Here is a 54,316-nt window from a genome sequence, read left to right as displayed (position 1 = left end):
GCGGCCCGCAGCACCAGCTCCAGATGCGACATCAGGCGGTGGACCCTGGAACGGTCGAACAGATCCGTCGCGAACTCCACCCGAAACTGCAAACCGTCGGCGGTCTCGTAGGCGCTAATCGACAGATCGAGGGGATGGCTGCCGGCGTCGATGCCGAGCCAGGTGGTTTCGACGCCGTGGAACTGCGGCTCGGGCGTACGTTCCAGCAACTGGATCCCGACCTGGAACAGCGGGTTGCGCGAGGCGTCACGTTCCGTCCGGGTCGCCGCGACAACCATCTCGAAGGGAACATGTCGGCGGCGCCACACTTGAAGAAGCAGGGCTTTCGTGCGGTCCAGCAATTCAGTGAACGTCGGGTCGCCGGAGACGTCGTTGCGGAGCACGAGCATGTTGATGAATGGCCCGATGACGTCCATGAACTCGGGCCCCGGCCGTCCGGCGGCGGCGGTGCCCAGGACGATCTCGGACTGGCGGGTGTGCCGGGCCAGGACGGCCGCGAACGCGGTCGTAAGGATCATCAACATCGATGCGCCGGAGCGTTCGGCGAGGAGGTGCAGGGCCGCGGTCAACTCTGGCGAAAGGGAGCCGGAAATGAGGCTGCTGCGGTAGGTCGGCGCGCTTGGCCGTCGACGGTCGGTTGTCAGCTCGAGCGTCTGTAGGTCGGCAAGGTAGTCACGCCAGAATTCGAGGTCGCGCTCATTGTCGCCGCGTTTTTCGCGCTGCCAGTCGGCGAAGTCGGCGAATTGGACCTCGGGTGGTTCGATCTGTGACTTGTGCCCGTTTAGGTGGGCGTTGTAGCGATCGGCGAGGTCTTTGACGATGAAGCGCATGGACCAGCCGTCTGTGCAGATGTGGTGAACGACGAACGCCAATATATGTGTCTCGGCGTCGAGACGTATAAGCACGAAACGGATCAGCGGACCCGCAGCCAGGTCGAAGGGCTGGCGGACATGGTCCGTCACGATGTTCAGCGCGTGTTGTTCGCGGTCGACGACCGATGGGGTGTCGACCTCGCAGGTGGTGAGCCGCTGGCCGCCGGGCGGTAGCACGAGCGGAACGGGCTCACCGCCGACCTCACGGAACACGGTCCGCAGGATCTCGTGGCGTTCGACGACATCCGCGACGGCGGCTTCCAGCGATTTCGTGTCCAAGGCTCCGACCAGCCGAAACGCCCGAGCGGTGTTGTACGCGGTCAGGCCTGGGGCGAGTTGGTCGACGAACCAGATCTGCCGCTGAGCGGCGGACATCGGTCGCGTCTTCGGATCGGATACCCGTCCAGAGTCTTGACCCGCGCCGACGTTGTGGCTGGTTGCCGTCCGGCTTTCGCCGGTCATCCGGTCACTTCCCCGCTAGTCGGACACATCGCGTCGAGGTAAGCGGAATTGCGGCAACTTCGGACAACTGTGTTGGCCGTGCGTACCGTGCATCTCATGACGCCACCTCCCCGTGTCAACGGGTGCGCGCCATCGCTGGAATGGTGTGACGGCGTGCGACCTCGTCGTCCGTCCTGCGTCTTTATCCCCCGAACAGATGATCTAGATACGCCAATGCGTGCGATCAAAGATGATCAATGAAAGCATAGGTGTCGGTCTTCGGCATCGTCAAGCGGCCCGAAATTCATCTGTGCGCGATGAATGGCGACATACAGGTCTTGACGGTGTACAGGGCATTGCTTAGGTTCGAGAGGTTGACGCGGGGGTGGCCAGCTGCTGCGTGAGACGTGGCCCTTTAGGACTCGCGTGACCTCGAATCGATCGTGTCGGAAACCCGATCTAGAGGAGTTGGCGTGGAACAGTCGACACCATCCCCCTTCTCCGAGCCGCCCGGTCGGCCCGAGAACTACCCGCTGTGGCACGGCTCGACTCCGATGGAGCTGTTCCTCGAACACACGGTGCGCACGGAGAAGTTCTTCGTCGAGGGCCAGGGGATCCGCGTGCGCGACGCGGGCGGTCGGTGGTTCATCGACGGCCGATCGGGCTGCTGGAACATGGGCCTCGGCTACAGCGCCCAAGGGGTCAAGGATGCCATCGCGCGACAGCTTGACGAGTTGCCCACCGCCACGCTGCTCTCGTACGACCGCCCGGCGCAGGTGACCGTGCGCTACGCACGCGCGCTCGTCGACGCGGTCGGCGGGGGCCTCGACTACCTTCGGCTCGGCAACACCGGCTCGCAGATGACCGAGACGGCCGTGATGATGAGCCGATTCATGCGGGTGTTGGAAGGCAACCCGTCCCGCACCGCGGTGCTGTCCTTCGCGGGCAGCTACCACGGCCTCGGGCCCGGCGGCAACGCGATCAGCGGTATGGCGGCCGGTTTCGACTTCTGCGGTCCGCTGCTGCCCGATGTTCACCTCGTGCCCGCCGCTGGATCCTGGACCGACAACGTCCGCGCGAAGATCGAGGAACTGTCCGCGGAGCGGGTCACGTGTGTCATCCTCGAGCCACAAATGGGTGTCATGGGTGTGATTCCCGACGCCGACGACCTCCGCGAGCTGGCTCGGCTGTGCCGGCAGCACGGCATCCACTTCATAGCCGACGAGGTCACCACCGGCTTCGGGCGCATCGGCGCGATGTCTCGGTGCGTCGACCTGGGCATCCGGCCCGACATGTTGGTGCTCGGCAAGAACCTGACCTCGGGCTACGTGCCTATCGCCGCGCTCTTGGTCACCGGTGAGATCTATGAGAAGGCCGCCCGGCCGAACCCGCCTCGGTTCCTGCCCGCCGGCTCGGCCACCGACGGCCATCCGGTTGCCGCTGCCGCGGGCCTGGCCGTGCTGGACATCTTCGAGCGTGACGGAATCCTCGCCCACGTCCGCACCATCGGGGCGCACCTCAGCGAACAGCTGGGGGCCATCCAGGAGAAGCGGCTCGGTGAGTCCCGGGTGGCGGGCGCCGGCCTGATGCTCTCGTTTCCCCTCAGCGAGTCCGGCGGTCAGTCGTGGCCGGTCCCGCGACGTGAGGCTTTCCGCCGTGCCTGCGAGGACCGCGGCCTGCTTGTCAGCTCGGGTGCGGTCGGTGCCTGGATCGTCCCGCCGCTGGTCACCACCGCGGAGGACGGCGACGAGATCGCCGCCATCGTCGATGACGCGCTGGCCGCCGTGCTCGCCGAGACGAAGGAGGGCGCCGCATGACCACGGGAAACGGTTCGAACGCACCAGCACCGGCAGACGACGGCCGCCCTCCACTTGACGAGGCCAGCGCGCCCGCGCTGGTTCTCGACCGGATTCAGGCGACTCTCGACAATCCGCGCGTCGGGCTCAACGACGACTTCTTCGACGCCGGCGGCGACTCCATCCTTGCCGTCCAGGTCATCCAAGACCTACAGAAGCGAACCGGCATCCATATCCCGCTCGCCTACTTCTTCAGCGGACCCACCGCTGGGGAACTCGGCGAGGCACTGCTCGAGCTTGCGGAGGAGGGCTCCGGCGGCGCAGTGACCGGGGACGGTGCCGCTTGAGTCAGGAGACCGAGACTCACGTGCCGTTCGGCAGTGGTCGGTGGATGCTCTGGGAGCACGTGGTTCTCCGTTCCGCGGGCTTTCCAGCCAATGCGGGCCTGCGTCTCGCGGCCTCCGACCTGGCGGCCGAGGCCGACACCCTGCGGTCCAGCGGAGATGCGTCCGCAGAGAGCTTCGCGGCGTTCGAGTCGCGATACGCGGCGGCGCTGGAAGCGTTGCAACCACAGCTACGCCGCATCGCGAAGGACAGCAGGTTCCAGCACGCCCTGGCGTGGCAGAATCACCAGGCGTTGCAGTACGGCGCCATGCCGATGGCCGGCACGCCGGCCGGACCCGTTCGTCGTAACAGCCGGCACCGCCAGCGGGAAGACCTTATAGCCGGCTATTGGCAGCGCTACTGCCTGAAGAACGACTCGATCGGCTTCTTCGGGCCAGTTGGCTGGGTCCGGATCGACCGATCGGCCGGCACCCGCTTCCAGCCGCGCCGCGAGTTCCTCGAGAGCCACGAGATCTTCTTCGAGAGCTGGGCCATCGACCAGCTCGCCGAAGTGATCGGAAAGACCCCGGGAATGGCGCCATGGCTGGCGCCACGGCGTCTGTCCTACCTCGGTGTAGATGACGCCGCAGTCCTTCCGGCTGGACGCCCGCGAAAGGCAGTCAGCCCGACCGTGGCCCAGATCCTGCGACGCTGCAACGGAATCCTGCCAGCTGTCACGCTCGCCGCCGACCTGGTCACGGCCGGTGCCGCAGCGTCGCTCGACGAGGTCTACTCCCTGCTCGAAGACCTGCGGCGGCGGCGATGGATCGTCTGGGAGCTTGAGCTGCCCGCAGATCCCCGCCCTGAGGTGGCTTTACGCCGCCGGCTCGAGCAGATCGGCTCGACAGCGCTGCGTGATCAGTCGCTGTCCATGCTGGACCGGCTGGAGAAGGCGCGCGAATCGGTCAAGGAGGCGTACGAGGATCCCGAGCGTCTGCTGGCCGCGCTGGAGCACCTCGACGAGACCTTCACCGATGTCGTTCGGGGAACTCCAACCCGCAACGCGGGCAAGACCTATGGTGGACGCACCCTGGTGTATCACGACGCGCGCCGCGCGCTCGACGTGTCACTCGGCCGGGACCTCGTCGACGCACTCGCTCCCCTCGAAATGATCTTCAAGAGTGCCGCGTGGTTGACCCACACCGTCGGAGGTCAACTCGACCAGCGGATCAAGACCTTGCGCCTGGAGGCGGGCGCGCGCATTCGTCGACCAGTCGACCTCGGCACGCTGTGGTTCGAATGCATGTCCCTGATCCACGGCCCAGGTCGAGATCTCGTCGACACCGTCGTCGAGGACCTGCAGCGCCGCTGGGCCCAGGTGCTCCACCTGCCGGCCGACGTCGCACACGTCGCGTACACCCAGGCGGATATCGAGCAGGCGGTCGACGCGCAGTTCGGCGCACCCCACTCGGGATGGCACGGCGCGCGTGCGATCAGCCCGGACCTCATGATCGCCGCGGACGACGTCGAGGCCATCAGGCGCGGCCAGTTCCAGGTGGTCCTGGCAGAGCTCCACCTGGCCATCGTCTCCTACCGACACCACTGCTTCGTCAGCCAACATCCTGACCCAGAGCAACTGTTCGCATGTCTTGACCGTGACCACCCACGGCCACGACTGCTGCCCGTACTGCCGAAAGACAACTCCGCCCGACTGACGGTACGCACCCATCCCGCGCTGATCCGACCCAAGGACTTCCTGGTTGCTCTGTACCACCACACGGTCGACCCGATCCGCCCTCGTGTCCTGCTCAGCTCCGACTTGCCCGTACATGACGACGGCGAACGGCTGACCGTACGAGCGCCCGACGGCGAGACGTTCGACGTTCTCGAGTGTTTCTCGGAGCTCCTGCTCGACCTGGTCATCGACGCGTTCGAGATGTTCCCCTCGGGCGACCACCTGCCGCGCGTCACGATCGACCGCCTCGTGGTCAACCGGGAAACCTGGTGGTTCAGCGCGCCAGACCTGGACTTCGTCGATCATCGCTCCGAAGCACGCCGCTTCCTAGAGGTGCGCGCATGGCGCGACGCCCACCGGCTGTCGCGCTGCGTGTTCGTCACCTCGCCGCTGGAGATCAAACCGTTCTTCGTAGACTTCGACAGCCCTGTCTATCTGAACCTGTTCATCAAATCGATGCGGGCCGTGCGAAAGGCGGAATCCGTCGGTCGGGTAAAGCTCACCGAGATGCTACCGACGGCAGAGCAGCTCTGGCTCACGGACGCTGATGGCAAACGATACACATCGGAGCTTCGACTCGTGGCAGTCGACCAACGCCCGACCGACACACTGCTACACGAATCCCAGTCCACCACGGAGATGTGAGCGACACATGGACAAGTACCTCGGCGCGTTGCGCGAACGCGACTTCCGCAACCTCTACGCGGCGCGCGCGTTCTCCTTGTTCGGCGATGGGATGGTGCCGGTCGCACTCGCATTCGCGGTCCTCGAGACTGACAACTCCGCGACCGCGCTCGGTCTGGTGTTGGCGAGCCGCTACCTGGCCTTGGTAGGCATGCTGCTGGTCGGCGGTGTCGTGGCCGACCGGCTGCCCCGCCGGCTCGTCCTGATCAGCTCCGACCTGGTGCGACTGGTCACCCAGGCGCTGATCGCCGTGCTGCTGATCACCGGCACAGCCCAGATCTGGCATCTCGCCGCGCTGGCCTTCGCCTACGGTATCGGCGATGCCTTCTTCCGGCCGACATCCACCGGCATCATCCCGCAGACCGTGTCCAAAGCACGAATGCAACAGGCCAACGCCCTCATCTCCCTGACGTCGAGCTCCTTCACCATCCTCGGCCCGATCGTCGCCGCGATCATCATTGCCGCGGTCGGAGTAGGCTGGGCGTTCGCGCTCGACGCGGCGACGTTCCTCGTCAGCGCGGCATTCATCGCACGTCTTCCCGTGCTGAAAAAGGCTGCCGCGACGTCGGCGAGCTTTGTCGCAGACCTAAAAGAGGGTTGGAGCGAGTTCACCTCACGCCGATGGCTGTGGGTCGACGGCGTCTACTCCGCGTTGGGCAGCTTCGCCGTGCTGGCCCCGTTCCTGACGCTCGGTCCGGTCATCGCCAACAACGAGCTCGGTGGTGCGACCGCATGGGCGACGATCCTCACGGCGTTCGGTATCGGCTCCGTCCTGGGTGGAATCGCTCTGCTTCGCGTTCAACCGACCCGGCCGTTGGTCGCCGCCGTAATACCGCTGACGCTCCTGGCGCTTCCCAACGCGTTGCTCGCCTTGTCGACACCGACCATCGCCATCGCCGTGGGCGCATTTGCGGGAGGCCTGGGACTGGCGTTCTTCAACACGCTGTTCGAGACCACCGTGCAGATGAACGTCCCGCAGCAGTCGTTGTCGCGGATCGCCGCCATCGACTGGATGCTGTCCTCGTCGCTGCTGCCATTGGGCGCGGCGTTGGCTGGGCCCGCGGCAGCTCTCGTGGGTGCTGACAGCGTCTTCTGGTTCTCCGTTGTATGGATCATCGGATCGACCCTCGTGGTCATCTCGGTGCCGGAAATTCGGAGCTTCAGGAGCGCACAGGCGCCGGCCGAGACCGGCGCGGAGCTCGCGAGCAAAAGCGTCGACTCGGACGCTACAGGCGCGAAACCGGTCGTAGCGGAACCGACTGATCCGGCTAGCGCGTCCGCGTCCGTTCCACATACATCTTGATGCCGCGGTAGAGCTGCTCGGCGGGCAGCGTCTCGTGATAGTCGGCCTGCTCGCCGCCTGCCGCTACCTCGTCGCGCACGAACGCGGCGAACTCGTCCTCCGAGGTGCCGCCCGCGACGACCTCGTGCCAGTGGGTGATCTTTGCGCGCAGCCGCGTCAGGTGCTCGTCAGGATCGTCGGCAAAACCGAAGTGCGACAGAGCAAGCCGCGTCGGGCGCAGCGCCTGCATCGCGTCGATGCTGTGCAGCCATGCGTCGAGGTCGAAGTCTGGCGGCGGGGTCGGCGGCGTGATGTGTTTGCCGGGAGCGATCCGGATGCCGCCGGCGTCTCCGGCGAACAAGGTGCCGTCCGGCGCCAGGTAGCTCACGTGGTGCACCGCGTGGCCCGGCGTAGGGACCACCTTCAACCCGCACACCTTCTCGCCGACGGCGTGCAGGTTGGATTCCGGGACGCCGACCAGGGGTCCCCAGAACTCATCGAACCGGTCACCGTATACGCCGCGGGCGCTGAACTCGAGCGCGACCGGGTAGGCGAGGTGGAACCTGCCGACCTCGGACACGTGGACCTGGAGCGCCGGGTTTTCACGGACCAGCGTGCCTGCCGCACCGGCGTGGTCCAGGTGAATATGGGTCACCACGATGTGCCGGAGCTCGGCAACCGTCACATCGTTCGCGTGCAGCCCTCGACGTAACGCGTCGAGAGTCGAGCTTGCCCCGCAGTCGACCAGCGTGGGTCCGTCCGGTGAGTCCAGCAGGTATGCACCCGTGGTGCGCGCTTTTCCGGCAAGGCGAAGATCAATGAGATTGATTGCGGTAACTTCCCCCATGACCCGACACTAATCGTGGCCAGCCTGTCCAACAAGCGCTGTCAGTCATCGGTCGATCTGGATGCTATGGGTTCCGATGTGTGGCAGGCTCCAGGCGATGTCTGAGCACGACGAAGGGACCACGGTGCGGCCGGCCGGTGCCAGCTCGTCCGATTCGAACGATGCCGGGATTGTGGCTCTCGCCATGCTCGCGGCGGACGTCCAGGCTGCGGCATGGGATCTCGACGCGCTTGTCAAGCGGATCGGTGCGATTCGCGAGTCGTACGCCCGGTTAGGTCGGAGAGACGGCTCCGCGCAGGCTGGCATCGCCGCCGCCGCGGACGCCGTGCGTTCAGCTGAACTGGACCTCACCATAGCCGCATCCGCGATCGAGGACGAGGCGCTTGCCGGCGAGCGCGCTGGACAGCCGCTGACCGTGGCGGCTCACCCTTCCACACCGGGCTGCCCGATGTGCGAGACGGCAGGTGCATTCATTCCGACCTCTGATGCCAGGGTGCTGTGTGGCGCATGCGGACACAGCATTGGCGTCAGCGCCACGCGCGAGGCCAGCCGCCATCCGATCCGGGTCGAGTCCACGCCGCAGGAGGGGACGGCTCGATCTCAGCCCTGACCGGTGGAAAGACCTGAAGTCATTCCGCCGCCGTCACGCTCGGACCGTGTCCCGCCTGGTCGCCACGCTGCGCGGGCGCCGGCCGCCGGTTCCAGCCGGCCGAGACCGGATCCGCCTGGCGCCTGACTCTGACCGGCGCCGCCACCGCCGTGCACCTCGACCGGGCCGCGCTGCTCGCGCTGCGGGTCAACGGCGTCGACCTGCTGGGAGGGGACACCTACCAGGCGGCGAACGCCGGCCACGGGAGTCCTACGTCTTGCGCTGGCTCGCAGCCCCAGGCGCGCTGTTCGCGCTCAGTGGGGCGTTGCTGGCGATTCTCTGGGCGGCCATGCGATCGTCGCGCCGCGGCGAGTCGCCGCCGGCCGCGACCTCGTCGACCTCATCGCCCTAATGTTGGCTGAGCCCAAACGTCTGTGGATGCTGCTGCGCGTTGCCGGCCAGGCAGCCTGGGTCTCGGTGATCCGGCCGGCGACGACTGCTGGCCGGTGCGGTTTGCAGCAGGTCTCCACTCGCCTAAATGGAGGTGGCGCTTCAGGCGACCTGATGGTCAGGCCCATGATTGCCGTGGCTGCGGCAGTTGGACGGCGCGGTCCGTGCCTCTAGCCTCGTCGGTCATCAGGCCCGGCCTCGGGTTCGACCGGCGGCGGCTCGAAAGCGACAGGTGTCGGGAAGCCCGGGTACATGTAGCCAGGGCTCCAGTAGGGCATATAGCCGTAGTAGCCGTAGAGGCTTTGGAAATATGGTCGTTGGTCGACGAGGTCCGGCTCGTAGGCCGGCGCCCCGGCGATCTCCTTGCCGGCACGCACCAGGTGCACTTCGTCGTCGGTGACCCTCGCCACCGCGTCGACGGGTACGAACGACGGGGTGGCGCCGAAACCCAGGATCCCGCCGTGCTCGACGCGGAGGAACCGCACCTTCCGTGCCTCGGGATCGATCAGGAGATCCTCCACTTTCCCGATGTCCTCGCCGTCGTGGTCGCGAACGGTGCGGCCGCGTACGTCTTCTGCGGGGTCGGCTACGGTCTGTTGGCTGTCGCTGAGCCGAACGAGTGTGCCTGTCCGGTCCGTCATGCCTCTGCCCTCCTTCTGCGCGGTAGATGGGCTATACCGCACGGCTACCCGCAACGACCGCCTGCTACACCGCTGGTCGGCGAGGCGCAGGGTCGGTGGTGGTGTACTGGGCCGTCGAGATTGGTCGGGTGGCGCGACAGCGCAGAATGGGCGTGGCCGACGCCAGCGATCGGGAGCGGAGACGTACAGCCGATACGAACGGGCGCCGGGGAGAGCACGACTCGGGCCGCGGCCGAAACGCCGGACGGCGGCGAAAGAGGCAGCGGGTCGGCCGCCGGTGGGATCATCCGCGACTCCACGGTCGGGTCGGCTGGAGCACCGCCTCGCTCAGCGGACGTGAGCGCAGGTGCGTGATCCGCTGGTACGCCGTTGCCGGCGTAAATGACCTCGGCGCCGTGTCGCGATGCGATCGCGTCGCGGAAAGCCTCGTTCTCCGGCCTGCTGCAGCGCCTGTTGGTCACGCCGATCGCGGCGTGGGTCGTGGCGGTGGCGTGGCGGGTGCGGTAGTTGGTCCGACCGCGCCCTACATCGCCTCTTTGATGCCGCGGCGGATCAGCCAGGCGTTCACCGGGTACGAGGTCAGGAAGCCGGCCGCCATGCCGATCTGCATGAGGAACCAGAAGGCGGCGGAGTCGGGATGCAGGGGCGCGCTCGGGAAGAAAACGAACACCATCAGCGCCATCCATCCGAACAGGCCGACCTCGAAGGCGGTCAACGAGGCGACGTCCGCCTTCGCCGCGGTGGTGATTCCCTTGCGGAACGACAGCCCGCGCATCGGCGCGATGGCGAAATACTGGAACAGAATTCCGAGCGCGAGCGCCAGGACGTAATCGCCGGCGTACTCCGCCCACAGCGCCCGGCCGGCGATGGTGACGCCGGCGAGGAAGATGGCGGTCTCGGCGATGATGTCGCCGAGCGTGCAGCCGGCTCCGCAGTGCAGCACGCCGACCGAGGTGGTCGCCCATCGTGGCTTGGGCGGTGGATCACCATGGCGGCTCTGCCAGCGTGCTGACATTGGGCGACCCCACCTGTGATAGGCCCAGACGGCGCAGGCGCCGCCGAGCGCCAGCGCTGCCCAGGCCAGCACGGTCAGCCAGGCGGGAGCCACGCTGTCGGTTTACCGCATCGGTCGAACACAAACGTTCGCGACGCCTTCCTCCGCGGGCCGTGCCGGGTCGTCGAAGCCGCGGGCGACGACCACGTCGGTGGAGGAGTTCGGCATGGAGCGGCCGGCCTTCGACGCGAAGTTCCCGAGCTCAGCGCGGGGCACACAGGGCACACCTGCCACGCGCCTCACCGCGATGTTTGACGGGCCGGCGCCAGGGGTAGCCGCCGGATTCGGATCGCAACGGCTCAGCACGGCGACACATGGAGGACGCAGGTGAACCGTCAACGTATCGATGTGTCCACGGCGCTCCTGGCCACCATCGTCGGTCAGGTCCTGCTGATGGGCAGCGCATGGCTGCTGCCCTTCGCGTCGGAGCACAGCGTCACCGCGGACACCATCAGTGAACTCGTACTGGGTCCGTACGGCTTCGTCCAGACCATCGCCTTCGTGGTCGCCGGGCTCGGAATGCTGAGCCTCGCGGCGGCCCTTCGGGTCGTGCTGCCAGCCACGCGCGGAAACCGGGCGAGCACCGTTCTGCTGGGCATCAACGGCGTAGGCCTGCTGGTCGGTGCCGTTGTCCGCACCGACCCGGTGGAGAGCACGGTGGACTGGGACCGGTTGACGGCCGGCGGCGTCGTGCACCTGCTGGCCGCCGCGGTGTCGTTCGTCTGCGTCGTGGCGGCGATGGTCGTCCTTTCGTTCAACTTCGGGCGAAGCCGGGGGTGGCGGACGCTTACGCCGTGGTCCGCCCTGCTGGCCACCGGATCAGTGAGTCTGCTGCTCGCACAGGGCACGCAAGGCTCCGTCTCCGGGTTGTTGCAGCGGCTGCTCGCGACACTGATCGCCGTCTGGGTGGTGATGGTGGCCATCCGGGCCCGATCGTTGGCCACGGAGTCGCACGACGCCGGCGTCGCCATGGACGCTCGCTGAGCGGCGGCGTGTCGTCCACGTCGCGACCACGCCACCGCGGCGCGGCGTCACGGGAGGTCTGCCGGCTATCCGGCCGCGACGGCACATCGGGGTCGAAAACGCCCCGTTGGCCACATGACCATCCCCGAACGCGGTTTGGCGCCGGCGCCAGCGGGTAGCCGCCATGTGCGTGGCGACCTCCATCTTTCGCTGGCGGCGGAAAGGCAGCACCGCCCGCGCGCAGGAGCATGTGCTGCCGCGCTTCAAGGCAGCGTTCCAACACGCCGGGGTCGGGATCGCAGTAGTCGACCAGGACGGCCTGCTCGTCGAGGCCAACCCGGCGTTTGCCGCCACGGTCGCGCTGGCGCCTGAGCAGGCGGCCGGCCGCGCGCTCGCCGACCTTTTCCAACCCGTCCATCGAGACCACGACCTCGGCGGCATCGTCGCCCAGCTCGGCGTACGGGGGCCTGCTCCGCCCGACTCCTACCAGGTGGAGACGAAGGTGCGTGACGTCGCCGGCGACGGGCGTTGGACCATGCTGGTCCTCTCGCGGATCATCGACGGTTCGCCGTTCGTCCTGGCGGTCGGAGTGGACATCACCGAGCAGCACAGGCTCCGGGACCGCCTTCGTCAGCAGGCCAGGCACGATCCGCTGACCTCGTTGGCCAACCGGGCCTTCCTGCAAGAGTGGATGGCGGACGTGGCCCGCCAGGACGGCGATGTGCGAGTCGGGATCTGCTTCGCCGACCTCGACGGGTTCAAGCAAGTGAATGACCACTATGGACATCGCGTCGGCGACCAGTTGCTGACCGCTGTCGCGACCCGGCTCAAGGCGGTCGTGAACTCGTCGGGACAGCTGCTCGGCCGGATCGGCGGCGACGAGTTCGTCGCGCTCGTCGCCGGGCCGAGCGACGTCGACGCGGTCGGTGCGCTGGCGAAGCAGATGATCCGCGCCCTCGTGCCCCCGTTCACCATCGACGGGATGCGACTGAGCATCACGGCCAGCGTCGGCGTCGCCCTCTCGGACCGCCAGCAGCACGAGTTGGATCGTCTGTTGCACAAAGCGGACCAAGGGCTGTACCAAGCCAAACGCGGCGCCCGTGGGACATGGTCGCCCGCACCCGGGCAATGACCTTCCCCGCCGCGGCAGGGAAGGTCATTGCCTTGGCACCGAATACGGCCGTTGCGGTGAGCATTGCTGTCTACCTCTCGTTGTCGATCAATCGCCGGGCCGGCCCGCTGGCTCCGGGGCCGGCGACGGCGGCGCGCCCGAAGGAGCGGGCGGCCCGGAGGAGGGCAACTCGGTGGCGGACGGGGCGGCCGTCGGCTCCGCACTGGCGGACGGTGTCGGCTCGGCCGACGAGGTCGGGCCCGGGGTCGGCGTCGGCGTTGCCGAGGGCGATCGCGGCTCGGCGGTCGGCGAGCGGCTAGGCTCGGCTTCACCCTCGCCTGGCGCCTCCTCGTCCCCGGTTGGCGAGGCGTCCGGCCGGTCCGCGTTCGGCGGCACGTGCGCGGTGTCCGCACCGGTTGCTCCGGCAGCCGGGTCGGTTGGCGCGGCCTGGTCACGTACCTGCGTGATCGTCGGCTCGCACCGCAGGTCGCCCACCCGGAAATCGGTGGGCGTCCCGTGCGACCCGGACCGGAACAGGCCCTCGAGCCGCAGTGCCGCGACCGCGCCAGCCGCCAGCCGCCCGTCCGCTTCGACGACTGCCGTGCGGGCGTCCTGCCGCCAGCGCGCGTCGGAGGCGGCGGACAGGGTCTGGCCGGGCGGCAACAGGAATGTGACCGACCAGGTGGGCCACGCCGCCGACCCGCTGTTCCGCACGGTGAGGCGGGCAGCGAACGTACCGCCGGTGCGGAGCCGGGCGGTGTACTCGGCGGCGCACCCGGCCGCCTCGCCGGCGGGTCCTGCCGCGACGGGGTCCGGCCGGCCGGGGTCGGGCAGATTGGCCATGAGGACGGCGGCGAGCACGATCAGGGGGAGGAACGCGACCACGGCGGATCGGCGGGCGATGACGCCGGCCGGCGGAAGCCCGGGCAGCAGGCGCAGCGGCAGCGGCAGCCGGGTCGTTTCGCCGTCGGGCACGTGGCGGGCGGACCGCAGTTCCGCCGCCACGCGGGCGGCGGAGGGACGGCTTTCCGGATCGGCCGCCACACAGCGGCTGTACAGGTGGGCCACCGCTGGCGGTAAGCCCGAAATCGGCGGCAGTGCGGGCGAGGGATCGGCGTGGCGCGTGGCGATCATCTCGGGTGCGGTGGCCGCCCGCCACGGTCGCGAGCCGACGAGGCACTCGTACAGCAGCAGGCCCAGGCCGTACACGTCACCAGCCGGCTCGGCCGACCCGCCGGTCAGCTGCTCTGGAGCCAGGTAGGCCGGAGTGCCGTATACGACACCCTGGGTGTCGCTGACGTTCTGGCCACGGGCCAGCGCGACGCCGAAGTCGACGACCTTGACGCCGGAGGTACTCAGCATGATGTTGGCTGGCTTCACGTCGCGGTGCACGAGGCCGCGATCGTGGGCGTGGGCGAGGGCGGAAGCCGCGGAGGCGCAGATCGTGGCGGCGTCCCGCCAGGCCATCGGGCCCGACCGGAGGCGCTCAGCCAGCGTCGTCCCGTCGACCAGCTCCATCACCAGGTACGGCAGGTCACCGTGCGGGCCGCCGTCTTCGCCGTAGTCGTACACGTTGGCGATGTTGGGGTGGCTCAGCCGCGCTGCCGACCAGGCCTCGGCCCGGGCGCGTGCCCGGGTCCGCTCGTCGGTCGGCGCGACCGACAGCACCTTGACGGCGACCGGCCGGCTCAGCACCAGGTCGTCGGCCCGCCAGACCTCGCCGATGCCTCCCCGCCCGATCGGCTCGCACAGCCGGTAACGGTCCGCCGTCCGACGCATGACTCTCCCTCCCGTACGCCGATGGCGGCTACCCGGCCGTCGGGAGTGGGAAACGCCTGGCCAACGAACACCTTGTCGGAGATCACCCGACGAACCGGCGACGGACCTTGCGAACACGTTACGGGCGCCGGACAAAGCATCGACGGAACCCCGGACGGTGGTCGAAAGCCCCGCGTTCGGGGCAGCCGTGCGGCAGTGCGTGGTCAACGCCGTCGTTCCGGCGGCGAAGGTACCCGAGGAGCGGAGTTTCGCGATGCGCAGTCTGAGAGTCGTCGCGGGGATCGCGGCGGTGTCACTCGTCCTGGCCGGTTGTGGAGGCGACGACGATGACGGAGCCGCGCCGGGCGGTGGCACCGGCGGTGAGTTCTCCGTGTACGTGTGCGAGCCGGAGCACCTCGTCCCGCAGAACACCAACGAGACGTGCGGTGCGGAGGTGCTGGGTGCGCTGTTCACCTCGCTGGTCGACTACGACGTGGGAACCAACGAGGTGCGGATCGGCGCGGGCACGGCCAGTTCGGTCGAGTCCGACGACCAGCGGGTGTGGACGATCAAGCTGAAGGAGGGTTGGACGTTCCACAACGGTGAGCCGGCAAACGCCGCCGCGTACGCGCGCGGATGGAACGCCGGTGCCTACGGGCCCAACGCCTACGGCAACGCGTACTTCTTCGAGAACATCGCCGGATACGACGACCTGCAGGTGCCGACCGACGCCCCGGCCGGGACGAAGCCGGCGGCCACCGAGATGAGTGGCATCGAGGTCGTCGACGAGTGGACCTTGCGGGTCACGCTGAAGGACGCATTCAGCCAGTTCCCCGTAACCCTGGGCTACACGGCGTTCTACCCCCTCCCAGAGGCGTACACCGGCGATCCGGACGCGTTCGAAGAGCGGCCGATCGGGACCGGACCGTTCCAGATGGACGGTTCATGGCAGCACAACCAGCAGATCAGGGTCCAGCGGTACGACAACTACGCGGGCACCGCGGCGAAGGCCGACGCGATCACGTTCCGCATCTACTCGAACGTGAACACGGGCTACAACGACCTGCTGGGCGGAAACCTCGACATCATGGACTCGCTGCCGCCGGAACGCCTCGGTGACGCGCGGGCCCAGTTCGGCGACCGGCTCATCGAGCGGGCCAGCTCCAACTTCACCTACGTCGGGTTCCCGCTCTACGACGAGCGCTTCGCCGACGTCCGGGTGCGCCGGGCCATCTCGATGGCCATCGACCGGCAGGCCATCATCGACGCGATCTTCAACGGCGCCTACACGCCGGCCGGATCGCTCGTCTCCCCGGTCGTCGCCGGATCGCGCGACAACGCGTGCGGCCAGTGGTGCACCTACCGGCCGGAGGAGGCGCGTCAACTGCTGACGGAAGCCGGCGGCTGGCGGGGCTCGCTGGTGCTGTGGTTCAACAGCGGGTCCGGACACGAGAAGTGGATGGAGGCGGTGTCGAACCAGCTCCGGAGCAACCTGGGCATCTCGTCGATCTCGTTCAAGTCACTGGAGTTCGCCGAGTACCTCGAGCTGCTCGACCAGGAGAAGGTCACCGGGCCGTTCCGGCTCGGTTGGGTGATGGACTATCCGAGCCCGCAGAACTACCTGCAGCCGATCTACTCGACGACCGGTTCCAGCAACAACTTCGGTTACTCCAACGAGCAGGTTGACCAGTTGCTGGCGCGGGGCAACGCCGCGGAGACGGTCGAGGCCGGCATCGAGCTCTACCAGCAGGCCGAGGATCTCGTCCTGGCCGACCTGCCGAACGTACCGATGTGGTTCGGCAAGGTGCAAGGCGCGCACTCGAACGGCGTGTCCAACGTCGCGATCGACGCCTTCACCCGCATCCGGCTGGCCGAGGTGACGGTCAACCAGTAAGTAGTCCCAGGGACCCAGGGGTCGGGCGTACGGCGGGCGCCCGCCCCGCACCCGGAGAGGGGCCAGCCCTTGTTGCGATACACCCTGCGCCGGTTGCTGCAGACCGTGCCGGTGCTGATCGGCACGACGTTCCTCGTGTTCGCGATGGTCTTCGCCATACCCGGTGACCCGATCCGGGCGATGGCCGGTGACCGTCCGATGGCCGAGGGCACTTACCTGGCGCTGCGCGACCGCTACAACCTCGACGACCCGCTGCTCGTCCAGTACGGCAAATACATGGGCGGGCTGGTCCGCGGTGACTTCGGGGAGGACTTCAACGGCCGTGAGGTCGCGGACATCATGGCCGACCGGTTCCCAATCACGATCAAACTGGCTCTGGTCGCGCTGGCGTTCGAGATGCTGCTCGGCATCCTCGCCGGCGTCCTGGCCGCAGTCCGCCGAAAATCGTTCATGGACAGTCTGGTCCTGGTGACAACGACGGCGATCGTCAGCGTCCCGACGTTCGTGCTCGGCTTCACCCTCCAGCTCGCCGTCGGGGTCAAGCTCGGCTGGTTTCCGATCGCCGGTCTCACCGAGGGTTGGCGCAGCTATCTGCTGCCCGGGTTCGTGCTCGGCGCGCTCTCACTCGCCTACGTCGCGCGGTTGACCCGAACCTCCCTGGTGGAGAACCTGCGGGCCGACTATGTCCGCACGGCCACCGCGAAAGGTGCGACGCGCCGCCGCGTTGTGGGCATCCACGCGCTGCGCAACTCGCTCATCCCGGTCGTGACCTTCCTCGGCGTGGACCTCGGCGCGCTGATGGGCGGTGCCATCGTCACCGAGGGCATCTTCAACATTCCGGGCATCGGGCAACAGGTGTTCCTTTCGGTGCGCGCCCAGGAAGGGCCGGTCGTCGTCGGCATCGTGACCGCGCTCGTGCTCGTCTTCGTCCTGGCAAACCTGGCCGTCGACCTGCTCTACGGCCTTCTCGACCCGAGGATCCGCTATGAGTGAGGCGAAGAAGTTCCGTGCCGGGTCCGAGGGGATCGGCGCGCGGGGTGGCGAGGAGAGGGTCGACGCGGCGGCGGGCGGTGAGGCCGTCGAACTGTCCGGCCGGCGGGCCGGGCTGTGGGCCGACGCCTGGCGCGAGCTTCGCCACGACCCCCTGTTCCTGGTCGCCGGCTTCGTGGTGCTGGTCTTCGTCGCCATGGCCGCCTTCCCCGGACTGTTCAGCAGCGTCGACCCGCGGGCCTGCGACCTGTCGCGCTCGCTGGCGCCCCCGGGAGGCGGGCACCCCTTCGGCTACGACCTGCTCGGCTGTGACTACTACGCACGCGTCGTGCACGGAGCCCGGGTGTCCATCGCCATCGGTGTCCTCGCCACCGGGTCCACTGTGGTGATCGCCGTCGTGCTGGGCTCGCTGGCCGGCTATTTCCGCGGTCCGGTCGACACGGTGATCTCCCGCTTGACCGATGTCGTCTTCGGTCTGCCGTTCATCCTCGGCGCCATCGTGCTGCTCTCGGTGGTCGGTACCCGCGGAGTGCTCGAGGTCGGCCTCGTTCTCGTCGCGCTGGGTTGGACCACGATGACCCGCCTGATGCGGTCGTCGGTGCTGTCCGTGGTCAACGCCGACCACGTCAGTGCGGCCAAGGCACTGGGCGCCTCCGACGCGCGCATCCTGGCCACACACGTGTTGCCCAACGCCGTCGCGCCGGTCATGGTGTACGCCACCATCTACGTCGGGATCGTCATCGCGGTGGAGGCGACGCTGTCGTTCCTCGGCGTCGGCCTGCAGCTTCCCGCGATCTCCTGGGGCCTGATGATCTCGGACGCGCAGTACCGGATCAGTGAGGCACCCCATTTGCTGCTGTTCCCCGGGCTGTTCCTCAGCCTGACGGTGCTCAGCTTCATCCTCATGGGCGACGCGCTGCGCGATGCCCTCGACCCGAAACTCCGGTGAGGTGACCGTGGACATCGAGGTGGCATCCGAGACGCCGGTCGGCCCGGGCCGTCCGTTGCTCGAGATAGAGGATCTGCACGTCGAGTTCCGGACCCGCGACGGTGTGGTCAAGGCCGTCAACGGCGTCAGCTACAACGTGCGCCGGGGCGAGACCTTCGCCGTTCTCGGCGAGTCGGGATCGGGCAAGAGCGTCAGCGCGCAGGCGGTGATGGGGATCCTCGACACCCCGCCGGCCCACGTGACCCGCGGCCGGATCTTGTTCGCGGGCGAGGACTTGCTGGCGATGCCGGAGGACCACCGTCGCCGGTTACGTGGCGAACGCCTCTCGATGGTGTTCCAGGACGCGCTCACCGCACTGAACCCCACTTTCACGGTGGGCTGGCAGATCGCCGAGATGCTCCGGATCCGTCGCGGGTTGTCCCGAGCGGACGGTCGGCGCCGGGCGGTCGAGCTGCTCGACCGGGTACGGATTCCGGGTGCGGTCGAACGGGTCACCGACTACCCGCACGAGTTCTCCGGCGGGATGCGACAGCGAGCGATGATAGCGATGGCGCTGGCTCTCGATCCCGACCTGCTCATCGCCGACGAGCCGACGACCGCTCTGGACGTCACGGTCCAGGCGCAGATTCTCGAGCTGCTCGCGGAGCTACAGGAGGAGAACGGCATGGCGCTCGTCCTGATCACGCACGATCTCGGCGTGGTGGCGGAGGTCGCCGACCGGATCGCGGTCATGTACGCCGGGCGGGTCGTCGAGACCGCCGCCGCCCACGAGATCTACCAGGCGCCGGCCCATCCCTACACCGAGGGACTGCTCGCCTCGGTGCCCCGGGTAGCACGGCGCAGGGACCGGTTGGACGCGATCGGTGGTGCGCCGCCCAACCTCGCCCGGATCCCGGCGGGATGTCCCTTCCACCCCCGCTGCGGCTACGAGCGCCCATTGTGTCGCCACGACGAACCGCCGCTCTACCCGGTCGGCGACGGCCGGGGCAGCGCCTGCCACTTCTTCGAGGAGGTTCTCGATGGCCGCGCCTGAGCCGCCGCTGTTGGAGACCGAAGGTCTCGTCAAGCACTACCCGCTGACCCGGGGAGTCGTCTTCCGCAAGAGATACGGCGAGGTGCGGGCCGTCGACGGCGTGGATCTCGCGCTGCGGCGGGGCGAGACTCTCGGTCTCGTGGGCGAGTCCGGCTGCGGCAAGTCGACCCTGGCGCGGGTGCTGATGCGTCTCGAGGAGCCGACCGACGGCGAGATCAGGTTCGCGGGGGAGGACGTGCGACGGATGTCGCGCCGGGCGCTGCGCCAGTACCGGCGCCGCGTGCAACTCATCTTCCAGGACCCGTACTCGTCCCTGGACCCGCGTATGACGGTCGGCGACCTGGTCGCCGAGCCGTTCCGGATCCATCGCGACGTGCTGCCCCGACAGCGGGTGCGGGCCCGGGTGGGTGAGCTGCTCGAGGTCGTCGGGCTCGATCCCGACCATGCCAACCGCTATCCGCACCAGTTCTCCGGCGGCCAGCGCCAGCGGATCTCGATCGCGCGGTCGCTCGCGCTCCGGCCCGACGTCATCATCTGCGACGAGCCCGTCAGCGCCCTGGACGTGTCGGTGCAGGCGCAGGTCGTGAACCTGCTCGGCAAGCTGCAGGCGGAGTTCGGCCTCGCGTACCTGTTCATCGCGCACGACCTGTCGGTCGTGCGGCACATCTGCGAGCGGGTCGCGGTGATGTACCTCGGCAAAGTCGTGGAGACGGGCTCGGAGGCCGAGGTGTACGACCACCCGTGCCACCCGTATACGCAGGCACTGCTGTCCGCCGCGCCCGAGCCAGACCCGGCCCTGCGCGGGCAGCGGAACCGCATCGTCCTGCGCGGCGACGTGCCGAGCCCGATCGACCCGCCGTCGGGCTGCCGGTTTCGCACCCGTTGCTGGAAGGCACAGGATCTGTGCGCGACCGAGGTGCCGTCGCTGGAATGGCGGTCGCGACCCCACCCGGACGCGTGCCATTTCTCCGAGACACGTGGTGTCGTCGGTGTGGACTGACTTTCAGGCCTGGGGAAGCGCGTGTGCGGCACCCGGGTCGGTCGGCAGCTCGACCACGAAGCGTGCGCCGCCCTTCGGCCGGTCCTCCACCCAGACGCGGCCGGCGTGGCGGCGTACCTCCTCGGCGACCAGCGCCAGACCCAGGCCCGTTCCCGCCGAGCCACCCGACGCCCGTCCGAACCGTTCGAAGATCTGCTCGCGAAGGTTTGCCGGCACACCGGGACCGGCGTCGTCCACGACGATCCGGACGGTGTCGCGGCCCGGCTCGACGGTAACGGCGACCACGCCGCCCCCGTGTCGTTGCGCGTTGTCGACCAGGTTGACGACGACCCGTTCGAGCCGGGTCCGGTCGCCGGTGACGATCGCACCGTCGCCGGTGCCGGTGGTGCCGACCACCGGCCGGCCGGCGACGGTGTCCGCCACCTGAACCACCTCGGCCAGCGACAACGGCTCGAACACGAAAGCCCGGTCTGGTGCGGTAGAGATCTCTAGCAGGTCGGTCACGGTGCGCTGGAACCGCCGGACCTCCGCGCGGAGCAGTCCCACGACCTCCCGGTCGGCCGGGGTCAAGGTCGCTCGGCGCGCGTCGAGGATCTCGACCGCGTTGACGATCGTCATCAGCGGCGTCCGCAGCTCGTGGCTGACGTTGGCCGCGAAACGGGCATCCCGCTCGACGCGCCGCCGCAGCGCGGCGACCGTCCGGTTGAACGCGTCCGCGATCATCCGCAGGTCGGCCGCGCGCCCCGGCGACACCCGCGTGTCCAGGTCACCCGAGGCCACGGCCGCCGCGGCCCGCGTGAGCGCCGTGACCGGCCGTAGCGCCGCGGTGGCCGCCCAGCGGCCCAGGGCGATGCCGAGGCCGGTCGTCACCGTTCCCGCCGCGACCAGCACGAGGATCAGCGTCCGTGTCGTTTGCGTGATGTCGGACAGGCCGAACACCTCGACGTATCCAGCGCCGGCCGCCGGCAGCGGCCTGACGTTGACCAGCGACGGCCCGGTCGGCAGCGACACCCGCACGACGAGCTGTCGGCCCGCGACGGCGCTTGCGCGTACGCCCGCCGGCAGGTCGAGGGGATCGGCGGTGACGTTGCTCGTGTACCAGCGCCCGTCCACGTACACCAGGGAATAGGAGGCGATGGGGCGGTCCAGGCCGCGCAGCGTGTCCGCGAGCTGGTCCGGCGCGGCGAGCACGACCTGTTCGATGATCCGTGCATGGATCGCGGCCTGCCGTTCCGTCGTGCGCTCCCGTTGTTCCACCATGACCGGGTATAGCAGCAGCGCGGTGCTGACACCGAGGACGGCGGTGACGGCGAGGGCCACGCCGGCGAACATCAACGCGACCTGGCGGTGCAGGTTCATCGCCGGAAGCGACCCCCGCCCCCGGGGCGCGCTCACGCCACCAGCTTGTAGCCGAGCCCCCGAACGGTGAGCAGATGGCGGGGGTTGCCCGGGTCTCGCTCGACCTTGCCCCGCAACCGGCGTACGTGCACGTCAACCAGGCGTCCGTCACCGAGGTAGTCGTAGCCCCAGACCCGCTGCAGAAGGTCGGTCCGGCTGACCACCTCGCCCGTCCGGCGGGCAAGCTCGACCAACAGCTGAAACTCGGTGCGGGTCAGTGCGACCTGCGCACCATCGCGCAGCACCACCGCCTCGGCGGGCCGGATCTCCAACGGGCCGACCGTGACGGCTGACGGCTCGGTCTCACCGGGCGCGCCGGCCCGTCGCAACAGCGCCCGGACGCGAGCGGCGAGCACCTTGGCCACGAACGGCTTGACGACGTAGTCGTCGGCCCCGGCCTCCAACCCGGCTACCACGTCGTGGCTGTCGGTCCGGGCCGTCACGATGATCAACGGCACGTCGCTGCTCTGGCGCACCTTGCGGCAGACCTCGAGCCCGTCGACGTCGGGCAACATCAGGTCGAGCAGGACGACGTCGACCTGATTGCGGCCGAGATGTTCGAGCGCCTCGGTGCCGGTCGAGGCGACGACGATGTCGAAGCCCTCCTCGCGGAGGGCGAGGGTCAGCACGCGCTGCACCGCGACGTCGTCCTCGACGAGCAGCATCCGCCGGCTCATGGACGCATCCTGCCCGCTCGGGTGCGGGTCAAACCAGCCCTGGCCGGCGGCAGTTTCCCGGTAGGTCTGCTCGGCGACGCGGATGGTGGCGGTCACGACGGGGCGGGTCCGACCGTGAACCGGACAGCTCCGGTGTCATCGGTCCGCGCGTGGAGAACCTTGCCCTCGACCGCCCGCACCGCCTGCTGCTCGATGAAGATCCGGGTCCCCGAGCCGTTGAAGATGGTGTCGCTGCTCTCGGGCGATGCCGCCACGGAGAGGCGCAGGTCTCCTTCCGCGCCGGAGATGCGCAGCGCCGCGCCCGGAGGCACGTCCTCCCCGGTGGCGAGCGCGTTGATCGCGGCCACGGCTTCGTCGGTCACGGTGAGCATGCGGGAACCTCCATCGGTCAGGTGGCGCTTGTGGTCGTGGGGACCAGGCGCGGCTACCCGGGGGCGCGGCGGATGAAACGTCGGCGTCGCGCGGTCGGCGGGGGCCGGAGGTCGAATCGATCGGGCCCACGACGGTTGCCGCACGGATTGGCGTCGAACCGCTTCCCGGGCGGCTCCGCGAGGTTGTATGGGCGCATGTCCGCAACCATTCCGCGCCAGCGAGCCCCGGCATCACCATGGAACGGGGAGCGCACCGATCTCGATCGCCGCGCGTTCGCCGCGCTCATCGTCATGGCCGCGCCGGAGACGACGCCGCGCGCCCGAGACGCCGCCCGCGACCAGGTCATCGGGCTCTACCTGCCATTGGCCCACCGGTTGGCCCGGCGCTACCACGGGGGCGGCGAGCCGATGGACGACCTGGTTCAGGTCGCCGCGATCGGGCTGATCCGCGCGGTCGACCGGTTCGACGCGCGCAAGGGCGAGACCTTCGCCGCCTACGCGATCCCCACCATCGTCGGCGAGCTGCGTCGACACTTCCGTGACCGGGCCTACGACGTCCGGATACCCCGCCGCCTTCAGGAGCATGCGATGCGGGTCCGCTCCGCCGCCGGCGACTTGGCTCAGCGTCTCCGCCGCACGCCCGGCGTCGCCGACCTGGCGCGACACCTCGGGCTCAGCGAGGACGAGGTGATCGAGGCCATGGCCGTCGGCGACGTGCGGACCGCCCTGTCGATCGACTCGCTGAACGGCCCGATCCCGCCCAGTGGCACGCCGCGCGAGCGCGTCGGAGCGGTGGACCCCGAGCTGGAGAACGTCGAGTCCCGCACCATGGTGCGCTCGTTGCTGGCGGAGCTCCCAGCCCGCGAACGCCGTATCGTGTGGCTGCGGTTCTTCGAGGAACGGACGCAGTCCGCGATCGCCGACGAGGTCGGGCTCTCCCAGATGCACGTGTCCCGACTCCTGTCGCGTGCCCTCGAAACGATGCGCCGCGGCGCCGCATCGTGACCGCTTGCGCTCCACCCAAACCTGCGGCGACTGACCGGTCGTCACCGCACGGCGGCTCCGTGCGGTCGAGGCGAGCGCCCTGGCGGCTGACCTGGAGGGGGGAGCGACGGCGTCATCGACACGACACGACGCTCGACGGGCGCCTCCGGACGGACTTCGACGAGCTCGTCGTACAGGCACAGCTTCAGGGGTTCGCCGTCATCGTTCCGGACGGTGCACCGCACGGTCCGGTGGTCGACCTCGACCAGCAGGCGCGTCCCGCGGCGGCGCAGCCGGAACGCCAGCCGGTCGATCCCAGCCGGCAGCCGTGGGTCCAGCGCCAGGAGTTCGTCGTGTTCGCGCAGACCACCGAAACCCTCGACCAGGGTGGACCAGGTGCCCGCGAGCGATGCCATGTGCAGACCGTCGCCGGTGTTGCGGTGCACGTCTCTCAGGTCGACGAGCGCCGCCTCGTACGCGTAGTCGTGTGCCAGCTCGAGGTGCCCGACCTCGGCGCACATCACCGCCTGCGTGCACGCGGAGAGTGAGGAGTCCCGCACGGTGATGCGCTCGTAGTAGTCGACGTTTCGGGCCTTCTGCTCGGCCGTGAACGCGTCCGGGCACCAATGCATGGCGAGCACGAGGTCGGCCTGTTTGACGATCTGGCTGCGATAGAGCCTGAAGTAGGGGACGTGCAGGAGGAGGGGGTGTCGATCCGGTGAGCCGTCGAAGTCCCACGGCGCGTACCGGGTGAAACCCTCGGACTGTGGGTGCACGCCCAGGACTTCGTCGTACGGGACGTACACGGCGTCGGCGGCACGTCTCCACGCGGTGCGCTCGGTGTCGGTCACTCCGAGCCGCTCTGCGACGTCGTCGTTCCGGGCACAGGCGCCGAGGGCGGCGCGCAGGTTGCGGGCAGCCATGAGGTTGGTGAAGACGTTGTCGTCAGCGACCGCGCTGTATTCGTCGGGACCGGTGACCTTGTCGATGTGCCACCTGCCGTCCAGGTCGTGGTGGCCGAGCGAGGCCCACAGCCGGGCGGTCTCGACGAGGAGTTCCGTGCCGCACTCACGGTCGAGAGTCAGGTCGCCGGTGACCACCCGGTACCGCTCCAGCGCGTGGGCGATGACCGCGTTGAGGTGCATCGCGGCCGTGCCGGCCGGCCAGTAGCCGGAGCATTCCTCGCCGCGGATGGTGCGCCACGGGAACGCGGCACCGGCCAGTCCGAGGGTCGCCGCCCGTTCCTTGGCCCTCGGCAGGGTGGCGAACCGCCAGCGCAACGCGTTGGCGGCGGCATCCGGCACCGTGTATGTCAGCAGCGGCAGCGAGAAGCCTTCGGTGTCCCAGAACGCGTGGCCGTCGTATCCCGGTCCCGTCAGTCCCTTGCTCGGAATCGCCCGGCGTTCCGCCCGCGCCCCGGCCTGGAGCACGTGGAAGAGGGCGAACCGCACCGCCTGTTGCAGCACGGGATCGCCGTCGACCTCGACGTCGGCGGCATCCCAGAACTCGTCGAGGTAGCCACGCTGTGCGGCGACCAACCCGTCCCAACCCGTGTGCCGGGCACCACTGACGGCGGCGGCGGCCTGGTCGCGCAGCGCCTGCGGCGATCGGCGTGAGCTCCAGCCGTAGCCGAGGAACTTCAGCACCCTCAACCGCTCGCCCGGCCGTAGCACGCAGGTGATCGTGGTGCGCGCCCAGTCCGGCCGCACGTCGGTCTCCTCGTCGAAGCGGCCGGGTGCCTCCACGATGTGGTCCATCGCGGCCACCATCAGCAACCCGCTGGTGCGGGTGCGGTGCAGCAGGATCGCACCGTGCTGCTCCTGGTCCTGGTCGACCGCCACCAGCGGCCGGTCGAGGGCGGCGGCCACCCGTGGGTCGTCGGACACTCGCGGCTGTTGCTCGTTGGCGACCAGACCGGACTGCACGCGGATCATCACTTCGTCGTCGATCGCCTCGACCTCGTACTCGACGGCAGCGACCGCGCGCTGCGTGAACGAGACCATGCGGGTCGACCGCACCCGGACGGGCTTGCCGGTCGGCGATATCCACTCGACGTCGCGGCGGAGGAGGCCGGCGCGCAGGTCGAGAACCCGCTGATGGGCGACCAGTTCGCCGTACCGGACGTCGAAGGGCTCGTCGTCGACCACCAGGCGGAGGATTTTGCCGTCGGTGACGTCGACGACGGTCTGCCCCTGTTCGGGATATCCGTAGCCGCCCTCGGCGTACGGCAACGGCCGCTCCTCGAAGAACGAGTTCAGATACGTACCCGGGATGACATGGGGCTCACCTTCGTCCAGGTTGCCGCGCAGACCGATGTGGCCGTTGGAGAGCGCGAACACCGACTCGGTCTGGGCCAGGAGATTCGGGTGCAGGGCGGGCTCACGGACCGACCAGGGTTCGACGGGGAAGACCGCACGTCCGATCATGGCTCAATGGTCCCGCACCCCGGCGGTTGGTGCCGGGCGGCGCCGCGGATCAAACCGGCACCTGGATCAGGTGTCATGACGTGTTCACCGGCAAGGACCGCGCGGTGCGGGCCGGTGAGCCCGACCTTTCGCCCGCCAGCGCGGAGAGGGCGCTCGCGCGGTCCCCGAAGATGGGGAAGGCGTGCCGGAGGCGCATCGTGTGCAGGACGGTGAGCAGGAACCGCGACGGCGCCGCGAGGCACAGCGGCACGTGGCGTCGTCTGGCCTCCTGCCGCGCCCGCACCAGCACACCGAGGGCCGCCGAGTCCACGAGGTTGACGCCCTCGAGATCGAGTATCACCGGTCGGCCCGCGGCGATCGGGGCACTGAGCAGGGCCTGCAGCTCGTGGCTCGTCTGCGTGTCGATGTCACCGTTCGCGGCGACCACGACGACGTCGGACTCGCTGTGCACCCCGAAGCGAGCCGGAGAGAAACGCTCCTGCCCGGCCGTCGGGGCGTCGGTGACTCGACCGGGAGCCATGGTCGCGCACCGGGTGCAGCTGTGCCGGCCGGCGGCGAACGGTGATCCCGCCCAACCGATCTCGATGAGCACCGTCCAGACCAGATCCTCGTCGTGTACGCAGGTGTTCGTGGCGGTAACGACGACGCCGCAGCTGTCGCAGATCACGTCGATCGTCGTCCCGGTAGAGCTCGGTACGGCGGTCATGTCATGTCATCTCGTCCTCGTCGATGTCCAGCACCTGCGCCGCGCGCGCGATGGTCAACAGGCGGCGCAGAGACGGCGACGTGGACCAGCGGTACCGTGCAGGTCGCCTGTCGCGTCGTCGCCCCCATCCGCTTCTCCTTCGGCTCCGATCCTCGTCTCGTGCCAGCGTGGTGGACAGGTGTGGCGGAGGTTGCGCTGCGGTGTGTCAGTTGCGTGACAACCGCGGTGGCGGGTGGCCACTGATCCGGGCGACCGCGAGTCTGAAGCCGGCCCACAGCACGCCGGTCACCGCGGACGTGAGGAGCGCCAAGCCGACGTCCGGCTGGAACTGACGGATCGTGCCCAGCGGCGAGCCGAGCAGGCTTGGCATCAGGCTAAGGATGACCCATGCCGCGACAGCGGTGGTCAGCAGCGGAAAAAGCAGGCTGAACCAGCCGAGCCTGCCCGTCTTGGCGCGAAGTTCCGCGCGGTGGACCCACGCCCACATCATGCTGAGAAGGTAGCTGACCGGCAGGAGCACCAGAGCGATGAACAAGGCTTTCCGCGGCCACCGTGACCCCTCATCCCCGTAGTCCAGGCCGATCGCCGCCGCGGTGATGCCATCGCGCAGGTGGCTCGTCTCGCCGAACCCCATTCCGCTGCCGCCGTTGACCAGCACGACCACGCCCGTCCTCCGTCCGGGAATCATGGTCGCGATCGATTCGAAACCGGGGCTTGTCCCGGAGTGCCAGACGCGGCCGTCGGCGGGGTCGACAAACCAGCCAAGGCCGTAGAACGGCGACGTTTCGCCGGCTGGACGCATCATCTGCGCTTTCCCTTCGGCGCTCAACACATCGTTCTCGCCGTTCATCATCATTCGCAGGTAGAGTGCCAGGTCGCCGGCGCTCGCGACGATTCCCCCCTGGGGAGCCGTGCCCCGCTCGGTCCTGTTGTCGGGCAGCGATATCTTGGTGCCGAACCACGGTCGGTGCCCGGTCGCCATGGATTCATGAACTTCGCCGTCGGCGACGAAGCTGTGCGTCATGCCGATCGGCTTCAGGATGTTGAGCGCGACGTAGTCTTGGTATTGCTGGCCGCTCACGACTTCGACCAGGCGGCCGAGGATCTGGTAGTTGGTGTTCGAATACTCCCACCTCTCACCGGGCGGGTGGACCGGAACCACGTCGGCAAGCCGGTCGACCCGGCGTGCGAGCTCGTCCGGTCGTTCGGAGATGTCGGTATGCGGGGCGTTCCCTTGCAGCGTGGAGAAACCGCTCGTGTGACTCAAGAGCTGCCGGATCGTGACGGCGCCCGAGGGCTGGCCCGAGAAACCGTCGAGATAGTGGGAAACCTCGGCGTCCACATTCAACTTGTCCGCTTCGACGAGCTGCATCACTGCCAGCGCGGTGAAGCTCTTGGTGATCGAGCCCGTCAGGAAGGGCGTGTCCGGTGTAATTTTGCGGTCGTCTCCGCGTCTGGCCACACCACGCACGCCGACCGATGTGGTCCTGCCATCGGCAACAGCGGCGTAGGCGAGGCCAGGGACGCCGGAAACACGCATCTCGCTGTCGATGAAATCGTCAATCGATTCGACCGGAACCCGTGAGGGCAGGGCTGCGATGAGCCCGGCCGCGACGAAGACGAGAAGGCGCCGCATTGTCTACCCTCCGCTGCTTCCGGGTGTGGCGCAGGCTGACGCCGCCACCGACGACGCCGAGCGCCTCGATCACCGATCCGGCCGGACGGCGTCCGCCCGACGCGCGGACGGGCGGCTACCCGCAAGGGCTGACGGCGAAACCCTCGAACCGACCGCCAGCGCTACCGCGTCGACCCGACCCTGCGGAGCCATGCCGGGCCCGGCCGGTCGGAGTGTGTTTGAGAACCGCCCGGGAACGGTAGTCGACGCGCGTCCCGGCGGTCACCTCCGCCGGGAGGGTCGGAGGGAGGTTCGATGGACGGCTCGACAGACCCACGCCTGTTCGCCACGCCTATCCCGCCTCGTATGCGGGCTGTCGCGCGCGACCGCTACGGACCGATCAGCCAGGTCGAGGTGCGGACGGTGCCCGTGCCGGCGCCGGCCAAGGACGAGGTGCTGATCGAGGTGCGCGCGGCCGGACTGGACCGGGGGGTCTGGCACGTGGCGACCGGGCTGCCTTACCTGCTACGCATGGCTGGATTCGGGCTGGGGCGCCCACACCAACCAATTCTGGGCATGGACGTCGCGGGCCGGGTGGCAGCCGTCGGGCGTGCTGTGACGCATCTGGCGGTCGGCGATGTCGTGCTGGGGGTCGGAAGCGGAACATTCGCCGAGTACGCGTGCGCGCGTGCCGACCGGCTCGTCACCAAGCCGGCCACCCTGTCCTTCGCGAGGGCTGCTGCCGCGCCGACGTCCGGACTGGCCGCCTTGCAGGCCGTGCATGGGATCGCAGAAGTCAGATCCGGCCAGCGGGTGCTCGTCCTGGGTGCTTCCGGCGGTGTCGGCAGCTTCGCTGTCCAACTGGCCACGTCGGCGGGCGCGGAGGTCACCGGGGTGGCCAGCGCTCCGAAGCTTGACCTGGTCCGGTCCCTCGGTGCTTGCCATGCCGTCGACTACGCCAGCGCCGACGCCACTGACGGGGCGGTTCGCTACAACGTGATTCTCGATGCCGGCGGCCGCATCCCTGTTCCCAGACTTCGCCGAGCGCTGGCCCGGGACGGGACGCTGGTTATCGTCGGCGGCGAGGGGGGCGGCCGGTGGACGGGCGGCGTCGGTCGCCAACTGCGCGCGGTGGCCCTGTCACCGTGGAGCCCGCAAAAGCTGACGACCTTCATCTCGTCGGTGACGTCGGCGCGGCTGGACCAACTCCGCCGTGCGCTGGTCGACGGCCTTGTCCCTGCGGTCGAGCGCACTTACCGCCTCGATCACGCACGCCACGCTCTGGAGGACCTGGAACTGGGGCGCGTCCGCGGGAAAACCGTCATCGAGGTCGGCCCGGGCCGGGGTGACGGGCGCTGAGGTGATCGCGGTAGCCACGCTGACCGCCGACCCGTCGCGTGCGCGCGCCGCCGTTGGGTGGCCGGCGTCCACTGATCTCGTCATGAGACCGTCATGGCACCGCGCGGTTACCGCCATGTCCGGAACCGAGACTGGCAACGTCCGGCGAGATTAAGTCGAACGGGCGACGAGGCGGCCCGCGCGCCCCGACGCCGGATGAGCGGGCCTGTCCTGCCTGGCGTGCCAGCGGTTCGCGGTGCCGGGCGGGGCGGCTCCCGCAACCAGGATCATCACAGTAGGCCCACCCCCACGCCGGAAGGCTCTTCGCGCCCATGTACGACACCGCCTTCCCCGACGATGGTTCGAGGAGTCAAACGCCGGGGCCGGACGGCCACGCGGCGGATCTGGCCCTGGCCAACGCGGTCGTCGCCCGGTTGTCCGCCGATCCCGTGCTGGTGGCGGCCGAGATCCAGGTCGCGGTGCAGAACCGCGTCGTGCTGCTCGGCGGGTACGCATCGACACGGGCCACGCGTACCCACGCCGGCGACTCTGCCTGGCGGGTAGCCGGCGTCTTCGACGTCTGCAACCTGATCCGGGTACCCGTCTGATCGCCGCGTCGTGACCGGACCGCCGGTGGTGCCCTCCTTCCCCCTGCGGGGGCACCACCGGTGAGCAGCGACGGGCCGGCTATCCGGGCTCAGCGGCGGGTGCCGCCGGCTCTGGCAGCGACCCGTCGGGGTACCGCGGAGCGGGCGCGGCGCCGGTCCGCAGCGCGGCGACCTCGGCCCGCAGCGTGCGCAGCTCGGCCAGCACCGCGTCGATGTCCTCTTTGGTCGCCTCGCTGGGTCGATCAGCGGCGGATACGCGTTCCACGATCCAGCTCGCCAGCGAGCCGGTCACGAAACCAATCAATCCGATGCCGCCGATCATCAGCCCGAGCGCGACGAGACGCCCGGCGGCCGTCGCCGGATAGTGGTCGCCGTAGCCCACCGTCGTGATCGTCACGACGCCCCACCACAGCGCCTGCGGGTAGCTCTCGATGTTGCTGTTCGGGCTTCCCCGTTCGGCGTCGAGGACCGCCAGGCCGGCCACCATGACGAGCATGACGGTGCTGGCGCCGACATAGAGGGCGAGCCGGCCGCGGGTCCACCGCTCGGTGCGCCGATTGAGCACCATCAGCGCCGTGACCAGCCGTAGCATCCGTAGCGGGCGAAGGACGGGCAGCACCAACACCGCGAGGTCGAACAGGTTTGTCCGCATGAACCGCCGGCGGTTGGTGCTCAACGCCAGCCGGGCGACGTAGTCGACGCCGAACAGCGCCCAGATCACGACGTTGGCGACCTCACAGGCAACGCGCCACCCCGGTGAGAGGTCCGGTCGCAGGATCGGCACGGCGTAGACCACGATGAACAGGACCGCCAAGGCGGTCAGCGGGCCTGCGGTCCAGTTCTCCCAATGAGTGGTCCTGGGCTCGTCGTCCATGCGCCCAAGAATGCCGCAGGCGGATGCTTCAGGCGACAGCTGGGTACTTGTACCCGTGCACGTCGCGTAGGAGCCACATCCGATAAGGCGGCTGCGGCGGGTCGTTGGTTTGACATCGTGGCGATCCGGGTAGCCGCCCGGCCCCTTGAGTGACAACCGGAAGTCGCTCATCGCCGACGGAGGCCGCGACTGTGTTGACCGTGACCGACAGGGCGCTCGCGGCGATTCCCATGCCAGCGGTGCCGCGATCCCGGGAGAGAACGTGATCTTTCCGTACCCGCCGCCCATGCCCGGCGACCCCTGGTTCCGACGGCCCAGCGGCCGCGGTCCTTCCAGCCACGACGATCTGCTGGCGCTCGCCGTGATGGACGAGCTCTCCGCGGATCCCCACCTCGCCGGCGGCGAGATCCTCGTCGAGGTGCAGAACCGCGTCGTGATCCTCGACGGGGTTGTCCCGTCGGCCCACACGCGTCAGGTCGCCGGGGACGCGGCGTGGCGGGTCGAAGGGGTGTTCGACGTCGCGAACCGGATCTCGGTGGAGTCGCCTCGTCGCCGCTGACGAACGGAGGGCATGGATGAACGCACCACGAGTCGACGTGTCAGCCGCGGTCGCCGATCTGCACGAAACCGTCACGGCCAACAGATGCACGGCACCGCGGGCGCTCAACGACTCCCAGTCGATGGCGCCGTCCAACCGGTCCGTGCCGAACAGTCCCGCCAGGAGCAGAGCCACACCTGCCGTGGCGATCAGGGCTCTGCCTGCTCGCGTACCGGTCGTCGAGGTGATCGCGTGCCGGTTCACGCCATGGTCGGGACTGCCTGCCACCGGGGCGGTGAGCCTGCTGCTCGCCCAGGGCGGTGAGCAGGGCTCGTTCTCGGGCCTGCTGCAGCGCCTGTTGGTCACGCTGATCGCGGCGTGGGCCGTGGCGGTGGCGTGGCGGGTGCGGTCGCTGGTCCGACCGCGCCCTACGTCAACTCTTTGATGCCACGGCCGATCAGCCAGGCGTTCACCGGGCACGATCGGCCGTCTTGCGTACGCGCCTTATTCATGACCTTCGTGCTCGGGGTCGGCATGTCGCTTTCCGATGCCGAGCCGACGCAGCGGGCCGTGCCACGCGGGCGCTTCCGCGGGGTCGTCGAAGCCGCGGGCGACGACCACGTCGGTGGAGGAGTGCAGCAGGATGGACAGGACGATCGCCGCCGCGACGATCTCGAAGATTGTGAAAGCGGCGGCGATGCCTGACGTGAGTACCAGCAGTCCATAGACGACGGACGCGAAGCCCTTGGGGCCGAACCACATCGCGGCGAGCTGCTCGCGCGCGGTCAGGCGGGCGCCCAGGAACGACACCCACAGCGCCACGGGGCGCGCGACGATGATGGCGAACAGCACGAACAGCCACCCTTGCCAGCCGATGTCGCCGAGCAACGCCGGCGTCAACAGAGCGCCGAAGACCAGCAGCGCGGCCAACTTGAACAGCTCCGCGACGAGCTCGCCGAACTCCTCGAAGGCCTCACGCTGGCGTGGGCCGAAGGACGCGACGGTCATGCCCGCGGCGAATGCGGCCAGAAAGAGGTTGCCGTGCGTAACTTTGCCGAGCGCGAGCACGAGCAGGCCGATGGCCACCGCGTTGAGCGGTAGGTACTGCGTCGACGCGGCGAAGAATCGGCTTTGCTCCAGCCGCAGCGCCAGCCACGGCACCACGACACCGATCGCGATGCCCAGCAGGAGCTCGAGCCCGAGCGAGCCCAGATGGAGATCATCGGTCCCGGCCGCGACCGCGAGGAACACCACCACGAAGGGCAGCGCCAACCCGTCGTTGACGCCGGACTCGACGTTGAGCAGCTGACGCAATCGGGCCGGTACCCGTTCGTTGCCGACCAGAGCGGCGGCGAACACGGGGTCGGTGGGCGCGAGCACCGCGCCGATCAGCAGCGACTCGGCCCAGCCGAGGCCGAGGAGAAAATGCGCGACCAGCGCGGTCAGGCCCAGGGTGAGCGGCAGCCCCCAGCCCAGCGCCCGCCCGGGCAACCGCCACGCCGCGCGAAGGTCGGACCAGCCGACCCGCATGCCGTCACTGAACAGGACCGCGAACAGGGCCAGCTCCGCCAGGGTGGTGACGATCGGCGTGTCCGGTTTGATCGACAGCCATCCGAATGCTCCCTCACCGGCCAGGAAGCCCGCGACGAGGAAGACCACCGCGGTCGAGAGCACCGTGCGGTTGGCCAGCGCGGACACCAGGACGGCGAACAACAGCACCCCGGCGAACACCAGCAGCAGCGTCATCGATGCGAACCCTTCGCCGGCAGTGGTGCCGGTGAGCGGTCCGGCGAAGGACACCGTACGGGATGGCGGACTTCCCGGGAATGATCTGACGACGCGATGGGTGGAGGCCGTTCGAAATCCTTTGGTTCGCGGTCGCCGGAAGATGTACATATGCAAGAATCAGCCGATGAGCATGCGGTCCCGGCCATCGCCCGGCGTGCCCGCGGCGGTCGTGCTCGTGTGCGACGAGTGCGAGAGCGCGCTCTCCGCGGCGGTGCACCTGCGGGACTGGTACGTGCTGTGGCCGGTGGCCGTCGGCGCGGGCTGGCGTGGCGAGCCGCACCCCTTCGGCGTGCACCACTGCGCGCAGTGCGCGGGCCCGGAGTCAGGCGCGAGGTGAGGCCACGACCGCCGGCGGCGCCAGGCCGAACAGGCCCTGCAGGCCAGAGACCCACAGCACCCGGCGCACGAAGGGCGACGGCGCCTCGATCGTCAGCACCGCCCCGGCGGCGGCGGCCGCCCGATGGCAGGAGACCAGCGTGCCCAACGCCGTCGAATCGGCCAGCGTGACCAGGTGCATGTCGACGACGATCCGGCTCAGCCGGATTCGGGACAGCAGGGCGAGAACCTCGTCGTGCAGCAGGCCGGCGTTCGCCCCGTCGAACTCGCCCACCAGCCGGATTCGGGCAGTGTCGACGCCTGCGGACGCGCTGTCGATCGGCATCGTGGCAACCTCCTCGTGGGCGACGCACGAGTGTCCTGAGCGCCGGAGCGCTGCCGGAGCGTAGCATGTACGCGTACAAATAACCTGGTCCGGTTCGTCCGTTGCCGCCGGTGGGGCCAGCCGAGGAAGGAACCCGGTATGCGAGCATGGGCCGGTGGCCATGGCTGAGACGATCAATCGGGGCGGCGCCGTGGACGCACTGGTCGACGACCTGCTGGCGTTGTCCCGCGTGCTGGTCGGCCTGACCGCGCGGACCCTGGCGGCGCTCGACACCGACGTCACGCTCCCGCAATACCGGATGCTCGTCGTGCTCGCCGGCCGCGGCCCGCAGCGCCCGGTCGACCTCGCCACCGAGCTGGGGTTACACCCGTCGACCATCACTCGGACGTCGGACCGGCTGGTCCGGCGCGACCTGGTGCAGCGCCACCACGCCGAACACGACCGCCGCACCATCCGGCTCGGTCTGACCGACGCCGGAAAAGAACTCATCGGTGAGGTGATGCGTCGCCGCGCCGCCGAGCTCCGGGAACTGATCGAGCCGTACGGTCCGGATCTCGACCTGCCTCGGGCGGTGCGCGCGGTCGTGTCCGCGACCGGCGAGCCATCCGAGGCGGAGTGGTGGCGCCGCTGGTCGGAGTCGGCACGCCTCGGGTCTGCCTGAGCGCTCCCGCCGTCACACTTCGGTAAGGGATTTCGGGGACAGAGGTGCGGTGTACTAGAGGCATGATCGCACGTCTGTTGCGTATGCCGCTGGTCTGGATCACGGCGGTGGTGCTGATGTTCGGCATCGGCGCAGGCCTCTACTGGTTCCAGCCGTGGAAGCTCGTCACCGACCGCGAGGTCAACGAAACGTTGGCCGTAGCGCCGCCGTCCTCGGCGTCACCGCCGGCGACCCTGGAGTCGGAGCCCGCGTCCGCCCGGCCGGCGGTTGTGCGGCAGGGACAGTTCATCAGCCACGAACACGACACCAGCGGGGTCGCCCGCATTGTGCGCGGTGTAGACGGATCCCACGTGCTGGAGCTGGTCGATCTGGCCACCTCCAACGGCCCGGACCTGCGGGTGTGGCTGTCCGATCAGCCGGTGCGGCCCGGTGTTGGGGGGTGGCGCGTCTTCGACGACGGGGCCAGCCTGGAACTCGGCAAGCTCAAGGGCAACAAGGGCGACCAGCGGTACGCCATCCCGGCCGGCACGAACCTCGAACAGCTGACGAGCGTGGCGATCTGGTGCAAGCGGTTCTCGGTCTCGTTCGGGGCGGCCAGCCTCGCGGCCGAACGCTCGGGCTGAGCATCCCTGTCCACTACCTCAGACAGGCGTTCGGTCTCGCGGCCGATGTCATGGCCTCGTCATGGGTCCGCAGAGATCTCGCCACTTCGGCGGGAAAACCTAGGACAGGCACGACGCATGACGAGAGGAGTAAACCCATGACGACCATCGACCGTCACCGCGGCACGGCAACGCACGCTCAACCCTCCTGGGTTCCGGATGGCGCTCCGACCTTTCGCACCGTCGCTCACTATCCGACGTATGTCGCCGCCGAACAGGCGACCGAGCACCTGCACGAGCTCGGCGTTTCGGACGAGGACGTCACGATCGTCGGTCGCGGCCTCAATCCCGTGCCGGCCACCGGTCGCCTCGTCGCTTGGGGCGCGAGTGGTCGCACCGCGGCGCTGGGAGCGGCGATCGGAGCTCTGCTCGGTGCCTTTCTCGGGCTCACCGACGCGCTGCCGCCGACAGCCGCGTACGTCATCCTGTCCGGCGCGGCGATCGGAGGCGCAATCGGGGCCGTCGTCGGCTACGTGCGGCACCGGGTGCGTACAACAGGCAACGACCTCGCCCATGCCGTTGGCCTTCGCGCCGACGCGTACCAGATCCAGGTGGACGCCGACCACGTCGATCCGAAACGGGCCGAACACCGCTTGGCCAAGTACTGGCCGATGTGAGGGCCGTCGGGCCGCCCGACGCGGAGCTGTCATCAGACTGCTGGATTTCCGATCGCCGATCGCCATGAACGCGGGGAAATCTAGAGGCCGACATGCTCCCATCCCCGAGGCGACCAGCCTCCTGATCCGGACGGAGACGTCATGACCCTCGTGATAACCACTCATCGTGTTTCCGACCCGTCGATGACCATCGCCATCGCACCGCAGGGCGAGTTCCGGTCCACCGATGCCCAGCTGCTCCGCGACCGGGTCATCGCCGTTCTCGCTGCCACCCGTCCGGAGCGCATTGTGGTGGACCTGCGCGCGGTGCCGGACATCGACGATGCCGGCATCGAGGCGCTGCGGGACGGCCATGATCTCGCCGCCGCGAGCCACGCGCGGCTCGTCGTCTCCGATCCCGAGCCGCGCGTACGGGAAAAGCTCCAGACGGGTGCCCTCGACGAGGTGCTCGGCTCGTGGTGACCATCACCGACCAGGCGCTCTCGGCGATCTCCGTGCTGCTTGCCCAGGACGGTGTGCCCGCCGGTACGGGCCTGCGGATCTCGACTGATCCACATCGTCGGCTGCGCTTGAGCTTCACGCCGCAGCCCCGCGCCGGGGACTCGGTGATCGACCGCGACGGTGCCCGCGTGTTCGTCGAGCCCGACGCCGCACAGGCACTGCTGGGCCGGGCGCTGGACGCCGAGGCGGGCGGCACCAGCGGAGTGCACTTCGCCGTGTGCCGCCAGTTCGATACCGGACCGCCGGTGGTGCCCTCGTTCCCCCCATGAGGGCACCACCGGTGCGACGTCAGTAGCCCACGTCCCGACGGCGCAGTCCGACGTAACCGCCCAGGGCGAGCGCGGCCGCGACGGCCGCCACGGCCACGATCGGCAGCGCGGTCAGGGTCTCGACCGGCGCCTGCGGGGTGTGCGCGAACGGGGAGCCCCGCTGCACCCAGGCGGGAAGGTCGAACGAGTCGCCGAACAGGGCGATCACGGCACAATACGCGACCGCCGTCCAGGCCACCACGGCGGCCGCGCGGGGCAGCCAGCCGATGCCGAGCGCTGCGACGGCGGCGATCGCCAGCACGGCCGGCAGGTATGCGAGCGCCACCCCCACCAGGCGGGGCAGTTGTCCGAGGTCGCAGATGGTGAGGCCGTACGCGAGGCCCTCACCGGCACCGGCGGCGGCCAGGACCAGCGCGCTGCCACCGGCGGCTACGCTGAGGTGGCTGCTCAGCCACGCCCTGCGGCTGGTCGCGGTGGCCAGGAGGGGCTCGGCCCGGCCGCTGGTCTCCTCGGAGCGGGCCCGCAGCGCGGCGCTCACCGCATAGCCGGAGGCGATCAGGGCGAGGGTGACCATCGTCAACGCCTGGAACGCGTCGACCAGGTCCGCCGCCCCGCCCGGTAGGAACTCCGCCACCTCGGGGTTGTCCGCCACGTACTGCTCGATGCTGTCGCCGATCGAGCCGTAGGCGGCGCCCAGCAGGAACAGGCCAACGGTCCAACCCACCAGCGCGCCGCGCTGCAACCGCCAGGCCAGCGCCAGCGGCGAACGCAATGACGCGGTCGCGTGCGCGCGTCCGGGTCGCGGTCGGACCAACCCGGCACCGATGTCGCGGCGCGCGAGCAACGCCATCGCCGCCACGGCCAGGCCGCCGGCGACCGCCGTGGGGATCAGCAGCGGCCACCACCGGTTGTCGACGTAAGGAAACGTGCGTTGCGCCCAGCCGATCGGCGACGCCCAGGACGCGGTCCCGTCGCCGGCGTCGCCGGCGGCCCGCAGCACGAATGCCGCGCCGATGGCGAGCGCGACCGCGCCGTAGGCCGCGCGGACACTCTCGAACACCTGCGCTGCCACGGCAGTCAGGGCGGCGAAGAAGAGACCGACCAAGGCGACAGCGGCTCCGAACAGGAACGACCCCCGGACAGGCAGGCCGGTGCCGGCCGTCACGGCGAACAGCAGCACCGCAACGGCGAGGTTGGCCAGCAGCGCGAGGCCGAGGATGGCCGCGAGCGGTGCGCCGCGCCCGACGCTGGCCGAGCGGACCAGCTCCGCGCGGCCCGACTCCTCGTCCGCCCGGGTGTGCCGGCCGACGAGGAACATGTTCATCAGGGCGACCAGGATCGAGACGAACGCGAGAATCTCGAAGGCGACCTCGCCGCCGATGGTCTCCAGGAGCCGGACCGGACCGCTCATGGCGATCACCGCGGTGTTGCCGCCCAGGGTCCGCCGGAGGTTGGCGAGGTCTTCGGGCGTTTCGTAGAGGTTCTGGCTCTGGGTCGACTGGACCAGGACGAGCAGGGCGGCGCCGAGCAGCCAGACGGGCAGCGCGATGCGCTCGCGGCGCAGCATGAACCGCAGCAGCCGGCCGGACCCGGTCATCGGATCGCCGCCGGCACAGTCCTGGTCTCCTCGTCGCCGTAGTGGCGCAGGAACATCTCCTCGAGGGTCGGGGGTGTGCTGGTCAGGCTCCGCACGCCCAACGGCGCCAACAGACGCACCACGGCGTCCAGCTCGGCGGTGTCCACATCGAACCGGGCGTGGTGGTCGTCGACGACCAGGTCGTGCACTCCGGGCAGCCCGTCGATCCCGGCAGGCGGTCGGGCCGTCTCCACCGTGATCGAGGTGCGGGTCAGGTGACGCAGCTCGCGCAGCGTGCCGGTTTCCACCGTGCGGCCCAGGCGGATGATGCTGACCCGGTCGCACAGCGCCTCGACCTCGGCGAGGATGTGGCTGGAGAGTAGGACCGTGCGACCGTCCTGTTTGGCGCGTTCGACGCATCGCTGGAACTCGGCCTCCATCAGCGGGTCCAGCCCGGAGGTGGGCTCGTCGAGCAGCAGCAGCTCGGCGTGCGACGCGAGCGCGGCGACCAGCGCGACCTTCTGCCGGTTGCCTTTGGAGTACGTCCGCGCCTTCTTGCGTGGGTCGAGGTCGAAGCGTTCGAGCAGCTCGTCGCGGCGGGTGCGGTCGAGACCGCCGCGCATCCGGCCGAGCAGGTCGATCACCTCACCGCCGGTGATGGTGGGCCACAGCGTGACGTCGCCCGGCACGTACGCCAGCCGCCGGTGCAGGGCCACGGCGTCCTGCCAGGGGTCGAGGCCAAGCATGCGGGCGGTTCCGGCGTCGGCACGCAGCAGGCCGAGCAGGATGCGGATGGTGGTGGTCTTGCCGCTCCCGTTGGGTCCGAGGAAGCCGTGGACCTCGCCGGTTCCGACGGTGAGGTCGAGGCCGTCCAGCGCGTGGGATCGGCCGAAGGACTTGGTCAGACCGGCGATCTCGATGGCCGGTCCGTTGACAGCGTTCACGTCATGCTCCTGCGGTGAGGCAACACAGCGATGCGGTACGAGAGGTCGCGCGTTCGGCGCGAGGAGGTGCCCGAGGACGGGCGACGGTGGCTAGTGGGCCGCGGCCGCGGCGGGGCCTTCCGTCGGCGGGTCGGGCACGTACATGAGGTAGTCGTCGAGCATCGACCGGTCGACGAGCAGGCCCTGGGCGAACAGCTCGAGCGCGGGTGCCGTGACCTGGTCGACGTAGCGGCGGAACTGCTCCCGGAAGGCGGCGTGGTCGGCCGCCGGAGGGTGGAGGCCGAACCACAGGAGCATCGCGCCGACGTTCTGGTGTGCGAGGTAGCGGGCGCGGGCGGCGGGGTCACGGCTCGGGCGCACGACGCCGGCGGCCACACCGGCGGCGAGATAGGCGTCGGCGTCGGCGATCATCTGGTCGACCAGCGCCGCGGCGAGCGCACCGCCGGCCTGCAGGCTGCGCACGAGGTAGCGCACGGTCGGTGCGAACCGCTCGGCGCCGGCGAGCTGTGTTAGCAGCGTGAGGGCGGACCCGTCCGTCAACACCTTGGTCTTCTCGGTCCGGACGATCGACAGCACGTGCGCGTCGCAGGCTTTGCGCAGGCCGTCCTTGGAGCCGAAGTGATGGACGACGAGGCCCGCGGTCACACCGGCGTCCGCCGCCACCGCACGCAGCCCGGCGCCGAACCCGTCGCGGCCGAACCGGTCGACGGCGGCGTCCCGGATCCGGTCCGGGGTCGTGGCGTCGCCGCCGCCCCGGTGCTCTGGATCGCGTTCCGTCGATGCCATGCCATCAGATTAAACACTCGTTCAATCGCTGCATAGACCTCGGCTCTGCCGATGCGTCAAGATCCCGTCAAGATCGCGTGTCCACCTTGTCGTCACCGATCGAGCTCGAGCCGTCGCCACGCTCGCACGGTCGCGAGGGTGAAGAGCGCCGGCACGGTCAGGGCGAGGGCCACCTGCGCGCCGCTCACGGAGTCCGGCCGGATCGCCCACAGGGCGGGCGCTGCCAGGGGCAGCCAGGCGCCTGATCCCGCCACCACGGCGACCTGCGCGACGACGATGATGGCGATCGTGGCGGCGACGCCGGCCAGCAGCCCACGTCCGAGAGTCGCCGCCCACGCCGCCGGCAGCGCCAGTCCTCCGGAAAGGACGGTCAGGACGAACTGCCTGGCCAGGCCGCTGGCGGCGGCGCTGTCGAGCGGCCCGAGCCCGAGCAGGAGCCCGACCAGCAGCAGCGCCGCGGTCAGGAGGACGCCGACGAGCACCGTCCAGCACAGGTGGACGACGAGCTTGGCCAGCGCGATCGAGGCCCGGCTGACGGGTAGGCCGTAGAGGCCCGCGATCGTGCCGTCGGCGAACTCGCGGCCGATCGCCCAGCTGAGGACGACGCCGAATCCGAGCAGCGCGCCGGCTGCGGTGACCTGTGCGGCGACGCCGAGCAGGCGGTCCCAGCCGGCGAGGTCGGCGGCCGGGCCGAGCTGGGCGAGCACCTGCTCGTTGCCCCGGTTCGCCGCCCAGGTCAGGGTGGTGGCCAGCACGCTGATGCCGACGACGATGAACAGGCTGGCGGCACGCACGACACGGGCGGCCACGGACTTGACCGCCTCGGCCGTGAGCGCCGCGGGCAGGCCGTTCACCGGGAGAGCCGCTCGTCGTCGGCGTGCACCATGGCGAAGAACGCCCGCTCGATCTCGGACGTGTCCGGTGCGAGCGCGCCGACCACCCGGCCGTGGTTGACGACGGTGACACGATCGGCGATGCGGGCGACCTCGTCGAGATGGTGACTGGAGACGAGGATGCCGGCCCCCGCCGCGGCGCGACGCAGCAGGCTCTCCCTGAGCAGGATCACCCCCGCCGGATCGAGGCTGTTGGTGGGCTCGTCCAGGACGATCGCGGTGGGATCGTGGAGGAGTGCGGCCGCGATACCGAGGCGTTGCCGGTTGCCCTGCGACAGGGTGCCGGCTGTGGTCCGCAGACAGCTCGTGAGCCTCAACTCCTCGGCGACGCGGTCGGCGGCGGTGCGCACGGCGGCGCCGCGTAGTCCCCGCAGCCGCGCCGAGACGCGCAGGTTGGTGTGCCCGTCGAGCTCGGGGTAGACCAGCGGGTGGTCGACGAGGTGGCCCACCCTCGCCCAGACCGTGCTGCCGGCGGTGGCGACGTCCCGACCGTGGACGAGGGCGCGACCGGCGGTGGGGCGCAGCATGCCGAGCAGCAGACGCATCAAAGTGGTCTTGCCTGCGCCGTTGAGGCCGACGAGGGCGTGGATCTCGCCGGCTTCGACGGCCAGGTCGATGCCGGCGACGCCGATGCCCGGTGCGAACCGCCGGACGAGCGCGTGCGCGGCCAGGCGCGGGTCAGGCATCGCCGGAGTCCAAGGTGGTCAGTGCGGCGAGCACGACGTCCGACAGCGGGATGTCGTCGTGCTCGGCCCACTCGTACAGCGCTGTCATCAACGCCGCGAGGGCCGCGCTGGCGGCCACCCGCGCCGGGAGCGCGCCGACGCCGTCACCGCGGAGCTGTTCCGCGATGATCTGCTCGGTGTCGGCGTTGTTGCGCCATGCGGACGCGCGCAGGCTCTGGCTGCGGGCGACGACGCGAACCCGGCGGCGGACCTGCTCGCCGTCGGGCTCCGGCAGGTCCTGCCACGCGCGGCGCAGCCCCCGGGCGGTGCGGGCCAGCGGGGCAAGTGCCCGCGGCTGTGCCGAGATGGCGGCGGCGATGACCGGGTCGTACGGATCGTCGAGGACCAGACGCTCCTTGGTAGGGAAGTGCCGGAACACGGTCATCTCGGTTACGCCGGCCGCGGACGCGATCTGGGCCACCGTCGTCTCCTCGTATCCCTGGCGATCGAAGAGGTCCAGCGCCTGCGCGGCGATCCGCGCCCTGGTGCGCGCCCGCTTGGGCGGCTGTGCCACGGTCACAGCAAAATGTTAGCCGATAACATTCGGCACAACCCGCAATGCGGTGTGACGGCTCCCACCGTTCCGGAGAACCGTGTATCTGTGCAATAGTTTACGCATGGCCGGCCCGGCGAGCGTGCGTGCCTCGTACCGGTGGCTGAGTCTGCTCGTCGCTGTCCTGACCCTCTTCGCCCCGGCGCTGCCGCACTCCGCGGCGGCGCGCGCCACCAACCCCCAGCATCCGTTCGCCGCGGTTGGCGACCGTACGGCCGCGACCGGGCAGCGCACGCCGGACGCGGTTACCGCGTCGGGGGACGACGACGCCGACGAGCGCCCGCGTGATGCGCAGAGCGTCCGCCACGAGCCAGGCCTGGCCGCCTTTGCCGGTCGGGCCGTGCTGCCAGCCCTGTCACCGGACGGCGTGCCACCGTCCCACCCGCGTGGCCAGCCGCGGCGGGGCCGTGACAACCGGGCACCCGGCGGCGACCACCACCCCCATCCGGAGGGGCGAGGACCGCCGCGGCGTCCCTGACGCCTCGAGTCCCGCCCACCAGCCGCCGATGTCGGCGACCCACCTCCGGAGACAGCCATGCCATCCGCCACGCTCCCTTCGCGCCTACCCGTGCACGCCACTTGGCAGCGGGAACGCGTCGAGTCCAACCACCTCGCGACGCACGCCCTGACCACGATGGCCGGTCTCCCGGCCGACGACCCTGGCCGGGTGCGCCTACGTGAGACCGTGATCGCGACCTACCTGCCGATGGCCCGGCGGCTGGCGACCCGCTACTACTCGGGCCGGGAGCCACTGGACGATCTCGCGCAGGTCGCCGCCGTCGGGCTCATCCACGCCGTCGACAGGTTCGACCCGGGACGGTGCGAGGTCTTCGCGGCGTTCGCGGTGCCGACCATCGTCGGCGAGCTGCGCCGACATTTCCGTGATCGGGCAGGTGACCTGCGGATCCCCCGGTCCGTGCAGGAGCTCGCCCCGAGGCTGACCCTTGCACGCGAGTCCCTCGCTCAGGAGCTACGACGCGAGCCGACCACCACGGAGGTCGCGCGGCGGACGGGTGCCAGCGTGGCCGAGGTCGGCGAGGCCGTGGCGTACGCGGGGGTGCACCGCTGCGCCTCGCTCGACCGGCCGACCGAAGCCGACCTGGTCGGGGCCAGCGGGCCGGACCGGTTGGGCGCGGACGACCCCGAGCTGGCTCGAGCCGACCTGCGCCTCACCGTGGAACCGTTGCTCGCGGAGCTGCCCGCACGCGAGCGGCGGATCGTCTGGCTGCGCTTCTGGCGCGATCGCACGCAGTCGGAGATCGCGGCCGAGATGGGGATCTCACAGATGCACGTCTCGCGGTTGCTCAACCAGGCCATGGTCACCATGCGCGACGTGGTGACCCAGTCAAGCCACGGCGGCGGCGCGCGCCGCACGCACGATTGACGGAGACGTCATGCCGGCTCCGGCGTGCTGTCCCGGCGTATCCGCGCAGGCGGCGTCAGCGCCAGGCCCGGCACGAGCACGACGCCCACGGCCAGATGCATTCCGGCCAGCGCGAGCAGGCCGGCCGCCGACGTCGCCGCCAACGGGCCGGCCAGGGACAGGATCAGAACGGGCAGCGCGCACGAGAGCCAGACGACAGCCGCGTGCCGGGTAAGCCGTTCGAGCCCGGCGAGAAGGGCCCACGCGAGCACACCGGCCCCGGCGGCGACCGCCGCGACCTGGCCTGGCCCCACCACGTCGCGAGCGGGCAGGTCCGCTGACCGGGCCAGTCCGGCGGGGACCCGTACCGTCAGGTCGACGCCAAGCACCGGCGTCGCCAGCAGCCACACCAGCAAGGCGGCGGCGGTCCCGCCGCAGACGATCCCGGCCCGCCTCGCCACCTCGGTGCGGGTGCTCACCGTGGCCGCGCGACCGCGAAGCGCACTCCACCCGCGCCGTCCGACTCGGCGTCGAGCGCGGAACCACGCAGCGTCTCGGTCGCCTCCGGGTCAAGGAAGATCCGCGCGTCGGATCGGTCGATCACGGTGTCGCCGGCGTGTGGCCCGGGTGCCAGCGTGAGACGCAACGCTTTCGACGGGTCGGACGAGATGCGCAGCCCGGCGCCGGCGGGCACGTCGTCCTGCGTCAGCAGCACGCAGATCGCGGCGACGGCCTTGTCGGTCAGGGTGAGCACGGCAACCTCCAGCGAACGAAGGGAGCGACGGGGCCGCTCCGGGGAGCGGGCGGCTACCCGGCCGGCTCCGATCCGAAACGCGCTTTCGCGTGCACATGTGCAATGATTGTCACAACCCGCCGGAAAGCTGGTCCAATGTCGAGCGAACAGCACGACGACGTCATGGTGATCCCGGCCGCTCTTGGCGGCTGCGCCGCGGTCGCAGCGGTCGGCCTCGCGGCCGCGGTGGTCGCGTCGACGACCACCGGGCGGCTGCTGGCGGTAGCGGTGACGGTCGGGGTGCTATCGGCCGTGCTCACCGACACGCGCGCCTGGTTGGTGGTGACCGCCGCCGGCGCGGCGACCTTCCTGCTCGTCGTCGACGGCGGGGAGAACGGCTGGCCCTTCCTCGTGATCGTCGGGCTCGCCGCCGTGCTCGGCCGTGGCCAACGCTGGATGCGCCGCCCGGCGGCGTCGAGCACCACATCGCCGAAGGTGGATCACTGAGCGCGAGGCCTTCTCGTCGATCCGGTAAGCTTGGGGAGGAGCGCCGGGAAGTCTGGTCGGCATTTGTTGCTGTCGACCAGAAGGCTCGCACGCATGCTGAAAGCACCACAGAATCGACTTTTCGGTCGGGGCAGTTGGACCGAGACGTCCCGCATCGGGGATATCCTCCGCACCGAGACGGCGGGCGGCCTCCTTCTGCTCGGCGCGGCAGTCCTCGCGTTGCTGTGGGCGAACTCCCCATGGTCCGGTGGCTACCGCTCGCTCGCGGCCGTCGAGCTCGGCCCCGCCTCGTGGCACCTGCACCTCTCGCTCGCCGAATGGGCCGCCGACGGTCTGCTGGCCATCTTCTTCTTCGTCGCGGGACTCGAGCTCAAACGCGAGTTCGTCGCCGGTGACCTGCGGGATCCGCGCCGTGCCGCCCTGCCGGTCGCCGCGGCCGTCGGCGGTGTGGCCGTGCCCGCGGCGATCTACGTCCTGGTCAACAGCCTGTCCGGAGGCGGGTCGATGGACGGGTGGGCCGTGCCGACCGCCACCGACATCGCCTTCGCGTTGGCGGTGCTGGGCCTGATCAGCACACATCTGCCCGCGGCACTGCGCACGTTTCTGTTGACCCTTGCCGTCGTCGACGACCTCATCGCGATCATGATCATCGCGATTTTCTACAGCGGCACTTTGGCCTGGGCGCCACTACTGCTCGCGGTGCTACCGCTCGCCGGGTTCGCGCTGCTGGTGCAACGCCGGGTTCGCTCGTGGTGGTTGCTCCTGCCGCTGGCCGGTGCCACCTGGGTCCTGGTGCACGCCTCGGGAGTGCACGCGACCGTGGCGGGTGTCCTGCTGGCCTTCGTGGTGCCGGTCGTTCGACGCTCGGCCGGGACCGGTCCTGGCCTGGCGGAGCACTTCGAGCACCGGTGGCGTCCGATCTCGGCCGGCATCGCGGTGCCGCTGTTCGCGTTCTTCGCCGCCGGGGTGTCCGTCGCGAGCGCCGGCGGCCTGATCAGCAGCGTGCGCGACCCGGTGACCATCGGCATCGTGGCGGGCCTGGTCGTCGGCAAGACCGTCGGGATCACCGCCTCCACGTGGCTGGTCCAGCGGTTCACCCGTGCCCAGCTGGCCGACGGTCTGTCCTGGTGGGACGTCGTGGGCCTGGCCATGCTGGGCGGCGTCGGCTTCACCGTCTCGCTGCTGATCGGCGAGCTCGCCTTCGGGGTCGGCTCCCTGCGCGACGACCATGCCAAGGTCGGCATCCTGCTCGGCTCGGTGATCGCGGCAGCCCTCGCGGCGGTCGTGCTGCGGGCGCGCAACCGCCACTACCGGATCCTCTGCGCCGAAGAAGAGCGCGACAGTGACGCCGACGGCATACCCGACGCGTACGAGTCGCGCTAGCCGCAGCTACATCAACACGAAGTACCGCAGCCACAGGTACGGCATGGAGACCCCGACGGTGACGAGCGCGACGAGCAGGCCGTACTTGGTGAACTCCCAGAAGCTGATGCGTTTGCCGGCGCGTTCGGCGAGGCCGAGGATGACGACGTTCGCGGACGCGCCGACCGCGGTGGCGTTGCCGCCGAGGTCGGCGCCGAGCGCGAGGGCCCACCACAGCACGTGCGACTGGTCGGTTGCGCCGTTGGCGTTGACGAGGTCGGCGACGACCGGGCTCATCGTCGCGACGTAGGGGATGTTGTCGACGATCGCCGACAGCACCGCCGACCCCCAGAGCAGAACCATGCTCGCCAGCAGCAGCCTGCCTTCGACGGCGTCGGCGATCGCGTCGGACAACCGTCCGATGACGTCGGTGTTGACCAGGGCGCCGACCATGATGAACAGGCCGGCGAAGAAGGCCAGCGTCGGCCATTCGACGTCCTTCGCCACCTCTTGGGCGTCCAGCCGGGACAGGGCGAGCAGGGCGAGACCACCGACCATGGCCACCACGGACGGCTCGAGGTGCAGCACGGTGTGCAGTACGAACGCGATCGTGACGAGCGCCAGGACAACGGAGCTGATCAGAAGCAGCCGCCCGTCCCGGATGGCGTCACGTTCCCGCAGGGCCATCACCTTCTCGACCCGGGCCGGGTCGTACCGGAAGGCTCGTCGGAACATCACCCGGCACAATGCGACGAAGACGACGAGCAGGACGACGACCAGGGGCGCGAGGTGCACCAGGAAGTCGGTGTACGTCAGTCCGCCGCGGCTGGCGATGATGATGTTCGGCGGGTCACCGACCAGCGTCGCCGTCCCACCGATGTTGCTGGCCATGGCCTCGGCGATGAGGAACGGCGCCACTGCGACGTTCAGCCGCTCACAGACCAGGAACGTCACCGGGGCCACGAGCAGCACGGTGGTGACGTTGTCGAGCATCGCCGACGCGACGGCGGTCACCAGCACGAGAATGACCAGCACGCGGAACGGTCGTCCCCGGGCGCGCTTGACCGACCAGATGGCCAGGTACTCGAACGCACCGGTCCGTTTGAGAACCGAGACGATGAGCATCATCCCGAGCAGCAGGAAGATGACGTTCCAGTCGATGCCCGACTCTTCGGAGAAGAACGCGTGTTCGGCGTCGGTCGCGCCGATCAGCAGCATCAGGACGGCGCCACCGAGCGCGGCCGCGACGCGGTGGATCTTCTCCGTGGCGATCAGCCCGTAGGCGACCGCGAAGATCGCGATCGCCGCCCACGCGGTGCCGCTCACGTGTCGAGCATCCGATCGAGCAGCGCGTCCAACGTGATCGCGCCCAGCATGGTTCGGTCGGCGTCGACGACGGCCACCAGCGGCGTGCGGGTGCGGGCCATCAGTGCCGCGATCTCGAGAGCGGTGGCGTCAGGCGCGACCACGGCCAGATCCGGAGCGCGTCGCGGCAGGGCCGCGGCGACCGTGCGGTCACCGAGCTCGCGGAGGAACAGGTCGGCCGCGGCCTCGTCGACGACCCGGGCCAGCGTCGGGTCGTCCTGGCAGTACTGCGGTATCGCCATGCGCAGCACCTGCGTGCCGGCCAGCACCGTGGACGGAAAGCCGCGTTCGTCGACGACGATCAGACCCGGCAGATCCTGCCCGGCCAGCAGCCGGGCCGCCTCGATCGCCGGCGTGTCCAGGCCGACGGTGGGAAAGGCCGCCGCGAGGTCGCGTGCGCGCATCGAAGACGCTCCTTCTCTAGGGCCGTCGATACTCGCAGTCGATCATTGCATGGATGCAGGGCCGACCGACAGCCCGTCGGGAGCCCGCCGCCTCCACGATCGAGCGTGTCCCCGGATGGCCGAATGGCGCGGAGCGCGCGGCCCCGACCCGCCCGGACCGCGCCGAGAGCAGCCAATGCAACCATTGCATGCATGCAATCCAGGCGAGTGACTGACCACGCCTTCTCAACTATTTCTCGCCCGCACCCGCTCACTGATCTCGGCCGCGGGCATCGGCCTGCCGTAAAGCCATCCCTGGGCCACGGGGCAGCCGAGGTCGGCGAGCACCTGGTGGGTCTGGTCGTCCTCGACGCCTTCGGCGACGACCCGCAACCCGAGCGCCCGGCCCATCTCGATGACGGATCGGACCAGCGCTCGGTCGTCGCCGCGCCGGACGATCCCGCGGACCAGGCTCCGGTCAATCTTCACCTCGGTCAGGGGAAGGCGACGCAGGTGTTGCAGCGACGAGAATCCGGTCCCGAAGTCGTCGAGGGAAAGCCCGATTCCCGCGTCCCTGATGCGCGCGACGGCCTGTTCGACGGAAGCCTCGTCTAGAATCAGCTCGCCTTCGGTCACCTCGACGGTGAGCTGCCCTGGACCGATGCCGGCGTCGCCGACCGTGCGCACGAGGTGGTCGACGAACGCGGTGGTGTGCAGGTCGCGCATGCTGATGTTGACCGCGGCGGTCACGGACCTGCCCTCGTCGCGCCAGCGCCGCACCTGGGCCGTCACGTCGGCCACCGCCCGCTCGGTGATCTGGGCCATCAAAGCGGTCGGCTCCGCCACCTCCACCAGGGCGCCGGTGTCCATCGTGCCCCGCACGGGGTGCTGCCAACGCAGCAGCGCCTCGACGCTGGCCAGGTCGCCGGTGGCCACGTCGACCTGCGGCTGGTAGACAAATCTGATCGTCCCGCCTTCGGGCTGGTTCGCCAGTGCGGCGTTGAGGTCACGCAGCAGTGCCAGTCGGCGGGCCGGGTCGCTCACCGGTGTGGGCGCGTAGGCAAGCACCCCGACGCCGGAACCGGCGGCCCGGTGGGCCGCCGCGTCGGCGTGCCTGACGATGGTGGCGAGGTCCTCTCCGTGCGCGGGTGCGAGGACCACGCCGGCGGCGCCGCGGATGTCGAACGGCACCCCGTCGACCAGGGCCGGCCGGTCCAGTGCCCCGACCATGCGCCGGGCCGCCGCCACCGCGGCATCCGGCTCGCGGTGACCGGCCAGCACGATGCCGAACTCGTTGCCTTCCAGCCGACCGATCTCGTCACCGGGGCCGAGCGTCTCCCTCAGCCGGTTGGATACCTCCACCAGGATCCGGTCGCTGATGCGGCGACCGTACGACTCGCTGATCGTCCGGAGCCGGGATCCGTGGAACAACAGGAACGCGAACTCCGTCGGCCGCGAGCGCTCTTCGTCGCGCCCGAGTAGCCGGGCGACCACACCCTCCAGACCCCGCTGGCTCAGCACGCCGGTGAGCGCGTCCTGCCGCAACGCGCGGGTCTGCCGGTCGACCAGGTGGACGAGCTCGTTGAGCGCCCCGATCGGCAGCAGCAGGAGAGCGAACGTCCATCCACGCGGCTCGGCGACGATGACCGGGCCGAGGAACAGCAGCGACGTGCTGGCCAAGACGTTGAGGCCGAGGCCCCGGTTGAAGGTGGTCCGCCAAGGCCGGCCGGTCGTGATCCGGTCCGCCACGATCAGAATTCCGTAGCTGACCACCAGCGCGGCGGCCACGGCCAGCACCACTTGACCGACCGTCGACCCGTCGACCCCCTCCGCCCGACGCAGGGGCCCGACGCCGGTCAGCCGCAGGACGCCCGCGGCCGCCGCGAGCCCGCCGCAGTTGCGCACCACCACCAACGTCGCGTCGCGCACCGGCACTCGCGAACGGGCACAGCCCAACACGTTCGCCGTCGCCTGCACCACGACGGCGGGGGCCAGACCCCAGATGAGCAGGATCCCGAAGCTGAAGCAGATCGACAGGAAGACCGCGCTGCCCGGGTGTCGCCGGTCCCATTCCGCGACCGGGCGCAGGTCCGACGCGATGGCGATGGCGGCCAGGATCCAGAACCCGGCCTGCAGCGTGGTCACCGCGTCACCCCGTCTCCACAGCGCGATAACCGTACTCTGCCAAGACCGAGCCGTCGGGGCTGGTGAGCGGCGCGCTGCGGACGAGAAGATGCACCATCAATGCAGAATGGGGGAGGCGCCCCCGGTGGCCCGACGGCGGCAAGCCTCAGACGAACGTCGCGAGCAGGGCGGTGATGACGGGAATGGCCAATATGACGCCCAGCGCCAGCCAGGCTGCCGGACGCCCGAAGTTGAGTGTCCAGCCGACCCCGAAGCGCTTGGGCACCAGCAGCGCGGGATCGTCGCGGTTCACGTAGATGAGTCCGCCGCGCCAGTTGGCGTCGTCATCCCTGAACCGTGGCGCGCGGGGGGTTTCCTGGGCACCAAGCCGGGCCGCACGACCCACCCGCGCGGCCGTCGCCATGACCGCCACGATTCCCGCGGCTGTCGTGAGGGCGGCCAGCAGGACCGGCGCCGTGTCGGTGCCGCTCTGCCGCCACAGGTGCTGGGCGAGGAAGAACAGCCCAAGGCAGACCGCCGCCGCGAGGAACAGCAGGGCCCGGGCCAGAGCCGCGCCGGCGGTGCGGAACAGGCGTGCCGCCCGCTGTGGGTCGGCCGGATCGAGTGTCGTGGGCGCGCGCAGGGCCAGCCGGGCCAGCAGGGCGATAAGGACGGTCAGGCCCAGTTGTGCGTAGACCGGCAGGAAAGCGGTCGCCGCACTCGTGTGGAGAAACCGGTCGGGCTGCCCGTCGGCGCCGTGGTGCACGGCCAGACGCGACGGCAGGTCGCCGTAGCGGACCGCGCCATAAACAGCTGTGATGGCTATGACCAGCAGCGCCGGCGCCAGCCAGGTCCACGGGTAGCGTTCGGGTGCGGTGCGCAGGTCGGTGTCGGCCGCGGTGGCCGGCTGCGAATCGGCGAACCAGTCCTCGGTGGACTTCGCGGCGAGGACCGCGCGGTGCGCCAGCAGGTAGAGCACGAGGAACGAGGCGACCAGGACAACCGGGGTCGCGATGGCGATCGCGGTGACGTGGTCGGCCGCCGCCGCGACGGACGCCAGAGTGGTGATGGCCCCGAACGCCAGCACACCGACCCAGTAGGTGCGGCGCCAGAGCACGACGACCGGCGCGGTCACCCGGTCGGGAGGCACCCGCACTCCGAACGGGGTGGAGGCCGATGTGGGGACCGGAAGGACCAGGCCGACCGCCACCAATGTGATCATGACGATCAGCTGGATCGCCGCGCCGCTGTCCATGTCGTTGCCTTCCCTCGGCCTCGCGGACTGTTCTATTCACCATAGAACATGGGCTGTAGGGTTTCCACAGCAACGAATTCCGCCGGTCGCCGACTGTCCTATAACGGCCGCCGGCGGTCGCCCCTGCGCTATGGATCGTGGGTCCGTGTACGCGTAGCGTCAGCTGCACGACGGCGATTTCCCGGGGCAGTTCGAAAGCGTTGTCGGATCACCGGTGGTCGTGCGATTCCAGTCAATGTGCTTCCTTTTCACTGACACGCAGGAGGAAGGATGAGAATAGCCATTTCCGGCCGGCGCGCCGGTTATGTCGGCGTCGGACTGTTGGTGGCTGTGGCACTGGTGGTCTACACGATCATGTCGAGCTCGGGCCGGGCGGTGGCGCAACAGAAACTCGCGCCGCGGTTGACCGCCGCGCAGCTGGCCGATGGCATTCTGTTCCGCGACGGCGTCGCCGCCAGACTGCTGCTCGGCAAGGAAACTGGTGCCACGCTGACCCCGGCCCAGCGAGGCCTGGAGCGGGCGGTCGACGCCGCGGTCGCGCGGGACGGCGCATGGGAGGCGAGCTTCGCCACGCGCGTCCAGAGCGGCGACCGCGTCAAGGTCGAACAGGCGCTGCGGGACCTGGGCGTCCTCTATCGCGGGGTGCTCGACGCACAGGTGGGTGCCAAGGCTGTCGACCGGGCGCTCGACAGCACCGTGCGCGCGTTGGGCGAGAGCGTCACCGCTGCCGACCCCTACACGGCGAACTACCAGATCAACATCAACTACGAGATCAACTATGTGGCGGTGGACCTGGCGATCGAGATCGCCGCGCTGATCGTCGTCATCATCGCGGCATTCCTGTCGCCGCAACAGGTGACAGGCCCCGGGACCGGCGCCGGTGCCCGGCTGTCGATCGAAGCCTTCGTGGACCGGGTGGCCACGAACCTGGCCACCACCTGATCGGATCAGCCCCGTCGGCGTGCCGCCCGTCTCTCGGGCGGCACGCCCGCGAGAAAGGTCGAGTCACATGGCAGTCGACCAGGCGATCGCGGACGCCGCACCGCCGGGCGGCGAGGTCGTCGAGCCGCGTGCGCTGGCACGTCAGCTGTTGTCGCGGGTGCTCATGCTGGCGGTCCTGGCAATGCTGCTGGCCGGCTACGTGCTACACGCCTCGCTTCCACCGAACCCACTCAGCCCGCCGCCCGAGCGGCAACTTCGGGTGCGGCTCTTCGTCCCCGAAGGGTGGGCGTTCTTCACCATCAGCCCGCGGTTGCCGCAGCTCTCGCCGATGCGGCCCGACGCGGACGGCCGGTGGCGCCCGGCGGACGCCGGTCACCTCGCGGTGCCCGCCGACGGATTCGGTGCCAACCGCATCCGGCGTGCGCAGGGCACCGAAATGGCCATCCTGCTGCGCGGCGTACACGCCGAGGAATGGCGTCAGTGCGCCGGGACCCCCGCCGACTGCCTGGCGGCCACGCCGGTGCTCGGCACCGTGACCAACGAGGCAACGCGGCCCAGCTTGTGCGGTCCGGTCGGCTTCGTCCGGCAGGAGCCGTTGCCGTGGGCCTGGCGCGGATCGGCCGACCGCACCGTGATGCCGTCTTCCGTCGTCCGCCTGGAGGTGCGCTGTTGAACGCCGTGAACGATGTGGCGGAGAAGGTCTCGACCTGGGCCCGGATGTGTCCCTGGACCTCGATGGTCGGGCTCGCCCGCACTGTGCTGGCAGCCGGGACGTTGCTCACCCTGCTCGCCACCGACCAGCGCGTGCTGCTGTCGCCGCTGGCCGACGGCACCGTCCCGCCGGTGTGCACGGGCGCCGCACGCGCCGGCCTCTGGTGTCTCGTGCCGGACGACCAGCGATGGCTGGCTGTCTTCGTCTCGGTCGCGGTCCTGGTCGTGGTGATCGCGGGATGGCGACCGCGGTTCACCGGTCTGCCGCACTGGTGGGTGGTCTGGAGCTTCACCACGGCGGTCACCCTCCAGGACGGCGGCGACCAGGTGGCGGCCGTCATCACCCTGCTGCTGCTGCCCGTCACGCTGACCGACCCCCGCCGATGGCACTGGTCGCGTGGCCCCGCGCTGGCGGAGAGCGCATTGCCTGGCTGGCCGTGGCTCGTCGCCCGAATGGCACGGGTCCTGTTGCTGGTGCAGGTCGCCGCGATCTACCTGCACTCCGCCATCGCCAAGCTCGGCGTCGCCGAATGGGCCGACGGCACCGCCCTCTGGTACTGGCTGCGCAACCCGCAGTTCGGCGCCGCGGGTTGGCTGAGCCCGCTCACCGATCGGCTGATCATGGCGCCGGCCGCCGTCACGCTGCTCACCTGGGGGGCCATCGCTCTCGAGTTCCTCCTGGGGGCCGCGTTGTTCATGCGGCCCTTCCCGCGACGGGTGCTGCTCGTGGCCGGACTCGGCCTGCACGCCTCCATCATGGCCACGATGGGACTGGTCAGCTTCTTCTGCTCCATGGCGGCGGCGCTAATTCTTTATCTGACTCCGGTCGGGCAGGAGCTCGACGAGTCCTGGCCCGCTCGGCTCGTCACCTGGCTTCGCGCGCAGCATTCATCGGCAATTGGGGAAAAGAGCCGGAATCTGTTGCCGGAAACGACCGGCTAGCACCTGGGGCAGCCGATTTTGTTCTATGCTGAGTAGAACAGACGA

The 54,316-nt window shown here is 69.8% G+C and carries 56 protein-coding genes; 30 read left to right on the top strand and 26 right to left on the bottom strand.

Going from position 1 to position 54,316, the window contains the following annotated elements:
* Positions 1–1,334 (bottom strand): condensation domain-containing protein (locus CHC05_RS36630; RefSeq protein ID WP_245871400.1); only part of this gene is annotated, 1,334 nt, incomplete at its 3' end.
* A gap of 452 nt (positions 1,335–1,786) precedes the next feature.
* Here CHC05_RS36630 and CHC05_RS36625 point away from each other — a divergent pair.
* From CHC05_RS36625 to CHC05_RS36610, 4 genes are read left to right on the top strand one after another with little or no spacing between them, the layout of a single operon-like run.
* Complete coding sequence (locus tag CHC05_RS36625; RefSeq protein ID WP_089255230.1) at positions 1,787–3,130, top strand: aminotransferase class III-fold pyridoxal phosphate-dependent enzyme; 1,344 nt, start codon at positions 1,787–1,789, stop codon at positions 3,128–3,130.
* A complete protein-coding gene (locus CHC05_RS36620) occupies positions 3,127–3,456 on the top strand; it encodes a phosphopantetheine-binding protein (protein WP_089255229.1) in 330 nt (109 codons plus the stop codon). Before CHC05_RS36625 ends, CHC05_RS36620 begins: the two co-directional genes overlap by 4 nt.
* Positions 3,453–5,813 carry a lantibiotic dehydratase gene (locus tag CHC05_RS36615; protein ID WP_144022936.1) on the top strand — a complete coding sequence of 787 codons (2,361 nt, stop codon included), beginning with the start codon at positions 3,453–3,455 and terminating at the stop codon, positions 5,811–5,813. The genes CHC05_RS36620 and CHC05_RS36615 overlap by 4 nt, the downstream gene beginning before the upstream one ends.
* Before the next feature lie 7 nt (positions 5,814–5,820).
* Complete coding sequence (locus CHC05_RS36610) at positions 5,821–7,155, top strand: MFS transporter (RefSeq protein WP_179266541.1); 1,335 nt, start codon at positions 5,821–5,823, stop codon at positions 7,153–7,155.
* On the opposite strand, the gene CHC05_RS36605 is transcribed toward CHC05_RS36610, so the two are convergent.
* Entirely contained in the window at positions 7,121–7,981 is an 861-nt protein-coding gene (locus tag CHC05_RS36605; RefSeq protein ID WP_089255226.1) for an MBL fold metallo-hydrolase, read from the bottom strand. The two genes, CHC05_RS36610 and CHC05_RS36605, sit on opposite strands and share 35 nt — an antisense overlap.
* Positions 7,982–8,078: 97 nt before the next feature.
* Here CHC05_RS36605 and CHC05_RS36600 point away from each other — a divergent pair, with 97 nt between their 5' ends.
* Positions 8,079–8,591, top strand: a complete 513-nt coding sequence (locus CHC05_RS36600; protein ID WP_144022935.1) for a hypothetical protein — start codon at positions 8,079–8,081, stop codon at positions 8,589–8,591.
* A gap of 599 nt (positions 8,592–9,190) precedes the next feature.
* On the opposite strand, the gene CHC05_RS36595 is transcribed toward CHC05_RS36600, so the two are convergent.
* Both CHC05_RS36595 and CHC05_RS36590 read right to left on the bottom strand, forming a co-directional pair.
* Positions 9,191–9,661, bottom strand: coding sequence for a PRC-barrel domain-containing protein (locus CHC05_RS36595; protein ID WP_089255224.1), 471 nt, complete (start codon positions 9,659–9,661; stop codon positions 9,191–9,193).
* A gap of 523 nt (positions 9,662–10,184) precedes the next feature.
* Positions 10,185–10,769: a DUF4396 domain-containing protein gene (locus CHC05_RS36590; protein WP_089255223.1), complete on the bottom strand. Its 585-nt coding sequence runs from the start codon at positions 10,767–10,769 to the stop codon at positions 10,185–10,187.
* A gap of 294 nt (positions 10,770–11,063) precedes the next feature.
* Between CHC05_RS36590 and CHC05_RS36585 the strand changes: the two genes are divergently transcribed.
* Together CHC05_RS36585 and CHC05_RS36580 are read left to right on the top strand one after the other, a co-directional pair.
* Positions 11,064–11,699, top strand: a complete 636-nt coding sequence (locus CHC05_RS36585; protein WP_089255222.1) for a DUF998 domain-containing protein — start codon at positions 11,064–11,066, stop codon at positions 11,697–11,699.
* Positions 11,700–11,868: 169 nt separating this feature from the next.
* Complete coding sequence (locus CHC05_RS36580) at positions 11,869–12,810, top strand: sensor domain-containing diguanylate cyclase (protein WP_179266540.1); 942 nt, start codon at positions 11,869–11,871, stop codon at positions 12,808–12,810.
* A gap of 87 nt (positions 12,811–12,897) precedes the next feature.
* Here CHC05_RS36580 and CHC05_RS36575 read toward each other — a convergent pair whose 3' ends face one another.
* Positions 12,898–14,568, bottom strand: coding sequence for a protein kinase domain-containing protein (locus CHC05_RS36575; RefSeq protein WP_089255220.1), 1,671 nt, complete (start codon positions 14,566–14,568; stop codon positions 12,898–12,900).
* Positions 14,569–14,821: 253 nt separating this feature from the next.
* On the opposite strand from CHC05_RS36575, the gene CHC05_RS36570 reads away from it, so the two are divergent.
* The 5 genes from CHC05_RS36570 (at position 14,822) to CHC05_RS36550 (ending at position 20,413) form a co-directional block, all read left to right on the top strand.
* Positions 14,822–16,441, top strand: a complete 1,620-nt coding sequence (locus CHC05_RS36570) for a peptide ABC transporter substrate-binding protein (RefSeq protein WP_089255242.1) — start codon at positions 14,822–14,824, stop codon at positions 16,439–16,441.
* 69 nt (positions 16,442–16,510) lie between these two features.
* Positions 16,511–17,434, top strand: a complete 924-nt coding sequence (locus tag CHC05_RS36565; RefSeq protein WP_089255219.1) for an ABC transporter permease — start codon at positions 16,511–16,513, stop codon at positions 17,432–17,434.
* Complete coding sequence (locus tag CHC05_RS36560) at positions 17,427–18,380, top strand: ABC transporter permease (protein WP_089255218.1); 954 nt, start codon at positions 17,427–17,429, stop codon at positions 18,378–18,380. Before CHC05_RS36565 ends, CHC05_RS36560 begins: the two co-directional genes overlap by 8 nt.
* Complete coding sequence (locus CHC05_RS36555) at positions 18,355–19,413, top strand: ABC transporter ATP-binding protein (protein ID WP_089255217.1); 1,059 nt, start codon at positions 18,355–18,357, stop codon at positions 19,411–19,413. The genes CHC05_RS36560 and CHC05_RS36555 overlap by 26 nt, the downstream gene beginning before the upstream one ends.
* A complete protein-coding gene (locus CHC05_RS36550; protein WP_089255216.1) occupies positions 19,400–20,413 on the top strand; it encodes an ABC transporter ATP-binding protein in 1,014 nt (337 codons plus the stop codon). Before CHC05_RS36555 ends, CHC05_RS36550 begins: the two co-directional genes overlap by 14 nt.
* A 3-nt stretch (positions 20,414–20,416) precedes the next feature.
* Here CHC05_RS36550 and CHC05_RS36545 read toward each other — a convergent pair whose 3' ends face one another.
* The 3 genes from CHC05_RS36545 to CHC05_RS36535 all read right to left on the bottom strand — a co-directional run bounded on the left by CHC05_RS36545 (position 20,417) and on the right by CHC05_RS36535 (position 22,859).
* Entirely contained in the window at positions 20,417–21,808 is a 1,392-nt protein-coding gene (locus tag CHC05_RS36545; protein WP_144022933.1) for a sensor histidine kinase, read from the bottom strand.
* Entirely contained in the window at positions 21,805–22,476 is a 672-nt protein-coding gene (locus CHC05_RS36540; RefSeq protein WP_281257794.1) for a response regulator, read from the bottom strand. The genes CHC05_RS36545 and CHC05_RS36540 overlap by 4 nt, the downstream gene beginning before the upstream one ends.
* Before the next feature lie 104 nt (positions 22,477–22,580).
* Entirely contained in the window at positions 22,581–22,859 is a 279-nt protein-coding gene (locus CHC05_RS36535) for a hypothetical protein (protein ID WP_089255214.1), read from the bottom strand.
* A 195-nt stretch (positions 22,860–23,054) separates the two neighbouring features.
* On the opposite strand from CHC05_RS36535, the gene CHC05_RS36530 reads away from it, so the two are divergent.
* Entirely contained in the window at positions 23,055–23,864 is an 810-nt protein-coding gene (locus tag CHC05_RS36530; protein ID WP_179266539.1) for a SigB/SigF/SigG family RNA polymerase sigma factor, read from the top strand.
* 41 nt (positions 23,865–23,905) lie between these two features.
* On the opposite strand, the gene CHC05_RS36525 is transcribed toward CHC05_RS36530, so the two are convergent.
* The 3 genes from CHC05_RS36525 to CHC05_RS36515 all read right to left on the bottom strand — a co-directional run bounded on the left by CHC05_RS36525 (position 23,906) and on the right by CHC05_RS36515 (position 28,611).
* Positions 23,906–26,269: a glycoside hydrolase family 65 protein gene (locus CHC05_RS36525; protein ID WP_089255212.1), complete on the bottom strand. Its 2,364-nt coding sequence runs from the start codon at positions 26,267–26,269 to the stop codon at positions 23,906–23,908.
* A 73-nt stretch (positions 26,270–26,342) separates the two neighbouring features.
* On the bottom strand, positions 26,343–26,975 hold the full coding sequence (locus CHC05_RS36520; protein WP_089255211.1) for an STAS domain-containing protein: 633 nt from the start codon (positions 26,973–26,975) through the stop codon (positions 26,343–26,345).
* Positions 26,976–27,180: 205 nt separating this feature from the next.
* Positions 27,181–28,611 carry a serine hydrolase domain-containing protein gene (locus tag CHC05_RS36515; protein ID WP_089255210.1) on the bottom strand — a complete coding sequence of 477 codons (1,431 nt, stop codon included), beginning with the start codon at positions 28,609–28,611 and terminating at the stop codon, positions 27,181–27,183.
* A gap of 294 nt (positions 28,612–28,905) precedes the next feature.
* Here CHC05_RS36515 and CHC05_RS36510 point away from each other — a divergent pair, with 294 nt between their 5' ends.
* On the top strand, positions 28,906–29,949 hold the full coding sequence (locus CHC05_RS36510; protein ID WP_218824793.1) for an NAD(P)-dependent alcohol dehydrogenase: 1,044 nt from the start codon (positions 28,906–28,908) through the stop codon (positions 29,947–29,949).
* Positions 29,950–30,260: 311 nt separating this feature from the next.
* Positions 30,261–30,536, top strand: a complete 276-nt coding sequence (locus CHC05_RS36505) for a BON domain-containing protein (RefSeq protein WP_089255208.1) — start codon at positions 30,261–30,263, stop codon at positions 30,534–30,536.
* Positions 30,537–30,615: 79 nt separating this feature from the next.
* Here CHC05_RS36505 and CHC05_RS36500 read toward each other — a convergent pair whose 3' ends face one another.
* A complete protein-coding gene (locus CHC05_RS36500; RefSeq protein WP_089255207.1) occupies positions 30,616–31,410 on the bottom strand; it encodes a potassium channel family protein in 795 nt (264 codons plus the stop codon).
* A gap of 262 nt (positions 31,411–31,672) precedes the next feature.
* Here CHC05_RS36500 and CHC05_RS36495 point away from each other — a divergent pair, with 262 nt between their 5' ends.
* Together CHC05_RS36495 and CHC05_RS36490 are read left to right on the top strand one after the other, a co-directional pair.
* The gene (locus tag CHC05_RS36495; protein WP_144022932.1) at positions 31,673–31,969 is read left to right on the top strand and encodes a BON domain-containing protein; all 297 of its coding nucleotides are present in this window, start codon (positions 31,673–31,675) and stop codon (positions 31,967–31,969) included.
* 16 nt (positions 31,970–31,985) lie between these two features.
* Complete coding sequence (locus tag CHC05_RS36490) at positions 31,986–32,393, top strand: hypothetical protein (protein ID WP_089255205.1); 408 nt, start codon at positions 31,986–31,988, stop codon at positions 32,391–32,393.
* Between the two features lie 59 nt (positions 32,394–32,452).
* On the opposite strand, the gene CHC05_RS36485 is transcribed toward CHC05_RS36490, so the two are convergent.
* The gene (locus CHC05_RS36485; RefSeq protein ID WP_089255240.1) at positions 32,453–33,694 is read right to left on the bottom strand and encodes a cation:proton antiporter; all 1,242 of its coding nucleotides are present in this window, start codon (positions 33,692–33,694) and stop codon (positions 32,453–32,455) included.
* A 166-nt stretch (positions 33,695–33,860) separates the two neighbouring features.
* On the opposite strand from CHC05_RS36485, the gene CHC05_RS36480 reads away from it, so the two are divergent.
* The gene (locus CHC05_RS36480) at positions 33,861–34,073 is read left to right on the top strand and encodes a hypothetical protein (RefSeq protein ID WP_144022931.1); all 213 of its coding nucleotides are present in this window, start codon (positions 33,861–33,863) and stop codon (positions 34,071–34,073) included.
* Here CHC05_RS36480 and CHC05_RS36475 read toward each other — a convergent pair.
* Positions 34,059–34,397 carry an STAS domain-containing protein gene (locus CHC05_RS36475; RefSeq protein ID WP_179266538.1) on the bottom strand — a complete coding sequence of 113 codons (339 nt, stop codon included), beginning with the start codon at positions 34,395–34,397 and terminating at the stop codon, positions 34,059–34,061. The two genes, CHC05_RS36480 and CHC05_RS36475, sit on opposite strands and share 15 nt — an antisense overlap.
* Before the next feature lie 160 nt (positions 34,398–34,557).
* On the opposite strand from CHC05_RS36475, the gene CHC05_RS36470 reads away from it, so the two are divergent.
* The 5 genes from CHC05_RS36470 (at position 34,558) to CHC05_RS36450 (ending at position 37,107) form a co-directional block, all read left to right on the top strand.
* Entirely contained in the window at positions 34,558–35,058 is a 501-nt protein-coding gene (locus tag CHC05_RS36470; RefSeq protein ID WP_089255239.1) for a MarR family winged helix-turn-helix transcriptional regulator, read from the top strand.
* 62 nt (positions 35,059–35,120) lie between these two features.
* Positions 35,121–35,681 (top strand): DM13 domain-containing protein, encoded by a 561-nt coding sequence (locus CHC05_RS36465; RefSeq protein ID WP_089255202.1) that lies wholly within the window; start codon positions 35,121–35,123, stop codon positions 35,679–35,681.
* Between the two features lie 137 nt (positions 35,682–35,818).
* Complete coding sequence (locus CHC05_RS36460; protein WP_089255201.1) at positions 35,819–36,337, top strand: hypothetical protein; 519 nt, start codon at positions 35,819–35,821, stop codon at positions 36,335–36,337.
* Positions 36,338–36,478: 141 nt separating this feature from the next.
* Positions 36,479–36,799 carry an STAS domain-containing protein gene (locus CHC05_RS36455; protein WP_089255200.1) on the top strand — a complete coding sequence of 107 codons (321 nt, stop codon included), beginning with the start codon at positions 36,479–36,481 and terminating at the stop codon, positions 36,797–36,799.
* Positions 36,793–37,107, top strand: a complete 315-nt coding sequence (locus CHC05_RS36450) for a HesB/IscA family protein (RefSeq protein WP_089255199.1) — start codon at positions 36,793–36,795, stop codon at positions 37,105–37,107. The genes CHC05_RS36455 and CHC05_RS36450 overlap by 7 nt, the downstream gene beginning before the upstream one ends.
* A 19-nt stretch (positions 37,108–37,126) precedes the next feature.
* Here the strand turns inward: CHC05_RS36450 and CHC05_RS36445 are convergent, their stop codons facing one another.
* The 6 genes from CHC05_RS36445 to CHC05_RS36420 all read right to left on the bottom strand — a co-directional run bounded on the left by CHC05_RS36445 (position 37,127) and on the right by CHC05_RS36420 (position 42,551).
* The gene (locus tag CHC05_RS36445; protein WP_089255198.1) at positions 37,127–38,704 is read right to left on the bottom strand and encodes an ABC transporter permease; all 1,578 of its coding nucleotides are present in this window, start codon (positions 38,702–38,704) and stop codon (positions 37,127–37,129) included.
* Positions 38,701–39,627, bottom strand: coding sequence for an ABC transporter ATP-binding protein (locus tag CHC05_RS36440; protein WP_089255197.1), 927 nt, complete (start codon positions 39,625–39,627; stop codon positions 38,701–38,703). Before CHC05_RS36440 ends, CHC05_RS36445 begins: the two co-directional genes overlap by 4 nt.
* 90 nt (positions 39,628–39,717) lie before the next feature.
* Positions 39,718–40,413, bottom strand: coding sequence for a TetR/AcrR family transcriptional regulator (locus tag CHC05_RS36435; RefSeq protein ID WP_089255196.1), 696 nt, complete (start codon positions 40,411–40,413; stop codon positions 39,718–39,720).
* A gap of 92 nt (positions 40,414–40,505) precedes the next feature.
* Positions 40,506–41,267, bottom strand: a complete 762-nt coding sequence (locus CHC05_RS36430) for an ABC transporter permease (protein WP_089255195.1) — start codon at positions 41,265–41,267, stop codon at positions 40,506–40,508.
* A complete protein-coding gene (locus CHC05_RS36425; RefSeq protein ID WP_089255194.1) occupies positions 41,264–41,992 on the bottom strand; it encodes an ABC transporter ATP-binding protein in 729 nt (242 codons plus the stop codon). Before CHC05_RS36425 ends, CHC05_RS36430 begins: the two co-directional genes overlap by 4 nt.
* Positions 41,985–42,551, bottom strand: a complete 567-nt coding sequence (locus CHC05_RS36420) for a TetR/AcrR family transcriptional regulator (RefSeq protein ID WP_218824792.1) — start codon at positions 42,549–42,551, stop codon at positions 41,985–41,987. Before CHC05_RS36420 ends, CHC05_RS36425 begins: the two co-directional genes overlap by 8 nt.
* 97 nt (positions 42,552–42,648) lie before the next feature.
* On the opposite strand from CHC05_RS36420, the gene CHC05_RS41880 reads away from it, so the two are divergent.
* Positions 42,649–43,062, top strand: coding sequence for a hypothetical protein (locus CHC05_RS41880; protein WP_179266537.1), 414 nt, complete (start codon positions 42,649–42,651; stop codon positions 43,060–43,062).
* Positions 43,063–43,119: 57 nt separating this feature from the next.
* Entirely contained in the window at positions 43,120–43,968 is an 849-nt protein-coding gene (locus tag CHC05_RS36410; protein ID WP_089255192.1) for a sigma-70 family RNA polymerase sigma factor, read from the top strand.
* A gap of 8 nt (positions 43,969–43,976) precedes the next feature.
* Here CHC05_RS36410 and CHC05_RS36405 read toward each other — a convergent pair whose 3' ends face one another.
* Positions 43,977–44,426, bottom strand: coding sequence for a DUF6069 family protein (locus tag CHC05_RS36405; protein ID WP_089255191.1), 450 nt, complete (start codon positions 44,424–44,426; stop codon positions 43,977–43,979).
* A complete protein-coding gene (locus CHC05_RS36400; protein WP_089255190.1) occupies positions 44,423–44,701 on the bottom strand; it encodes a hypothetical protein in 279 nt (92 codons plus the stop codon). The genes CHC05_RS36405 and CHC05_RS36400 overlap by 4 nt, the downstream gene beginning before the upstream one ends.
* A 135-nt stretch (positions 44,702–44,836) precedes the next feature.
* Between CHC05_RS36400 and CHC05_RS36395 the strand changes: the two genes are divergently transcribed.
* The gene (locus CHC05_RS36395; RefSeq protein ID WP_089255189.1) at positions 44,837–45,187 is read left to right on the top strand and encodes a hypothetical protein; all 351 of its coding nucleotides are present in this window, start codon (positions 44,837–44,839) and stop codon (positions 45,185–45,187) included.
* Positions 45,188–45,280: 93 nt separating this feature from the next.
* Entirely contained in the window at positions 45,281–46,570 is a 1,290-nt protein-coding gene (gene nhaA / locus CHC05_RS36390; protein WP_089255188.1) for a Na+/H+ antiporter NhaA, read from the top strand.
* Between the two features lie 6 nt (positions 46,571–46,576).
* On the opposite strand, the gene CHC05_RS36385 is transcribed toward nhaA, so the two are convergent.
* The 4 genes from CHC05_RS36385 to CHC05_RS36370 form a co-directional block, all read right to left on the bottom strand.
* Positions 46,577–47,875: an ArsB/NhaD family transporter gene (locus CHC05_RS36385; protein ID WP_089255187.1), complete on the bottom strand. Its 1,299-nt coding sequence runs from the start codon at positions 47,873–47,875 to the stop codon at positions 46,577–46,579.
* The gene (locus CHC05_RS36380) at positions 47,872–48,318 is read right to left on the bottom strand and encodes a CBS domain-containing protein (protein ID WP_089255186.1); all 447 of its coding nucleotides are present in this window, start codon (positions 48,316–48,318) and stop codon (positions 47,872–47,874) included. The genes CHC05_RS36385 and CHC05_RS36380 overlap by 4 nt, the downstream gene beginning before the upstream one ends.
* A 225-nt stretch (positions 48,319–48,543) precedes the next feature.
* Complete coding sequence (locus CHC05_RS36375) at positions 48,544–50,442, bottom strand: putative bifunctional diguanylate cyclase/phosphodiesterase (protein WP_089255185.1); 1,899 nt, start codon at positions 50,440–50,442, stop codon at positions 48,544–48,546.
* A gap of 145 nt (positions 50,443–50,587) precedes the next feature.
* Positions 50,588–51,676: a DUF1648 domain-containing protein gene (locus tag CHC05_RS36370; protein ID WP_089255184.1), complete on the bottom strand. Its 1,089-nt coding sequence runs from the start codon at positions 51,674–51,676 to the stop codon at positions 50,588–50,590.
* Between the two features lie 330 nt (positions 51,677–52,006).
* Here CHC05_RS36370 and CHC05_RS36365 point away from each other — a divergent pair, with 330 nt between their 5' ends.
* The 3 genes from CHC05_RS36365 (at position 52,007) to CHC05_RS36355 (ending at position 54,271) form a co-directional block, all read left to right on the top strand.
* Positions 52,007–52,618 (top strand): sporulation delaying protein family toxin, encoded by a 612-nt coding sequence (locus CHC05_RS36365; protein ID WP_089255183.1) that lies wholly within the window; start codon positions 52,007–52,009, stop codon positions 52,616–52,618.
* Positions 52,619–52,685: 67 nt separating this feature from the next.
* Positions 52,686–53,291: an SdpA family antimicrobial peptide system protein gene (locus tag CHC05_RS36360; RefSeq protein WP_089255182.1), complete on the top strand. Its 606-nt coding sequence runs from the start codon at positions 52,686–52,688 to the stop codon at positions 53,289–53,291.
* 5 nt (positions 53,292–53,296) lie between these two features.
* Positions 53,297–54,271, top strand: coding sequence for a sporulation-delaying protein SdpB family protein (locus CHC05_RS36355; protein ID WP_089255181.1), 975 nt, complete (start codon positions 53,297–53,299; stop codon positions 54,269–54,271).
* Positions 54,272–54,316 lie beyond the last annotated feature (45 nt).

The organism is Asanoa hainanensis (genome assembly GCF_900188485.1).
Lineage (GTDB): Bacteria > Actinomycetota > Actinomycetes > Mycobacteriales > Micromonosporaceae > Asanoa > Asanoa hainanensis.
The sequence above is the reverse complement of the archived record's forward strand: the minus strand, read 5'-3'. Positions and strand labels throughout refer to the sequence as shown.

What these genes read in the sequence shown, in the direction of transcription:
- CHC05_RS36620 (WP_089255229.1), top strand. Translation starts at nt 3,127, where the DNA reads ATGACCACGGGAAACGGTTCGAACGCACCAGCACCGGCAGACGACGGC.
- CHC05_RS36610 (WP_179266541.1), top strand. Translation starts at nt 5,821, where the DNA reads ATGGACAAGTACCTCGGCGCGTTGCGCGAACGCGACTTCCGCAACCTC.
- CHC05_RS36605 (WP_089255226.1), bottom strand. Translation starts at nt 7,981, where the DNA reads ATGGGGGAAGTTACCGCAATCAATCTCATTGATCTTCGCCTTGCCGGA.
- CHC05_RS36600 (WP_144022935.1), top strand. Translation starts at nt 8,079, where the DNA reads ATGTCTGAGCACGACGAAGGGACCACGGTGCGGCCGGCCGGTGCCAGC.
- CHC05_RS36595 (WP_089255224.1), bottom strand. Translation starts at nt 9,661, where the DNA reads ATGACGGACCGGACAGGCACACTCGTTCGGCTCAGCGACAGCCAACAG.
- CHC05_RS36575 (WP_089255220.1), bottom strand. Translation starts at nt 14,568, where the DNA reads ATGCGTCGGACGGCGGACCGTTACCGGCTGTGCGAGCCGATCGGGCGG.
- CHC05_RS36570 (WP_089255242.1), top strand. Translation starts at nt 14,822, where the DNA reads ATGCGCAGTCTGAGAGTCGTCGCGGGGATCGCGGCGGTGTCACTCGTC.
- CHC05_RS36560 (WP_089255218.1), top strand. Translation starts at nt 17,427, where the DNA reads ATGAGTGAGGCGAAGAAGTTCCGTGCCGGGTCCGAGGGGATCGGCGCG.
- CHC05_RS36555 (WP_089255217.1), top strand. Translation starts at nt 18,355, where the DNA reads ATGCCCTCGACCCGAAACTCCGGTGAGGTGACCGTGGACATCGAGGTG.
- CHC05_RS36550 (WP_089255216.1), top strand. Translation starts at nt 19,400, where the DNA reads ATGGCCGCGCCTGAGCCGCCGCTGTTGGAGACCGAAGGTCTCGTCAAG.
- CHC05_RS36540 (WP_281257794.1), bottom strand. Translation starts at nt 22,476, where the DNA reads ATGCTGCTCGTCGAGGACGACGTCGCGGTGCAGCGCGTGCTGACCCTC.
- CHC05_RS36535 (WP_089255214.1), bottom strand. Translation starts at nt 22,859, where the DNA reads ATGCTCACCGTGACCGACGAAGCCGTGGCCGCGATCAACGCGCTCGCC.
- CHC05_RS36530 (WP_179266539.1), top strand. Translation starts at nt 23,055, where the DNA reads ATGTCCGCAACCATTCCGCGCCAGCGAGCCCCGGCATCACCATGGAAC.
- CHC05_RS36525 (WP_089255212.1), bottom strand. Translation starts at nt 26,269, where the DNA reads ATGATCGGACGTGCGGTCTTCCCCGTCGAACCCTGGTCGGTCCGTGAG.
- CHC05_RS36520 (WP_089255211.1), bottom strand. Translation starts at nt 26,975, where the DNA reads ATGACCGCCGTACCGAGCTCTACCGGGACGACGATCGACGTGATCTGC.
- CHC05_RS36515 (WP_089255210.1), bottom strand. Translation starts at nt 28,611, where the DNA reads ATGCGGCGCCTTCTCGTCTTCGTCGCGGCCGGGCTCATCGCAGCCCTG.
- CHC05_RS36510 (WP_218824793.1), top strand. Translation starts at nt 28,906, where the DNA reads ATGGACGGCTCGACAGACCCACGCCTGTTCGCCACGCCTATCCCGCCT.
- CHC05_RS36505 (WP_089255208.1), top strand. Translation starts at nt 30,261, where the DNA reads ATGTACGACACCGCCTTCCCCGACGATGGTTCGAGGAGTCAAACGCCG.
- CHC05_RS36500 (WP_089255207.1), bottom strand. Translation starts at nt 31,410, where the DNA reads ATGGACGACGAGCCCAGGACCACTCATTGGGAGAACTGGACCGCAGGC.
- CHC05_RS36490 (WP_089255205.1), top strand. Translation starts at nt 31,986, where the DNA reads ATGAACGCACCACGAGTCGACGTGTCAGCCGCGGTCGCCGATCTGCAC.
- CHC05_RS36485 (WP_089255240.1), bottom strand. Translation starts at nt 33,694, where the DNA reads ATGACGCTGCTGCTGGTGTTCGCCGGGGTGCTGTTGTTCGCCGTCCTG.
- CHC05_RS36480 (WP_144022931.1), top strand. Translation starts at nt 33,861, where the DNA reads ATGAGCATGCGGTCCCGGCCATCGCCCGGCGTGCCCGCGGCGGTCGTG.
- CHC05_RS36475 (WP_179266538.1), bottom strand. Translation starts at nt 34,397, where the DNA reads ATGCCGATCGACAGCGCGTCCGCAGGCGTCGACACTGCCCGAATCCGG.
- CHC05_RS36470 (WP_089255239.1), top strand. Translation starts at nt 34,558, where the DNA reads ATGGCTGAGACGATCAATCGGGGCGGCGCCGTGGACGCACTGGTCGAC.
- CHC05_RS36465 (WP_089255202.1), top strand. Translation starts at nt 35,121, where the DNA reads ATGATCGCACGTCTGTTGCGTATGCCGCTGGTCTGGATCACGGCGGTG.
- CHC05_RS36460 (WP_089255201.1), top strand. Translation starts at nt 35,819, where the DNA reads ATGACGACCATCGACCGTCACCGCGGCACGGCAACGCACGCTCAACCC.
- CHC05_RS36455 (WP_089255200.1), top strand. Translation starts at nt 36,479, where the DNA reads ATGACCCTCGTGATAACCACTCATCGTGTTTCCGACCCGTCGATGACC.
- CHC05_RS36445 (WP_089255198.1), bottom strand. Translation starts at nt 38,704, where the DNA reads ATGACCGGGTCCGGCCGGCTGCTGCGGTTCATGCTGCGCCGCGAGCGC.
- CHC05_RS36435 (WP_089255196.1), bottom strand. Translation starts at nt 40,413, where the DNA reads ATGGCATCGACGGAACGCGATCCAGAGCACCGGGGCGGCGGCGACGCC.
- CHC05_RS36425 (WP_089255194.1), bottom strand. Translation starts at nt 41,992, where the DNA reads ATGCCTGACCCGCGCCTGGCCGCGCACGCGCTCGTCCGGCGGTTCGCA.
- CHC05_RS41880 (WP_179266537.1), top strand. Translation starts at nt 42,649, where the DNA reads ATGGCCGGCCCGGCGAGCGTGCGTGCCTCGTACCGGTGGCTGAGTCTG.
- CHC05_RS36410 (WP_089255192.1), top strand. Translation starts at nt 43,120, where the DNA reads ATGCCATCCGCCACGCTCCCTTCGCGCCTACCCGTGCACGCCACTTGG.
- CHC05_RS36395 (WP_089255189.1), top strand. Translation starts at nt 44,837, where the DNA reads ATGTCGAGCGAACAGCACGACGACGTCATGGTGATCCCGGCCGCTCTT.
- nhaA (WP_089255188.1), top strand. Translation starts at nt 45,281, where the DNA reads ATGCTGAAAGCACCACAGAATCGACTTTTCGGTCGGGGCAGTTGGACC.
- CHC05_RS36380 (WP_089255186.1), bottom strand. Translation starts at nt 48,318, where the DNA reads ATGCGCGCACGCGACCTCGCGGCGGCCTTTCCCACCGTCGGCCTGGAC.
- CHC05_RS36370 (WP_089255184.1), bottom strand. Translation starts at nt 51,676, where the DNA reads ATGGACAGCGGCGCGGCGATCCAGCTGATCGTCATGATCACATTGGTG.
- CHC05_RS36360 (WP_089255182.1), top strand. Translation starts at nt 52,686, where the DNA reads ATGGCAGTCGACCAGGCGATCGCGGACGCCGCACCGCCGGGCGGCGAG.